We start from the raw sequence: 56,103 nt of genomic DNA on the forward strand, positions 1-56,103 counted from the left end.
GGAGCGACGCTAGTCGAGGACCATATTCGCCTTCTGCCAAATTGTTTCGCGGTATGTGTGAAAAGTGAATGCGGCCCCTCGATAGCGGGGCCGCATTTTTTTTGTCTTGCGATTTTCAAAACGAAATCGCGTGGCAATGCTTAATCGAATCGCCCGGCATGTGCCGGCGTCTTGGAGAACGATATGGTTTCGGTACGTTTGCCTGATGGGTCGGTCCGACAATACGACCACCCGGTGACCGTCGCGGAAGTTGCGGCATCGATCGGCGCGGGCCTCGCCAAGGCGGCGCTCGCCGGCAAGCTCAACGGCGAACTCGTCGACACCTCGTTTCTGATCGACAAGGATTCGTCGCTCGCGATCGTCACCGACAAAGACCCGGAAGGCGTCGATGTCGTGCGTCACTCGACCGCGCACTTGCTGGCCTATGCCGTGAAGGATCTGTTCCCCGAGGCGCAAGTAACCATCGGGCCGGTCATCGACAACGGCTTCTACTACGATTTCTCGTACAGCCGTCCGTTCACGCCCGAAGATCTCGAAAAGATCGAGAAGCGCATGCAGGAGCTCGCGAAGAAGGACGAGCCGGTGTCGCGCCGCGTCGTCTCGCGCAACGAGGCCGTCGAGTACTTCAAGAGCATCGGCGAGGCGTACAAGGCCGAGATCATCGAATCGATTCCGGAAAGCGACGAGATCCGGCTTTACGCGCACGGCAATTTCATCGACCTGTGCCGAGGCCCGCACGTGCCGTCCACCGGCAAGCTCAAGGTTTTCAAGCTGATGAAAGTCGCGGGCGCGTACTGGCGCGGCGATTCGAAGAACGAGCAACTGCAGCGCATCTACGGCACCGCGTGGACCAAGAAGGAAGACCAGGAGCAGTACCTCCACATGCTGGAAGAAGCCGAGAAGCGCGATCACCGAAAGCTCGGCAAGCAGCTCGACCTGTTCCATCTGCAGGACGAAGCGCCGGGCATGGTGTTCTGGCATCCGAAGGGCTGGTCGCTATGGCAGCAGGTCGAGCAGTACATGCGTCGCCGCGTGAACGAAGCCGGCTATCTCGAAATCAAGACTCCCATGGTGATGGACCGTTCGCTGTGGGAAGCATCGGGGCACTGGCAGAACTATCGTGAAAACATGTTCACGACCGAGTCGGAAAAGCGCGACTACGCGATCAAGCCGATGAACTGCCCGGGCCACGTCCAGGTGTTCAATCACGGCTTGCGCTCGTACCGCGACTTGCCGCTGCGTTACGCGGAGTTCGGTTCGTGCCATCGCAACGAGCCGTCGGGCGCGCTGCACGGTCTGATGCGCGTGCGGGGCTTCGTTCAGGACGATGCACATATCTTCTGTACCGAAGATCAGTTCATCGCGGAATCGATCGCGTTCAACACGCTCGCGATGAGCGTGTATAAGGATTTCGGCTTCGATCACATCGACATCAAGCTGTCGCTGCGTCCGGAACAGCGCGCCGGCACCGATGAAACCTGGGATCGCGCGGAGCAGGGCCTGCGCGAAGCGCTGACCGCGTGCGGCCTTCAGTGGGAAGAGCTCGCGGGCGAGGGCGCGTTTTACGGTCCGAAGATCGAGTATCACATCAAGGATGCGCTCGGCCGCTCGTGGCAATGCGGCACGCTGCAGCTCGACATGGTGCTGCCGGAGCGTCTCGGCGCGGAGTACGTGGCGGAAGACAACAGCCGCCGCCGTCCGGTGATGCTTCATCGCGCAATCGTCGGATCAATGGAGCGTTTCCTCGGCATTCTGATCGAGCATCATGCCGGCGCAATGCCGCCGTGGCTCGCGCCGATCCAGGCCGTTGTGCTGAATATTGCTGAAAGTCAGGCCGAATATGCCGGAAATCTGGCTCAATCGTTGCAAAAACAAGGGCTTAGAGTAGAGTCCGATTTGCGCAATGAGAAGATTAGCTATAAAATACGCGAGCACACGCTGCAAAAGGTGCCGTATTTGCTGGTCGTCGGCGACAAGGAGCGTGATGCACAAACCGTAGCCGTGCGTGCTCGTGGCGGTGTCGATCTGGGCGTGATGCCGGTCGACGCATTCCTCGAACGTCTGCAGCAGGAAGTGCGGGCGTTCAAGTAAGTCACTCGCAGCGCGGCTTGTTTTTTCATTTTTAGAGGAAACGTAACATCGCTACTGATAAGTCGTCACATCGCATCAACGGTGAGATTACCGCGCCGGAAGTGCGTTTGGTCGGAGTGGACAACGAGCCGCTCGGAATCGTGAAACTGGCCGAGGCGTTCCGTCAATCGGAGCAACTCGACGTGGATCTCGTCGAAATCGCGCCGCAGGCTTCGCCGCCTGTCTGCCGTTTGATGGATTACGGCAAGTTCAAGTATTCGGAAGCGAAGAAGCAGCACGAAGCGAAGTTGAAGCAGAAGATCGTGCAGGTGAAGGAAGTCAAATTCCGCCCCGGCACGGATGACGGTGACTACAACGTCAAGCTGCGCAACCTCACGCGCTTCCTCGAAGACGGCGACAAGACGAAAATCACGTTGCGTTTCCGCGGTCGCGAAATGGCGCACCAGGAAATCGGCATGCGTATGCTCGAGCGCCTGAAGTCCGATCTGGACGAATATGGCCAGGTCGAGCAGATGCCGAAGATGGAAGGGCGTCAGATGATCATGGTGCTTGCCCCGAAGAAGAAGGGCAAGTAACCGAACAGCAGTAGGGCGATGGATCGCGCGCCGTCGAAAGGCGGTCGGCGCGGCATTGCCGGCGGTTTCAGGCCGGCGTCATTTCGGTGACGCCGGTTATGAAAAGCGGCGGTTCTTCACCGAACCGTTCGCACACAAGTGGAGCGTGGGTTTCGAAGGGCGGGAAGGGGTTCGCGGGCAGTATCGGCGGATCATCCGCACACCCATGACCATCTAATAAACTGGAGTTGTTTCATGCCGAAGATGAAGACCAAGAAGAGTGCTGCAAAGCGCTTCGTGGTGCGTCCGGGCGGTACCGTCAAGCGCGGTCAGGCTTTCAAGCGCCACATTCTTACCAAGAAAACCACCAAGAACAAACGCCATCTGCGTGGCGCCACGGCCGTTCATGATTCCGATCTGAACTCCGTCCGCGCAATGCTGCCGTTCGCCTAACCTCATCTAACTTAAGGAGAGCAACATGCCTCGAGTAAAACGTGGGGTTACCGCACGGGCCCGTCACAAGAAGATCATCCGTCTGGCCAAGGGTTACCGCGGCCGTCGCAATAACGTCTATCGCATCGCCAAGCAGGCGGTCATGCGCGCAGGCCAATACGCCTACCGCGATCGCCGCAACAAGAAGCGTGTGTTCCGCGCACTGTGGATCACGCGTATCAACGCGGCGGTGCGTCAGCACGACATGACCTACAGCGTGTTCATCAACGGCCTGAAGAAGGCTTCGATCGAACTCGACCGCAAGGTTCTGGCTGACATGGCTGTGTTCGACAAGGCTGCTTTTGCTGCGATCGTGAAGCAGGTGAAAGCCGCCGTTGCAGCCTAATTGCGAAATTAGTACTGCGTGGTTCGCCTCCTCGTCGCCGCATCGTAGAAATACGTTGACGGCGGCGCGAAGGCAGAAAACGGGGCTCTCACCGAGCCCCGTTTTTGTTGGTCGGACGGTTTTGCGCATCTCATGCCCATCGTGGAGCGTGGATGAGCAAAACCGAACCTCAGATTGAATTTCGACGCTAAAAGATGGGATCAATGGATCTGGACCAGATTGTCGCCAACGCGAAAAGCGCCTTTGAACACGCCGCCGATACCACCACGCTCGAAAACGAGAAGGCACGGTTCCTCGGCAAGTCCGGCGCGCTGACCGAATTGCTGAAGGGATTGGGCAAGCTCGATCCGGAAGCGAAGAAGACAGAAGGCGCGCGCATCAATCAGGCAAAGCAGCAGGTTGAAGCCGCGCTGAACGCGCGCCGTCAGGCGCTGGCCGACGCGCTGCTGAATCAGCGTCTCGCGTCGGAAGCCATCGACGTCACGCTACCGGGACGCGGCGCGGGTGCGGGCACGCTGCATCCGGTGATGCGTACGTGGGAGCGCGTCGAACAAATCTTCCGCACGATCGGTTTCGATGTCGCCGACGGTCCGGAAATCGAGACCGACTGGTACAACTTCACGGCGCTGAACAGCCCGGAGAACCATCCGGCGCGCTCGATGCAGGACACGTTCTACGTCGACGGCAAGGACGCGGATGGCCGTCCGCTTTTGCTTCGCACGCATACGAGCCCGATGCAGGTGCGCTACGCGCGCATGAACAAGCCGCCGATCAAGGTGATCGTGCCGGGCCGGACGTATCGCGTGGACAGCGACGCCACTCATTCGCCGATGTTCAACCAGGTCGAAGGCCTGTGGATCGAAGAGAACATCAGCTTTGCGGATCTGAAGGGCGTCTACACCGATTTTCTGAAGAAGTTCTTCGAGCGCGACGACATTCTCGTGCGCTTCCGTCCGTCGTATTTTCCGTTCACGGAGCCGTCCGCCGAGATCGACATGATGTTCGAACACGGCAAGAACGCGGGCAAATGGCTGGAAATCTCAGGCTCGGGGCAGGTGCATCCGACCGTCATCCGCAACATGGGCCTCGATCCGGAGCGCTATATCGGCTTCGCGTTCGGCAGCGGCCTCGAGCGCCTGACGATGCTGCGCTACGGCGTGCAGGATCTGCGTCTGTTCTTCGAGAACGATCTGCGTTTCCTGCGTCAGTTCGCGTAAAGCACTTAGCGCCCGCGGCGATCGCTTCTCGATAAGCGGCGATCGTGAGACTCCAAACATTTCGAACGTAGACACACATGCAATTCCCAGAATCCTGGCTCCGCAGTTTCGTCGATCCCAAGCTCTCCACCGACGAACTCGCGCACGCGCTGACGATGGCCGGCCTCGAAGTCGAAGACCTGCGCCCGGTCGCGCCGCCGACCACGAAGATCGTCGTGGGCCAAGTGCTCGAAGTCGCCAAGCATCCGAACGCCGACAAGCTCAACGTCTGTCAGGTCGATGCGGGCACGGGCGAGACGCTCAATATCGTGTGCGGCGCGCCGAACGTGTCGCCGGGCATCAAGGTGCCGGTCGCGCTGATCGGCGCCGTGCTGCCGCCGGCCGAAGCGGGCGGCGAGCCTTTCGCGATCAAGCCGACGAAGCTGCGCGGCGTCGACAGTCAAGGCATGCTGTGCTCCGCACGTGAGCTCAAGCTGTCGGAAGATCACAGCGGTCTCTTGATCCTGCCGACCGATGCGAAGGTCGGCCAGGACATCCGCGAGGCGCTCAATCTCGACGACACCGTCTTCGAAATCAAGCTCACGCCGAACAAGGCAGACTGCCTGTCGGTGTTCGGCGTTGCGCGCGAGACGGCAGCGATCACCGGCGCGCCGCTCAAGCAACCGGACATGCCGGCCGTCGAAACGAAGCTCGACGAAAAGCTGCCGGTCAAGGTGCTCGCGCCCGATCTGTGCGGGCGCTTCTCGGGCCGCGTGATTCGCGGCGTGAACGCCCGCGCGAAGACGCCGCAATGGATGGTCGAGCGTCTGGAACGTGCGGGCCAGCGCAGCATCTCCGCGCTCGTCGACATCTCCAATTACGTGATGCTCGAACTCGGCCGTCCGACGCACGTGTTCGATCTCGATAAGATTCACGGCGCGATCGAAGTGCGCTGGGGCAAGAAGGGCGAGTCGCTGAAGCTCCTGAACGGCAACACCGTCGAGCTCGATGAAACCGTCGGCGTGATCGCCGACGATCGCCACGTCGAAAGTCTCGCGGGCATCATGGGCGGCGACAGCACGGCCGTCTCGCTCGACACCACCAACATCTATCTCGAAGCCGCGTTCTGGTGGCCGGACGCGATCCGCGGCCGCGCGCGCAAGTACAACTTCTCGACCGATGCGGCGCATCGCTTCGAGCGCGGCGTCGATTATTCGACGACCGTCGAGCATATCGAACGCATCTCGCGCCTGATCCTCGACATCTGCGGCGGCGAAGCGGGTCCGGTCGACGATCAGATCGTCAACGTGCCGGATCGCAATCCGGTGTCGATGCGCGTGTCGCGCGCGCATCGGATCATCGGCGTAGAGATCGGCGCGGAAGAGATCGCGCAGATCTTCACGCGTCTGAACCTCGCGTTCGAGCGCGACGGCGACACCTTCAAGGTCACGCCGCCGCCGTATCGCTTCGATATCGAGATCGAGGAAGACCTGATCGAGGAAGTCGCGCGCATCTACGGTTTCGAGAAGATTCCGGCGCGCCCGCCGGTCGCGCGCAGCGAGATGCGCATCACGAACGAAACGAAGCGCTCGATCCATACGCTGCGCCACGAAGTCGCCGCGCGCGACTACTCGGAGACGGTGAACTTCAGCTTCGTCGATGCCGAGTGGGAGAAGGACTTCGCCGGCAACGATAATCCGATCAAGCTGCTGAACCCGATCGCGAGCCAGCTCTCGGTCATGCGTTCGACCATGTTCGGCAGCCTCATCGAAGTGCTGCGTCATAACCTGAATCGCCGCGCAGACCGCGTGCGCGTGTTCGAAGCGGGGCGCGTGTTCCATCGCGACGCAACGGTTAAAGCGGGCGAACTGACGGTCGAAGGCTTCGCGCAACCGAAGATGATCGGCGGGCTCGCGTATGGTCCGGTGGTCGAGGAACAGTGGGGCGTGGCCACGCGCAACGTCGACTTCTTCGACGTGAAGGGCGATGTCGAAGCGCTCTTCGCGCCCGTCGTGCCGCGCTTCGTTAAGGCGGAGCATCCGGCGTTGCATCCGGGACGCAGCGCGCGCATCGAGGTGGCGGGGCGCGCGGTCGGCTGGATCGGCGAACTGCATCCGCGCTGGCTGCAAAAGTACGACTTGCCGAACGCGCCGATCCTCTTCGAAATCGACGCCGACGCGTTGATGGATCGCGCATTGCCGGCGCCGTCCGAAGTGTCGAAATTTCCGCCGGTGCGTCGCGATATCGCGATTGTCGTGGATCAAAACGTGGCGGTTCAGGCGCTGCTCGACGAGCTCGAAAGCGCGCGCGCGGAAGCGGCGTGCAGGTACGTCACGAAGGTTGCCCTTTTCGATGAATTTCGTCCAAAATCAAATACTTCCGGTGGCTTGGGAGCGCATGAGAAAAGTCTTGCCTTCCGTGTAACGTTGCAAGATACTGGCGGCACGCTTCAGGACGAAACGGTCGATACGGCTATCAAAACGCTGGTGGATCGCCTGGCTCGAGTACACGGCGCGCGGTTGCGCGGATAGCCTTCAGTTGGCCCTTTCCGTCTTAATCGCCAAGTCTTAAATATGGCAAGCGCCGTTTTACCGATATGAACCAAATGAACTCGAGTGATTTCGAAGCCCTTCTTTCGGCGCAGCGTAGCGCCATGACCCGAGATATTCCGACCTCGAGCGCGCCCGGCGATACGCCGACGCTCACCAAAGCCGAGTTGGCGGAGATGCTGTTCGACCATGTCGGTCTGAACAAGCGCGAAGCCAAGGACATGGTCGAAGCCTTCTTCGAGGTCATCCGCGATGCGCTGGAGAGCGGCGAGAGCGTCAAGCTTTCCGGCTTCGGCAATTTCCAGTTGCGCGACAAGCCTCAGCGTCCCGGCCGCAATCCGAAGACGGGCGAGGCCATTCCTATCGCCGCGCGGCGGGTCGTCACGTTTCATGCAAGTCAGAAGCTGAAGGCGCTGGTCGAAACGGGAGCGGAGACCGATCTCACTCGCTGATTTCCCGGTGGCGCGCGAATGACTCGCGCGTCGCGTTGCTTGGCCACCGCGCTTCAATCGACATCACTTATAACGATGGTTGATCGACGATGGAAAAAGTCGTCTTGCCTCCGATCCCCGCCAAGCGATACTTCACGATTGGCGAAGTCAGCGAGTTGTGCGGCGTCAAGCCTCACGTGCTGCGCTATTGGGAGCAGGAGTTCACGCAGCTGAGGCCGGTGAAGCGGCGTGGCAATCGCCGCTACTATCAGCATCACGAAGTCTTGTTGATCCGGCGCATCCGCGAGTTGCTGTACGAGCAGGGCTTCACGATCAACGGTGCGCGTAACCGGCTCGATTCGCAGGGACGTGCAATCGACGACGATGCGGACATGGCCGAGACGCAAGTGTCGGCGCAAGCGCAACCGGGCGTCGATGTCGAGCAGTTGCGCAAGGATATTCTTCAGGTGATCGATCTTCTCGGCGGATGAACGCCGTCCGATTCAAAGTCCCGATGCCGCGAATTCTCGCGGCATTTTTTTTGTCCGTCCCACACTGTAATTACCGGATGCGTCGCAAGGCATCGTGGCCGCCGATGTAGCGAAGGTGTACCAGCCGCCGTCGAGGAGTCGATGACCGGACAGGCCCTGCCCGCGGTTAAGGCTTGACGCCTACGCGGAAGCGTTTTTTCGGACCGGCTGCTTGCGTGGCCGGCAACTTGGTCTTGACCGACCAATAGACGATGCTCGGTCCGACGCCCCATGGCGGATAGATGCGCCAGTCATCGACGCCATGGTGGAAGAAGTAAAGCGCGAAGCACCGGCCTGGTCTCGACGCGCGAACGGAGACATAGCGGCTGCCGCCGGGATAGATGCGCCCGAAGCGCGTGACGCGCGCGCCGCTTCCCGGACCGAACCATCTCGCGACTTCCGCGCGCAGGGCGGAGCAGGTTTGGCCGCATCGGCTGCGCCGCGCTCTGGCGGACGCTGGGACAGACAAAGGCATGGGGCGCCGTTCCTTATGTGTCACCTTAAGATTAGGGCTTAAATTACTGACACACAAGTGTTTTTTAGGCTTTTACGTCTGAATATTGGCGGACGGCGCCGCGTTTTTGCGCGCGTGTCGTCCATGACGAATGGCTTCAGACGGTCATGCCCATCGTCGCGGCCGTTCTGGTCAGCGCTTCTTCATCGGCGCCGACTTTAAGCATTGCATCGGCGAGGTGGTAGTCGAGTTGCGCACGCCCGTGGAGAAACGCGGGCGATGCGTCGTCGGGAATTCGATCGACGACCCGCGAGGGGCCAAAGAAAAAAGGCTCTCCGGCAGAAGCCGGAGAGCCTTCAATTTCTGGTCGGGGCGAGAGGATTTGAACCTCCGACCACCTGCACCCCATGCAGGTACGCTACCAGGCTGCGCTACGCCCCGAAAGAGCGAAAGTATATCAGAGAGAAACGAATAGTAGAACTGCTTCCAACAATTTCGCTGTTGCACTCACAAAATTCACTCGCAATGCGTCAGAGCGTCAGTTCCGACTGCGTGTACGGCGACGTCTGGATCTTCACCGAATCCTCGCGCTCGGCCGACGCCCGCTCAGGCGAGACTTCCAGCGGGAAGCGCTGACGCCTGCGGAACCTCAAAGCCAGAAGCAACGAAATCGCGCATGGAATCAGATAGGTGGCGATGCGCTCCGTCCACGCGATGCGCGATCCGAAACTGTCGTACGGCGTGCGCTCATCGAAGCCGGCGGACGGAAAGATCATCGTCAACGTGAAGTCCAGCACCATGGCCGCGCCGCACAGACACAGAAAGATCAAGGCGCCGTTCCACTTCAGAGCGCGTTCGCTCGCATTCAACGTGCGGCAGACGAAGAGCGTCACGCCCAGCAAACTCAGGATAAAAATCAAGGGAAGCCACGGAAAATGCATGTCGCGCGCCTCGCGTATGGGTAGAAGGGACGATCCCGGCGGCGCGCAAGATGGATTTATGTTGCGTCTGGAGCGCCCGCTTCCGGAAGCGAGCGCGATGATTACACGCAAGTCTCGACGCAAAAATAAGAGTAATCCTAATCAGATTGGCCGATCGGCCAGCGACTCCGACAGGAAATCGATGAACGTCCGCACCTTCGTCGTCATGTATTTGCGGCTCGTGTACACCGCATACACGGACGGCGCGAACGCCGAATAGCTCGGCAGCACGCGCACGAGCGAGCCCGACGCCAATTCCGGCTCGACGATCCACGCCGGAAAGTATGCGAGCCCGAGTCCGGCGCGCACGAGCTGTAGCGCCATCGACGTATCGTTGGTCTTGAGCACCGCCTGGTTCTTCACGGTAAACGCGCCGTCCGGGCCCGTCAACGTGACGGAATCGATATTCGTGTAGGTCGGCAACACGAAGCGATGACGCGCGACATCATCCGGATGACGCAGCTTGCCGTGCTGTTCGAGATACGCGCGCGAACCCGCGAGCACGAACGGCATCTTGCACAGCGGCCTGACGATCAGCGAGGGCGAAGGCTCCGACGTGGCGCGAATCGCCATGTCGTAGCCTTCCTCGACGAGATCGACGAAGCGATTCTCCAGCCGCAGATCGACGAGCACGCCCGGATAGCGCGCCTGATACGCGACAAGCAGATCCGCGAAGGTGCGATTGGCGAACCAGCCTGGCGCGGTGACCTTGAGCACGCCTTGCGGCTCCGCCGTCTGCACGCCGACGGCGGCTTGCGCGGCCTGCAGGATGTCGAGCGCCTCGCTGCATTGCTCGTAGTAGACGTTGCCGGCTTCCGTGAGACTCAGGTGACGCGTCGTGCGGTTCAGGAGACGCACGCCGAGCTGGCGCTCCAGATTGGCGACGTGCTTGCTCGTCATCGCGGTCGAAATGTCGAGCCGTTCTGCAGCCTTCACGAAGCTGCCGGCCTCGACGACTTCGCGGAACACGCGCAAGCTGGTGAGAGCATCCATCGATCATTTCCTGCCGGGAAACAAAACGCTAATGTTAGCCGGATTTATCGACCGACGATGTCTGCCTAAACTGCAGGCAACCCACCTTCACTGGAGTTTTGCGATGTCTGCGACACACACTCGACCATCCGCGGCCAACGCGTCGGCGCTCGCCGGCTACGCTCACGCGCTGCTGCGCATCGTCGCTTCGTATCTGCTGCTCACGCATGCGAGCGCGAAGCTGTTCCATGTTCCGCACATCGCGATGTTCGACGGTCTGCCGCTCGTCTCGCTGCTCGGCGTGGCGGGCGTCATCGAATTGATCGGCGGCGTGCTCGTGCTGATCGGCCTGTTCACGCGGGCGGCGGCGTTCGTGTTGTCGGGCGAACTGGCGTTCGCGTACTTCATCGGGCACGCGCCGAAAGGAAACTTCCTGCTGCCGCTATTGAATCAGGGCGAGCCGGCCGTGCTGCTGTCGTTCATCTATTTGTTCATCGCGGCGGCGGGGCCGGGCGCGTGGAGCATCGACCGGCGACGTTGAGCATTACTTCGGCCACTCGTCTAGCTCGTCGTTGAAGAGCGAAGCGACGATGCCGCGCAGCCACATCGTGCGCGCATCGTTGTGAAACTTGCGATGCCAGTGCTGCTTCAGATCGAAGCGGGGCAACGCGAGCGGCGGCTCGGCGAGCGTGATCGACGCATGCTCGGCGACATACGCGAAGCCGATCGCATGCGGCACCGTCGCGATCAGATCGGTGCGCGACAGGATGAACGGCAGGCTCATGAAGTGCGGCGTTTCGAGCACCGCGCGCCGGCGCACGCGTTCCTTGTCGAGATAATTCTCCAGCACTTCCTGGCTGCGGCCTTCCGCGCGCACGACCGCGTGGCCGCATTCCATGAAGCGTTCGAGCGTGAGCGGCTGGTTCGCGAACGGATGATCGCGCCGCATCAGACAGATGAACCGGTGCGAGAAAAGCCGCTGCTGAAAGAAGTTGTTGCCGCGCAAGTCCGGAAAGTAGCCGACCGCCAGATCGATATCGCCGGCTTCGAGCCCGCGCTCCACATCGCCATGCGACGCCGACACCGATCGCAGATTCGCGTTCGGCGCTTCCTTCGCGAAGGCCTGCAAGAGGCGCGGCAGAAAGACGATCTCGCCGACATCGGAAAGCGCGATCGAAAACGTCTCCGCGCTCGTCGAAGGATCGAAGTGCTGCCGGTCGAGCAGGCCGCGTTCGATGCGCGCCAGCGCCTCGCGCGCCGCGGGCACGAGCGCGATGGTGCGCGGCGTCGGCTCCATGCCGCGCGAGGTGCGCACGAAGAGCGGATCGTTGAAGTACTCGCGCAGACGTGCGAGCGCGGTCGACACGCGCGGCTGACTCACCCCGAGCCGCTCGGCGGCGCGGCTCACGTTGCGCGTCTCCTCGATGGCGACGAGGTACGGAATCAGGTTGAGATCGAGATCGTTCATTTCGGAACCGCCGTCTCCTCGCGTCGATACGGCGTCATCCGCGCCGCGCGACCATGTCCGACACGCGCTGCGCCGCTTCCTGCAGCGGTTCGAGAAACGCCTTCACCATCTGCTTTGCGTTCTTGCGCTGCGCGTTGCCGCTGATGTTCAGCGCCGCGATCACGCGGCCTTGCCGGTCGCGGATCGGCGCGGACATCGAAATCAGTCCTTCCTCCAGTTCCTGATCGACGATTGCCCAGCCCTGGCGGCGGACCGCGGCGATGGCTTCCTTGAGCGCGCCCTTGTCGACGATCGTGCGCGGCGTGCGCGCGACGAGCGAACTCGCATCGAGCGCTTCGTCGAGGCGCGCTTCGTCGAGCGCGGCGAGCAGGACGCGGCCCATCGACGTGCAGAACGCAGGCAGACGGCTGCCGATCGACAGATTCTGCGTGATGATCTTGTGCGTCGGCACGCGCAGCACATAGACGATTTCCGCGCCGTTCAGCACGGCCGCCGAGCAGCTTTCGTGCACTTGCTCGACGAGATCTTCCATTACCGGTTCGGCCAGATTCCAGAAGGGCATCGACGTCAGATAGGCGAAGCCGAGGTCGAGAATCTTCGGCGTCAACTGAAAGAGACGCCCGTCGGCCTCGACATACCCGAGCGCCTGCAGCGTCAGAAGGATGCGGCGCGCGCCGGCGCGCGTGAGGCCGGTGGCCGCCGCGACATCCGTCAGCGTCTGCGCGGGGCGGTTCGCATCGAACGAGCGGATGACAGCGAGCCCGCGCGCGAACGACTGCACGTAGGCATCGCCGGGGCGCGCCTGCGCGTCTTGCGGCTCGGCATCCGGATTGAGCGTGGCTGAATTCTTCATAAGGCCTGTGATGAAAGCGCGAACGGGCGGTCGAGGCGAAGTTCGAGCTCGGTGAAAACCCCCACTTCGCGCATGCTTCGTTGACACGACAACGAATGCGGGACTAACATGCCGATGTTCGCTAAACGAATCCATGTTCGCATGACGAACATTTCAGCGCAAGTGTGCTGACGAGCAGGTAAACCCCAGTTCGAGACAGACAGGAACGGCAATGATCAACAAGATTTTCGATTCGCTCGCCTCGGCCGTCGCCGACGTCCACGACGGCGCGACCATCATGATCGGCGGTTTCGGCACGGCGGGCATGCCGTCCGAGCTGATCGACGCGCTCATCGAGCAGGGCGCGCGCGGGCTCACGATCGTCAACAACAACGCCGGCAACGGCGACACGGGACTGGCCGCGCTGCTGAAGGCGAAGCGCGTGCGCAAGATCATCTGCTCGTTCCCGCGTCAGACGGACTCGCATGTGTTCGACGCGCTCTATCGCGCGGGCGAAATCGAGCTGGAACTCGTGCCGCAGGGCAATCTGGCGGAACGCATCCGCGCGGCGGGCGCGGGCATCGGCGGATTTTTCACGCCGACGGGCTACGGCACGAAGCTCGCCGAAGGCAAGGAAACGCGCGTGATCGACGGCCGGCACTACGTGCTCGAAGCGCCGCTGCACGCGGATTTCGCGCTCGTGAAGGCATATAAGGGCGATCGCTGGGGCAATCTGGTCTATCGTAAAACTGCGCGCAACTTCGGTCCGATCATGGCGAGCGCCGCGAAAACGGCCATCGTGCAGGTCTCGAAGGTCGTCGCGCTCGGCGAGCTGGACCCCGAAAACATCGTGACGCCGGGCATTTTCGTGCAGCGCGTCGTCGAAGTACCGCAAGCCGTGCATCAAGCCGAACTCGCCGCTTAAGGAAGGACGAAAAGCCATGAAGAAACTCACTCGTGACGAAATGGCCAAGCGCGTGGCCGCGGACATTCCCGAAGGCGCGTACGTGAACCTGGGCATCGGCGTGCCGACGCTCGTCGCCAATCATCTCGCGGCGGACCGCGAGATCTTCCTGCACAGCGAAAACGGCCTGCTCGGCATGGGCCCGGCGCCCGCCAAAGGCGAGGAAGACGACGAACTCATCAACGCAGGCAAGCAGCACGTCACGTTGCTGACCGGCGGCGCGTTTTTCCATCACGCCGATTCGTTCGCGATGATGCGCGGCGGCCATCTCGACTTCTGCGTGCTCGGCGCCTTCCAGGTTTCCGCGACGGGCGATCTCGCGAACTGGCACACCGGCGCGCCCGACGCGATTCCGGCTGTCGGCGGCGCGATGGATCTCGCAATCGGCGCAAAGCAGGTCTACGTGATGATGGAACTGCTCACCAAGCAGGGCGAGAGCAAGCTGGTCGACGCCTGCACGTATCCGGTGACGGGCGTGGCATGCGTGAATCGCGTGTACACGGATCTCGCCGTGTTCGACGTGACGCCGGAAGGCTTCGTCGTGCGCGAAATCGTCGACGGCCTGTCGTTCGAAGAGTTGCGGAAGCTGGCCCAGGTGCCGCTGCAATACGCGCCGCTGACCGAAGCAGCCTGAGAGAATTCTGGAGACATTGAAGATGAAAGAAGCTTTCGTATGTGATGCCATCCGCACGCCGATCGGTCGTTACGGCGGTTCGCTGTCCTCCGTGCGCGCCGACGATCTCGGCGCCGTGCCGCTGCGCGCGCTGGTCGAGCGCAACAAGGAAGTGGACTGGGAAGCCATCGACGAAGTGATCTACGGCTGCGCGAATCAGGCGGGCGAAGACAACCGCAACGTCGCGCGCATGTCGGCGCTGCTGGCCGGTTTGCCGGTCGGCACGCCGGGATCGACGGTCAATCGCCTGTGCGGCTCGGGCATGGACGCGATCGGCGTCGCGGCCCGCGCGATCAAGGCGGGCGAGACGAGCCTGATGATCGCGGGCGGCGTCGAAAGCATGAGCCGCGCGCCGTTCGTGATGGGCAAGGCGACGAGCGCGTTCTCGCGTTCCGCAGAAATCCACGATACGACCATCGGCTGGCGCTTCATCAATCCGCTGATGAAGAAGCAGTACGGCGTCGATTCGATGCCGGAAACCGCCGAAAACGTCGCGGACGACTACAAGATCAGCCGCGCCGATCAGGACGCGTTCGCGCTGCGCTCGCAGCAGAAGGCGGCGCGCGCGCAAAAGGACGGCACGCTGGCGCAGGAAATCGTCGCGGTGACGATTCCGCAGAAAAAGGGCGATGCGCTCGTCGTCGACAAGGACGAGCATCCGCGCGAAACGAGCCTCGAAGCGCTCGCGAAACTGAAGGGCGTCGTGCGTCCGGACGGCTCGGTGACGGCGGGCAACGCGTCGGGCGTGAACGACGGCGCGGTCGCGATGCTGATAGCCGACGAGGAAAGCGCGAAGCGCAACGGCCTCACGCCGCGCGCGCGCATTCTGGGCTTGGCCACGGCCGGCGTGCCGCCGCGCGTGATGGGCATCGGTCCGGGTCCGGCCTCGCAGAAGCTGCTTGCGCGTCTCGGCATGACCATCGACCAGATGGACGTGATCGAGCTGAACGAAGCGTTCGCGTCCCAAGGTTTGGCGACGCTGCGCATGCTCGGCGTCGCCGATGACGATCCCCGCGTCAATCCGAACGGCGGTGCGATCGCGCTCGGCCATCCGCTGGGCGCGTCCGGCGCGCGGCTCGTCACGACCGCGAGCTACCAGTTGCATCGCACGGGCGGACGTTACGCGCTTTGCACGATGTGCATTGGCGTCGGCCAAGGCATCGCGATGATCATCGAGCGCGTCTGATCACATGTTTTCATCGACCGGACGTTTGACCGATCTCATTTGCGGCAACGCCGCCGCGAACGAGATCTGGTCGCCGCGCGCGACCGTGCAGGCCATGCTCGATGTCGAAGCCGCGCTCGCGCGCGCATCCGCGCTGCATGGCGTGATTCCGTCGGGCGCGGTGGATGCGATCGTCGCCGCCTGCGATGCCGATAACATCGACGCCGATGCGCTGATGACCGGCGCCGCGGCGGGCGGCAATCTCGCGATTCCGCTCGTCAAGCAACTGACGGCCGTCGTGAAGGCGCGCGACGCCGAAGCAGCCAAGTACGTGCATTGGGGCGCGACGAGTCAGGACATCATCGATACGGGCGTCGTGCTGCAATTGCGCGCGTTTCTCGATCTGATCGATGCGGATCTGCGCTCGCTCTCCGATGCGCTCGCCACGCAGGCGCAAGCCCACAAAAACACGCCGATGATCGGCCGCACCTGGCTTCAGCAGGCGCTGCCGATCACGCTCGGCCTGAAGTTCGCGCAATGGCTCGATGCAGTGACGCGTCATCGCGAGCGCCTCGGCGAACTGAGGTCGCGCGCGCTCGTGCTGCAATTCGGCGGCGCGGCGGGCACACTCGCGAGTCTGCGCGACAAGGCCTTGCCGGTCGCGGCATCGCTTGCGCAGGACCTGAAGCTGGCGCTTCCCGCGTTGCCGTGGCACACGCAGCGCGATCGCATCGCGGAAACCGCGTCGTTTCTCGGCATGCTGACGGGCACGCTGGGCAAGATCGCGCGCGATGTCTCGCTGATGATGCAGACCGAGCTCGGAGAAGTCGCCGAACCGGCGGCCACAGGCAAGGGCGGATCGTCGACGATGCCGCACAAGCGCAATCCAGTCGGCTGCGCGGCCGTTCTGACCGCCGCGACGCGCGCGCCGAATCTCGTCGCGACGATCTTCGCGGGCATGGTCCAGGAGCACGAGCGCGCGCTCGGCGGCTGGCAGGCCGAATGGGAAGCGCTGCCCGATCTCGCGCGTCTGACGGCGGGCGCGTTGTCGAACATCGTGGGCATCGTTCCGTCGATGGAAGTCAATGTCGAACGGCTCGCACGCAATCTCGACGTGACCAACGGACTGATTCTCGGCGAAGCGGTGATGCTCGCGCTCGGCGACGCAATCGGCAGGCTCGACGCGCACAAGCTCGTCGAAGGCGCGTCGAAGGCGTCGGTGGCGAACGGCACGTCGCTCTTCGACGAACTCTGCTCGAACGAAACCGTCACGCGTCATGTTTCGCAGGATCAACTGAAATCGCTGCTCGATCCGGCGAATTACGTCGGACAGGCGCAGGCGTTCGTCGATGCCGCCATCGCGAACGCTCACTCGAAATAAGCAGGAACACACAGGAGCGGTAAAAACATGCCTCTTGCCGAAGTCAACGGAACACGGATTCACTATCGCATCGACGCGACGGCGGGCGACAACGCGCCGTGGCTCGTGCTGTCGAATTCGCTCGGCGCCGATGTCTCGATGTGGACGCCGAACATCGAGGCGTTCGCCGCGCGCTATCGCGTCGTGCGCTACGACACGCGCGGCCACGGTCATTCGGACGTGCCGCCGGGCCCGTACACGATCGATCAGCTGATCGGCGACGTGATCGGCCTGATGGATCATCTGAAAATCGAGCGCGCGAACTACTGCGGCCTGTCGATGGGCGGGCTGACCGGCATCGGGCTGGCGGCGCGTCATCCGGAGCGCTTCTCGCGCGTGGTGTTGTCGAACACCGCCGCGCTGATCGGCTCGGACGCCGTGTGGACGCCGCGCGCCGCGAAAGCGCGCGAGCCGGGCGGCATGCCCGCGCTGACCGACGCCGTGATCGCGCGCTGGTTTACCGCGCCCTTCATCGAGCGTGAGCAGCTCGAACTCGCGAATATCCGCGACGTGTTTCGCCACACCAACGGCGACGGCTACGCGTCGAACTGCGAGGCGATCCGCGACGCCGACCTGCGCGACGAAGCGAAGACCATCGCATTGCCCGTGCTTGTGATTGCGGGCACGCACGATCTGTCGACGACGGCCGAGCAGGGCCGCGAGCTCGCGGGTTATATCGGCGGCTCGCGCTACGTCGAACTGGACGCGGCGCATCTGTCGAACATCGAAAAGCGCGACGACTACACGCGCGCCGTCCTCGACTTCCTCGGAGAATAAAGATGACCGACGACGAACGTTACGAAGCCGGGATGAAAGTGCGCCGCGCGGTGCTGTCCGACGCGCACGTCGACCGCTCGCTTGCAAACCGCACCGAGCTGACGACCGAATTCCAGAACTTCATCACGCGCTATGCGTGGGGCGAAATCTGGACGCGCGACGGCCTGCCGCGTCACACGCGCAGCCTCATCACGATCGCGATGATGGTCGCGCTCAATCGCAGCGAAGAACTCGCACTGCACTTGCGCGCCGCGAAGAACAACGGCGTCACGCAAGACGAGATCAAGGAAGTGCTGTTGCAAACGGCGGTCTACTGCGGCGTGCCGGCGGCGAATTCGGCGTTCCACCTCGCGCAGAAAATCTTCGACGAAGAGAGCAAGGCGTAGTCGCGACGCGGAACCGATAAAAACCGTCTCCGGGAAACCGGAGACGGTTTTTTCGTTTGCGGACTCAGAACGCGTAGAACGGTCCCGGTCCTGCGGGCGTCGGGCGTCCTGCGAGCGCCGTGAACACGCGCCGTCCGTAGAAGAAAGGCAAGCCCCAGTCGAAGAAGCCGCTCGCGGAGCCGGCGAGATTGTCGAAGGCGAAGTGGCCGGTGCCGAACAAGGTCGTCGATTGCGCGATGGTGAAGCTCACCGCGCTCTGCGCGCCGCTCGACGAACGGATCGTCGCGGCGATCGTCGTCGGCGTCGACGGGCAATACCACGCGCCGCACTTCGCGAGCGTCGCCGACGGGAAGAAGACGCCGTTCGATCCGCTATCGATGAAGCTCGAACCGTACTGGCTGCCGCCGAAATCCGTCGTGACGTAGCCGGACAGCGAACTCGCCTTGAGCACCGTGGCCGAGCCGAGCAGATTGTTCGACTGCGAGCCGATGCCGAAGGTCATCGTCCCCGTGACCGCCGATGCGCCGCTATCCGGCACGTCGGGCAGCTCGATCAGCACGCCGTTGTTGTCCGACGCGAAGTTCGCGACCGGATTGGTCACCTGCTGCGCGACCGCCAGCTTGCTCGCGGTGCAGTTGCCCGAGATGCAGCTGTAGTACCAGCGCGGCATCGCCGAGGTCGCGCATCCCGCGCCGCAGTCGGCGGTGAACGGTCCGACGCCGAGTATGCCGTTGCCGCGCAGGCTCGACGCGGAGAGCATCGGCAGGCCGGACTGGCTGCAGTCCTGCGCCGCGTTGCCTGCGGCGGAGTCGGCGATCAGTTGCACGGAAGTCGAGCGCGCGACCTGGCTCGCGAGCCGGATATCGGCCGTGCGGACCGCGCCCCACGTATAGCCTGAGCCGAACACGGCGCATTCCGCGATGATCGCGCTCTGGCTGCCGCCCGCGACGAGCGGCAACGCGATCGACGGACTGAGTGCGGACGCCAGCACTCTCAAGCCGTGCGAGCCGGTATCGACCTGAATGTCGTCGATGGTCTGGCATGTGTCCGTGCCCGGCACGCAGATCGTCACGCTGGTTTGCAGCATGTTGCGCGTGTTGGTCGGCGTGCTGGAAACATGGATGATCTGGACGTTGGGCGTCGTCGATTGCGCGACGGTCGTGCCGGTGGATGGGGACGACGCCGCGCTCGCGGGCGTCGCGGCGCTGGCCGTCTGGGGCGCGCTGGCCTGGTGAGGCGACGCGGCGGCGCTGCCGTTCGAGCCGCCGTCCGAACCTCCGCCGCCGCCGCAGGCGTGAAGCAGAACGCAAGTGCCGAGTGCGGCGATCGAGAGAAGGGCGCGTGGGTTCATGGCGGGCCTCTTACTGAATGTCCGTTGCGCTCACGCCCGGCGGCAGGGCGCTCGCAAGCCATGCGCGGCCGATGAATTCGCGCAGCCGCATGCGATTTTCGACGACGAGATCGCCCGCGGCGACGTGCGCCGCATGCAGGCCCGCATCGCCGACCGACGCGCTCGCGCCTTGCCTGAACGTCTCGAAATGGCTGCCGAGCAGCGTGCGGACGTCCGGCATCGCCGGGCCGCGCCAGGACACCGCGTACACCGTGCCGCTCGAATCGACATACTCACGCACGACGATGCCGTCGGCATCGGTCGTTTCGTGGAATTTCACGAGGCCGCTCTGCGCTTGATGCACGACATCGCCCTGCGATGCGCTCGACGCGCGCCCGGCGGCACCGAGCTGCGCGTGGGCATTAGCCGACGCGCCGATCGCCAGAATGGTCAGGCACGCGGTCGCGTAGTGAGGAATTCTGATTTTTCTCATGACGTTCTCTCCGTTAATTAGGACTCTTCTTATTTTCGAGATGCGATTTTAGGAGGAAGTCAGAAAAAACTGATACACGTCGATGTTTCCGCGCGAAACGGGCGGATGCGCGTAGGAGAAAAAGAAGTCTCTATGAATCAAAAGGTTACGCAGATCGAAAAGCCGAATTGCCGCTTTTCGCGATTGTCATAAATTGTCAATTCGATGCGGAGCGGCTTAAATGGAAATTTGAGGCGCGCCTTTTGGCTGCGCGTAGTCTGCTTTCGTCATTGAAAGGCAACGTTTAATGGGCGCGCTGCGCAGCCTTGCCGGAAGCCGTCGTGACCTCTTTTTTGTCACGGCGCACGGCGGACCGGTAAAATAACGGGTTGATCCACGGAAGAACGCCCGTGGCGTAGCGGAAGGACTTCTCCAAATGACAGATTTTCGTGTAACGAAGCGGATGGCTGCGCTTTTCGCGGTGGCCGGAATCGTGGCGGGATGTGGCTCGTCCAATCCCAACGCGTTCAACTACAAGAGCGATCAGCGTTCGAAACAGGTGTCTCTCGCCGTGCCGCCGAACCTGCTCGACGAAGCGGCCGATCAGCGTTCATTGCCGCCGCAGGGCGGGCAGGCATCGCTGTCCGATCTGCAGCAGATTCAGAAAGTCGCACCGAACGCGCCCACGGTGGTTCCGCCGGTGTCGGGCATGCGCGTTCAGCGCGACGGCACCGAGCGCTGGCTCGTCGTCGATGGCAAGACGCCCGATCAGGTGTGGCCGCAGGTCCGCCGTTTCTGGCAGGAGCAGGGCTTTCTGCTCGTCGTCGATCAGCGCGACAAGGGCGTGATGGAAACGGACTGGAACGAAACCCATCCGCAGATTTCCGACGGCCTGATCCGCGACACGCTCGCCAAGGCAACGGGCAACTCGTATGTCACGGCCGAGCGCAACAAGTACCGCACGCGTCTCGAAGCGGCGCCGAACGGCGGCACGTATGTGTTCATCAGCCAGAAGGGCATGCGCGAGGCGCTGACCGGCGTGAACAATGACACGAGCCAGTGGCAGGCCCGCCCGAACGATCCCGCGCTCGAGAACGAATACCTCAAGCGCCTGATGTCCTCGCTGTCGCTGGCCGACCAGCGGGCGGCTTCCGGCGGCGCAACGCCGCTCGACGCCCCGGCCGCCGGTGCTGCGGGCGCGCAAGCCGCGAAGGGCGGCGATGCGAAGGCGGCGTCGGTCGCGGCGCAGAACGCCGCGTACGCGGGCAATTCGCCGATCCGCAACGAAGTCGTGCCCGAGGCCGCATCGTCGCAACTGACCTTGCCGGAAGCGTACGACCGCGCGTGGTTGCGCGTGGGCATCGCGCTCGATCGCGCCAACTTCACGGTGGACGACCGCGACCGCAGCAAGGGCGTCTATTACGTGCGCTACGTCGATCCGACGGACAAGTCGTCGGCGGAACAAGGCTTCTGGAGCCAGGTGTTCCACGGCCGCAAGGAGATGAAGGCGAAGCAGTATCAGGTCAACGTGCGCGCCGTCACCGAGCAGCAAACGCGCGTGGCGATCGTCGACGACAAGGGCGAAGTCGATTCGTCGCCGCAAGCTCGCCAGATCATGGCGCTGCTCGCCGACCAGATCAGCTGATCGTTTTCCGCGCCGATCCGCAGAAACCGCCTCCTTCGCGAGGCGGTTTTTTTGCGCCGTCGATGCCGCCGCCGGGCGCGCAAACGATTTTTTCAGCGCGCACGGAAATGCGAGCGACGCGTAAATATTGCGCAGACAATTCTTTCTATCGGGAAATGTGCGCAAAAGCTTATAGAAATGAACGCCCGGACAGTACATTGCATCAGTGGCGTAAATCACCCGCCGGAAGTTCCACGAAGCGCGCGTATCACGCACGTTGTACCTGACAAACAGACGATTGGTTCGCCCCGCGCGAACCCCGATGGCCCCGTCGCCTATCCTCGTAGGGCGACGGTTTTTGCCCGCGTTTCTCTTGGAACGCGGGCTTTTTCTTTGGCTTGCAGATCGGGCGTTTTCGGCGACATGCGCGATGCGCGGTTATGCTCGTGCTTCCATCGTTCAAGTAAGAAAGGAGAAGCTCATGTCGGAAGTTGCCGTCGTCGCGATCTTTGTTGCCAAACCGGGCAAGGAAGAGGAACTGAGGGAAGTGCTGGAAGCGAACGTCGAGCCGACGCGCAAGGAGGCGGGTGCGCTGCAATACGACTTGCACCGCGACCTGAAGGAGCCGCGGCGCTTTATCTTCGTCGAGCGCTGGGAGAGCGAGGCCGCGCTCGCGAAGCACGGCGAAACGGCGCACATCCAGACGTTCCGCGCCAAATCGCCGGACTTGTGCGAGCACGGCGAAGTCCGTGTCGCGAGCAAGATTCTCTGACGGACCGGACAGCGCTTTTAATGCGTTTCTTGCGGGACGTCGAGGATCAGGATGATGGTCCAGTCGGCGTCGCCGTCGTGATGATACTGGCGCTCCGCGACGATGAACGGCTGCTGCTTGCCGGACGGTCCGAGGAACAGCACGTCGCCTTCCATCGGCAGGCATTCGACGGGCGGCAGCGCCAGATACGAGTCCTTGTTCGCGTTGCGCGGCATCAGTTTTTCGATCTTGCGCGATGCCGCTTCGGTCCATTCGATATCGAGCTGGATATTGCTCATGCTGTCGTTCGCACGATGAGTGCGCTCCACGGTTGAATCGTTGAAAAGACGATGCGCAATGTAGCACACGCCGTGCGCGATCCATGCGGCGTGCCAGACGAAAAAACGGCCCGAAGGCCGTTTTCCGTTCGTGCGCGAGACGGCACGAAACGCTCAAATTTCCTCGTACAGCGGCAGCGTCAGAAACTCGGTGAAGTGCGCCGAAGTCGACATTTCCTCGAAGATTTTCGCCGCGCGTTCGTAGGGCTTCGTGTCCGCGCCCGACGCGCTGACCGCCTGCTTCACCTTCTCCAGTTCGTCGATGGTGATCTCGCGCACCATCGATGCCGTGACCTTGCGGCCGTCGTCGAGCTTGCCCTTCGGCGAGCGGATCCATTGCCACACCTGCGAGCGCGAGATTTCGGCGGTCGCGGCGTCTTCCATCAGATTGTGGATCGGCACGCAGCCATTGCCCGCGAGCCACGAACCGAGATAGTGGACGCCGACGTTCACGTTGTTGCGCAAGCCCGCTTCGGTGATCGGCTCGTCCGGACGGAAGTCGAGCAGATCGTGCGCCGTCACCTGCACGTCGGTGCGCTGCTTATCGATCTGGTTGGGCTTGTCGCCGAGCACCTTCACGAACTCTTCCATCGCGACCGGCACGAGGCCCGGATGCGCGACCCAGCCACCGTCGTAGCCGTCGGAGGCGTCGCGCGCCTTGTCGGAGCGCACTCCGCCCATCGCTTTGTCGTTCGCGGCCGGATCGTTCTTGATCGGAATCAGCGCCGACATGCCGCCGATCGCCGGCGCATTGCGTTTGTGGCATGTCTTCAAAAGTTCGAGCGCATAGGCGCGCATGAAGGGCGACGTCATCGTGATCTTCGCGCGGTCGGCGAGGCAGAAGTCCGTGTCGTTCTTGAACTTCTTGATCGCCGAGAAGATGTAATCCCAGCGGCCCGCGTTGAGACCCGAGCTATGCTCGCGCAGCTCGTACAGGATTTCGTCCATCTCGAACGCGGCGAGAATCGTTTCGACGAGCACCGTCGCGCGAATCGTGCCGCGCGGGATGCCGATGGCCTCCTGCGCCGCGACGAAGATGTCGTTCCACAGACGCGCTTCAAGATGGCTTTCCATCTTCGGCAGATAGAAGTACGGACCGCTGCCGCGCGCGATCAACTCCTTCGCGTTGTGAAACAGGAAGAGCGCGAAATCGAAGATGCCGCCCGACACGCGCTCGCCATCGACGGTGACGTGCTTTTCGTCGAGATGCCAGCCGCGCGGACGCACGATCAGCGTCGCGATCTTGTCGTTGAGCTTGTACGACTTGCCGTTCTGTTCGAGCGAAATCGTGCGGCGCACGGCTTCCTTCAGATTGACCTGGCCGACGATCTGGTTGTCCCAGTTCGGCGCATTCGAATCCTCGAAGTCGGTCATGTAGGAATCCGCGCCGGAGTTGAGCGCGTTGATGATCATCTTGCGCTCGACCGGACCGGTGATCTCGACGCGACGGCATTGAAGATCTGCCGGCAGCGGCGCGACCTTCCAGTCGCCTTCGCGGATCGATTTCGTTTCTTCGAGGAAGCTCGGGCGCTCGCCCGCATCGAGACGCTTCGTGCGCTCGACGCGCGCCGCGAGCAATTGCTGGCGGCGCGGCTCGAACTGGCGATGCAGCGACGCGACGAACGCGAGCGCTTCGGGCGTCAGGATGGTCTCGTAGCCGGGCTTGATATCGGCTGAGATGGCCATGCCTTTCGGAAGCGAAAGCGGATTCGATGGATGCGTCATGGTTTTCTCCTTGGTCGGTCAGACGGTTTTGCTGGTGGTTGTGCGTGAAGCGTTGCGCTGCCTGCTTTTCGGCTGCGTGATCCGGCGAGAGTTGGCGACGGCGCGCACCGCGCCGCCTTCGATGAAAGCGATGAGATCGGCCATGCCGCGGCCGCTGCCGTGCGGCGCGACGCCCAGTTCCTCGGGCGGCAGCGCGGCGCGGTTGATCCAGAAAGTCGTGTAGCCGAACCATGTTGCGCCGGCGACATTCCAGCCGTTGCTCGACGCGAATACGATGTCGCGCGCGCTGGCGTCGAAGGCTCGGGTGCCGAGCGCGTAGGCGGCGGGCGCGGGCTGGTAGGCGCGCGCTGCATCGACCGACAGAACGTAATCGAAGAGGCCGCTCATACCGGCGCTTTTCACGGCGATGTCGAGCATCGGCGGATTGCCGTTCGACAAAATCGCGAGCGGAATGGCGAGGCCGTCGCGCAACGATCTGAGCGCGGGCAGCGTGTCGGGGAACGCGGAAAGGCACGCGTATTCGTCCATCAGGCGCTTTTCGGCGGCGCTCGTGAGCGCATCGGCGAGGTTCAGGCGTGCAGCCGCGTGGCGCAGCGCGTCGATCGTGATTGTCCAGAACGGCTCGTAGTGCGCGCCCGACGGATCGGCGAGCGTGCGCAGTTGCGTGTACTCGATCTGCTTGCGGCGCCAGAGCTTCGAGAGTGCGTCGCCGTGGCCGGGAAAGAGCTGCTCGGCCGCCGCGACGACCGAGTGGACGTCGAAAAGCGTGCCGTAAGCGTCGAAGATGACTGCGCGGGGGAGCTTGGACAACTCGCGGGAAAATTCGCTGGACGATGCGTGTGTCGTTATGGCCGACATAGCCTTGCGCTCCGTTTAGAGGTCGGAATCGATTGTATTCGTGATCTAAGTGATGGAAAAAGCACCGCAGCATCACTTGATCTTTTACTTTTACTTACCTAATCTGTGGTTCAACACCGATATTGACGACGAACGCGCATGGATCGATTCAAGCAGATAGAAACCTTCGCTTCGGTCGCGGCGAAGGGCAGCCTGTCGGCGGCGGCACAGGCGGAGGGCATCGCGCCGGCCGTCATCGGACGCAGGCTGGATGCGCTCGAAGAGCGGCTCGGCGTGAAGCTGCTCGTGCGTACGACGCGCCGAATCACGCTGACCTTCGAAGGCTCCGCGTTTCTCGAGGACTGCCAGCGCATCATCAACGACATGCAGAACGCGGAGGCGAGCGTGTCGGCGGGCGGCGTGAAGGCGAGCGGGCATTTGCGCGTCTCGGCGCCGGCGGGCTTCGGACGGCGTCACGTCGCGCCGCTCGTGCCGAAGTTCACGACCTTGCATCCGGACGTTTCCGTGAGTCTCGATCTGACCGACCGCATGGTCGATCTCGTCAACGAAGGCTTCGATTGCGCCGTGCGTCTCGGCGAGTTGCCGGATTCGTCGCTGGTCTCCTTGAAGCTCGGGGAGAACCGACGCGTGTGTGTCGCGTCGCCGGAGTATCTGGAAAAACGTGGCGAGCCCGCCGATCTCGCCGCGCTCGCGCATCACAATTGCCTGGCACTCGGCGCGTCGGCGAATCAGCAGCGTGGCTGGGTGTTCGAGCAGGACAGCAAGGTTGTCACGATCAAGGTTTCCGGCACGATGGAATGCTCGGACGGCGCCGTGCTGCACGAATGGTGTCTCGAAGGCCGCGGTCTCGCGTGGCGCTCGTGGTGGGAAGTCGGCGATGACATCGACGCTGGCCGCCTCGTCAGCGTGCTCGATGCGTACGCCGCGCCGCCGATCGGCATTCACGCGGTGTTTCCGCAGAGGCGGCATCTGCCGTTGCGCGTGCGATTGTTTCTCGATTTGCTCAAACATACCTATAACGCGACGGGATATTGGGGTTGACTGCGAGCCGGTGAAAGCTTCGGAATCCTATGCGCGGCGTCGCATCGCCGCGCGGGTACATCGAAATTGCTCTGCGCCGGCGCCCGTTACTACAATGGAATCACGCACCATCAACTTACGGGGGAGGACGCCATGTTCAAACACATCCTCGTGCCGACCGACGGCTCGGAGCTATCGCAAAAGGCCATCGACGGCGCGATCGATCTTGCGCAATCCGTCGGTGCGCGCATCACGGCTTACGCGTGCCTGCCTCAGTATCCGTATTCGCCATTCGCCGATGTCGCCGTCGAGCCGCCCGACGATTTTCACGCCCGCGCCGAGAACGAAGCCCGCGAACATCTGCGCGCGGTCGAGCGCGCCGCGGAAAGCGCCGGCGTGCCCTGCACGAGCGTGACGAGCATCGATGCGGCGCCGTATATCGGCATCATCGAGGCGGCGGAGCAAAACGGTTGCGACGTGATCCTGATGGCGTCGCACGGACGGCGCGGTCTCGGCAGTCTGCTGATCGGCAGCGAAACGCAGCGCGTCCTGACGCATACGAAGATTCCGGTGATCGTGTATCGCTAGCGAGCGGCGTTCCCCGGCGCGTGGCTGCGCGCGCCGGGACCGCCGCTTCTTTCACCACTCTCCCTGATTCGCCTGCTGAAGCCGTATTACGCGACCTTCTTGTCGAAGAACTGCTCGTCTTCGGTCGAGCCGTGCAGGGCGGTCGTCGATGCTTCCTTCTCGACCGTCTGCGTGACCGCGTCGAAGTAGCCGGTGCCCACTTCGCGCTGGTGCTTGACGGCCGTGAAGCCCTTGTCGGCGGCGGCGAATTCGGCCTGCTGCAATTCGACGAACGCGCTCATCTGCGAACGGGCGTAGCCGTGCGCGAGGTTGAACATCGAATAGTTCAGCGCGTGGAAGCCGGCCAGCGTGATGAACTGGAACTTGTAGCCCATCGCGCCCAGTTCGCGCTGAAACTTGGCGATGGTCGCGTCGTCCAGATTCTTCTTCCAGTTGAACGACGGCGAGCAGTTGTACGACAGCATCTTGCCGGGGAATGCCTTGTGGATCGCCTCGGCGAACTTCTTCGCGTATTCGAGATCCGGCTTGCCCGTTTCGCACCAGACGAGATCGGCGTAGGGCGCGTAGGCGAGGCCGCGCGAAACTGCCTGCGCGAGACCCGGCTTCGTGCGGAAGAAGCCTTCCACCGTGCGCTCGCCGGTGAGGAACGGCTTGTCGTTGTCGTCGATGTCGGACGTGACGAGATCGGCGGCTTCGGCGTCCGTGCGGGCGATGAGCAACGTCGGCACGCCGCACACGTCCGCGGCCAGCCGCGCGGCCGACAGCTTCGCCACATTCTCGCGCGTCGGCACGAGCACCTTGCCGCCCATGTGACCGCATTTCTTGACCGACGCCAGTTGGTCCTCGAAGTGCACGCCCGCGGCGCCGGCTTCGATCATCGCCTTCATGAGTTCGAACGCGTTCAGCACGCCGCCGAAACCCGCTTCGGCATCGGCGACGATCGGCGCGAAGTAATCGATATAGCCTTCATCGCCTGGATTCTTGCCTTCCGACCATTGAATCTGATCGGCGCGGGTGAGCGTGTTGTTGATGCGCTTCACGACGAGCGGCACCGAATTCGCCGGATACAGCGATTGGTCGGGATACATTTCACCCGCGACGTTGGCATCTCCCGCCACTTGCCAGCCCGACAGATAGATCGCCTTGAGGCCGGCCTTGACCTGCTGCATCGCCTGATTGCCGGTCAGCGCGCCGAGCGCGTTGACGAACGGCTCGTCGTTGATCGATGCCCACAGCCGTTCGGCGCCGCGTCGCGCGAGCGTGTGCTCCGGCTGCACCGAGCCGCGCAGACGGACGACGTCATCCGCCGAGTAGCCGCGCTTGATGCCCTTCCAGCGCGGATCGGTTTCCCATTGCTGCTGGAGTTGCTGGGCTTGTTGTTGACGTGAGGTCATGGCGAATCTCCCTGAGACTGGACTGATGTTCCTGAATCGCATGAGCGGCGCCGAATCGGCGTTCTGCGTTTGCTCAACTCTTATATAAGAGTGTAGGCTAATGCGATTTTCCGAAACACCTCTCTGGCAGAGAATTCTGGTTTATTTTCCTTGTTCAAAATCAACGAGATACGATCCGAATATCGTATTGCGGAACGACGTTTTCTATCTTGCAACCGCAGGTTTTGTGCCGCGCAGCACGGCTTTTGCGACGCAAAAGAGCATTGCGCATGGTGAAATATGCCGACGGGGCGAAAAAAAACCGATGCACGAGGCATCGGTTTTTCTTTTCGCAACGGGAAGCGGTATCAGGAACCGCTTCCCGCAAGCAGCTTAGCTGCCGCGGCGCGGGGCGCGCGGGCCGTCGTTACGGCGTGCGCTGTAGCCGTCGCGCGAGCCGTAGCCGCCTTCGCGATTGCCACCGCGATAGCCGCCGTCGCTGTTGCCGCCACGGTAGCCGCCATCGCTGTTGCCGCCGCGATAACCGCCGCCATCGCGATAACCGCCTTCGCGAGAACCTGCATTCGACTTGTTGCCATAACCGCCGGCGTTGCCCGGACCGTAACCACGGCCACTGCTGCTGCCGCCGCCATTGCCACCGAAGCGACGGCCACCGCCGTTACCGCCCGGACGGCCACGGCCGCCGCCGAAACCACCCTTCGGCGGCGCCTTGCGCGGTTCGAAGCCTGCGACGACGTTCACCGGCAGCGGCGCGCGCACGAAACGCTCGATGCGCTTCAACGCGCCCATTTCGGCGTAGTGCACGAGGCTCACCGCCGTGCCGCTGCGGCCAGCACGGCCGGTACGGCCGATACGGTGCACGTAGTCTTCCGCGAACTTCGGCAGGTCATAGTTGAAGACGTGCGTGATACCCGGAATGTCGATGCCGCGCGCGGCGACGTCGGTCGCGACCAGCACGCGCACGCGGCGCTCGCGCAGCGCGCGGATCGTCCGGTTGCGCGCGCCTTGCGGCAGATCGCCGTGCAGCGCGGCGGACTCGAAGCCCGCGTCGGCGAGACGGTTGGCGATCAGATCGGCGTCGCTCTTCGTCGCCGTGAATACGATCGCCTGATCCAGGCCTTCGCCGCGCAGCAGATGATCGAGCAAGCGGTCCTTGTGATCGCGGTCATCGACGTAATGCACGGTCTGCGCGATGTTGCTCTTCGCTTCGAGCTTCTGGACGATCTCGATGCGCTCCGGATCCTTCAGCAGGCGGCCGGTCAGCGACGTGATCTTGCTATCGATGGTCGCGGAGAAGAGCAGCGTCTGGCGCGAGGCGGGCGTCGCGTCGACGATCGTTTCGATGTCTTCGATGAAGCCCATGTCGAGCATGCGATCGGCTTCGTCGAGCACGAGCATGTTGAGTTCCGACAGGTCGATGCGGCCGCGTTCCAGATGGTCGATCAGGCGGCCCGGCGTCGCGACGAGAATCTCAGGGTTCTTCGCGAGGAGCATGAGCTGCTGGCCATACGCGACACCGCCCAGAATGCTGACGGTGCGCAGGCGGCGCAGATGCTTGCCGTACGTGGTCGCGGCGGTGGAAACCTGCATCGCGAGTTCGCGCGTCGGCGTGAGCACGAGCAGCTTCGGGCGCGCGATCGGCTGCGGACGGCGGCCACGCGCTGCGTTCGGGTCGCGCGGCGCGCGCGGCTGTTGCGCTTCCAGCTTTTGCAGTTGCGCGAATTTTTCGATGGCGGGCAGCATGAACGCGGCCGTCTTGCCCGAACCGGTCGGGCTGGAGACGAGCAGATCGCGGCCGGCGAGCGCGGCGGGAATCGCGCGCTGCTGCACGGGCGTCGGGGATTCGTAGCCCGCAGCGGTCAGCGCGGACACGATATCGGCGGAAAGGCCGAGCGATTCGAAAGTGGGGCCGGCGGGCTTGTCGGCGGGTGCGTCGGTGGCCGGGGTATCGGCCGAGGGGGTGATGCCAATGTTTGCTGCGAGATTGTCCAACGGGCTAGCGGTGAAGCTCGAAGTCATGTCGATCCTTGAAACGAGGAATAAGGCGTCGGCGCCAATCGGCATACCCAGGTCGTTGGATTCAGCGAGCGAAGAAACAGCGAGCAAATCGAAAAACGTAGGCTACTCGCGCGAACGTGCGGCGAGTATCTTTGTTAGAAGCTGTATCGGATACGGCAGGCTCGATCGTTCCGAAGAGAACGACGGGCGCTGACGTCAGCCTGATGCATGACGGGCCGAGAAACGTGCTGCGCGCAAATGCGACGCAAAGGCCTGGCAGGAAGGGGACAGTTTCTAAACTGGATTGGAGCGAAACGCTACGAAGCGCCTTGCTGCGTGGGACTTGCCGGAAGGCTCGCCACCCGCAATCGAGCGCTGACCGCTAGTATATCGGAATTTGCTGCACTGCGCCACATTTTGACGCATCGCCGCGCCATCTTCGGGCATCGGACGGCGCGGCCGGTCCGCTGGAACTGGCCGACGCCGGCCGGAACTTCAGGCCGCCTCGCCCCGCTTGAGCGATTCGACGAGTTCGACGTAGCGTGCCTTGGCGTCGTCGGCGGGCGTGCCTTGCAGCGCGGCCCACGCTTCGTATTTGTATTTGCCGGCGATATCCGTGAAGCCCGGCTTTTCGCCTTGCACGTCGCCGATGCTCGCCTGCTTGAAAAGCGCATAAAGGCGCAACAGCGTGAGATTGCCGGGACGCTCGGGCAGTTGAGTCACGTCGGACTGGGCTTGGGCGAATTGCTGATCGATGTCGGTCATGCGTTCTCCGTTGTTATCGAGATGGACCGGACGATCTTAGCAAGCGAGACGCGCGAGCCCGGTCGAGGCTTTCCTCCAACCGAGGACGCCTTCCAGACGCCTTGCGGACGCGAATTGGATCGACCGCGTATCGCCGATCACGCGAATCCGGCGCATGTCCCGCATTACAATACCGGCTATGACACGCACCGTTTTGCTCGCCCTCGACACCTCGACGGAATTTTGCTCCGTCGCGCTCCTGCTCGCCGACAGCGCTTTCGCCGCCACTCCGAACTCCGCCGCGCCTCAATACGTGAACGGCGACACGCGCGTGTGGTTTCGCCACGAGGCGACCGGCGCCGTGTCGAGCACGCGCCTTTTGCCGGCCGTGCGCGAGCTTTTCGCCGACGCCGGGCTCGCGCTCGCCGACTGCGCGGCGATCGCATTCGGCGCGGGCCCGGGCTCGTTCACCGGCTTGCGCACGGCGACAGGCGTGGCGCAAGGCCTGGCGTTCGGTTTGAACGTGCCGGTCGTGCCGGTGAGCACGCTGCTCGCCTGCGCGGAGCACGCGCGCCTGAACGATCCGTCGATCCCGGCGCGCGTGCTAGCGGCGCTGGACGCCCGCATGGATGAAGCGTACTGGGCCGATTTCGAATTCGATGCCGCCGCCGGCGACTGGCGCACGCTGCATCCGGCCGCGCTCGATGCGCCCGGCGCGCTGCCTCTGCCCGACGTGCCGTTCGCGCTCGCGGGCAACGCCGCGTCCGCATTCGGCGATCGTCTGCCGGCGCTCGCCGCCGCCGCGCGTGTCGATCGCGAGGCGCTGCCGCACGCGCTGCCGGTCGCGCTCATCGGCTTGCGGGACTGGCGGGCTGGGCGCGCGGTCGCACCCGAACACGCCGCGCCCGAATATGTGCGCGACAAGGTCGCCCAGACGACGGCCGAACGCATGCAGGCTCGCGAGGAGGCGCTTCGGTGAGCGGCGTGCTGCTGGCCGATCGGTATCTCACACCGATGACGGAAGCGGACCTCGACGAAGTCGCCGCGGTCGAAAAGCTCGCCTACGAGTTTCCGTGGAGCCGCGGCAATTTTCAGGATTCGCTGCGCAATGGCTATTTCGGCGTGTGTCTGCGCCATGTGACCGGCACGCTGATCGGCTATTGCGTGCTGATGCCCGTCGTCGACGAGATGCATCTGCTCAATCTGTGCGTCGCACCGTCTGCGCAGCGGGCGGGGGCGGGTCTGACGCTTCTGCGCGAAGCGGTCCGCATCACGCGCGCGGAGAAGCTCGAAGGCGTGCTGCTCGAAGTGCGGCCGTCCAATCCGCGCGCGATCCAGCTCTACGAGCGTTTCGGCTTCGCGGCCATCGGACGCCGCAAGAACTATTACCCCGCGCGGCATCGCTCGCGCGAGGACGCAATCGTCATGCGTCTGTCGTTTACGGAGGAGACTGCGCATGGCGCTCGATGAAATGCTGATCGAAGAGTTGGGAATCGGGCCGGTCTGGGTACGGCGTGGGCTTGCGCCCGCGCCGAAGGTCGAGGAAGAGCGCACGCCTGAAGCGATCGCCACGATGGCGGAAGCACCCGCGCCCGTCGTCGTCGACATGCGGCCGGAGCCGAAGCCGCTCCAGTCCGCACAGCCCGAATCCGACGCGCCGCCGCTCGACGCCTACGACGATCTCCCCTGGACCGACGAAACGCCGCTCCATGTCGAGCCCGCCACCGCGGAAGCCCCGAGCGACATCCACACGCTCGGCTGGGATGCGCTCGCCGAACGCGTCGCGAACTGCGAGCGCTGCCGTCTGTGCGAGCGCCGCACGAACACGGTCTTCGGCGTCGGCGATCGCGAAGCCGACTGGATGCTGATCGGCGAAGCGCCGGGCGAGAACGAGGACAAGCAAGGCGAGCCGTTCGTCGGCCAGGCGGGCAAGCTGCTCGACAACATGCTGCGCGCGCTCACGCTGTCGCGGCAGACGAACGTCTATATCGCGAATGTCATCAAGTGCCGGCCGCCCGGCAACCGCAATCCCGAGCTCGACGAAGTCGCGCGCTGCGAGCCGTATCTGCAACGGCAGGTCGAACTCGTGAAGCCGAAGGTCATCGTCGCGATGGGACGCTTCGCCGCGCAGAGTCTGCTGAAGAACGAGGCGAGCATCGCATCGATGCGCGGACGCGTGCACGAGTATCGTGGCGTGCCGGTGGTCGTCACGTATCACCCGGCTTATCTGCTGCGCAGCCTGCAGGACAAGTCGAAGGCGTGGGCCGATCTCTGCCTCGCGCGCAATACGTATCGCGAGGCGCTCGCCGCGCTCGGCGTCGAGCAAGGAGCAGAGAAGGGCGGCGTCTGATGACGGCCCGGGCGAGCGATCTCACGCGTATCGTCGATCGTTTCGGCGACGTCACGGTTCGCGATCTCGCCTGGCTTCTGTTCGCTCCCGATCTGCTGCGCGAAGGCGACGCCGCGCTCGCGCATCCGTTCGCGTCGACAGCGGAGCGCGACGCGACGCTCGTGTGGCTGAAGGCGCTCGATGCCGCGCCGCAGCCGCTGCACGATCACGCGCGCGATCCGAAGTTCACGCGCCTCGGCATCTACGCCGAGAGCCTCATCCGCTTTTTTCTCGCGCACGGTCCGGCGGCGCGCCTCATCGCGGCGAACGTGCCGTTGCGGCAACAGCGGCGCACCATCGGCGAATGCGATTTCCTGCTCGAATCGGCGGATGGCGCGCGGCTGCACTGGGAGCTGGCGGTGAAGTTCTACCTGCATATCGACGATAGCGACGGCGATGCGGCGCGCGCGGCGCGTCTGTCGAACTACGTCGGGCCGAATCTGCAGGATCGCTTCGATATCAAGCACGAGCGGCTTCTCACGCATCAACTGGCGCTGACGCGGCGCGCCGAGTTCGCGTTGCTCGGCTTCGACGGTCCGTGGCAGGCGCAGTTGTTCATCAAAGGCCGGCTTTTCTATCACGGGCTCGGCGGCGACGAGGTCGTGCCCGCGCGCGAAATAGGGGAGCACCATCTGCGCGGATGGTGGCTGACGGCGTCGGAATGGCGCGACGCGCGCTCGAATGCGTCGGACGATGAGCGCGCGTGGGTCGTGCAGCCGCGCATGGCGTGGCTCGCGTCGCGGCGGCTCAATGGGGATGCCGCCGAAACGCTGATCGCGGAATCGGATGCGATTCGCGCGCGTCTCGAAGGCACGATCGCGCCGACGATGGTTGCCGCCTACGCGCGCGACGAAGCGGGGAATTTCGTGGAGGAATCGCGAGGCTTCATCGTGCCGGACGACTGGCCGGAGCGCGCGCGGGCGTTCGCCGCGTCGGCGGAGTGATCACCGGCTGATCACCACCAGCGGAAAAAATGATGCACCGGACCCACGCCATGACCGACGTCGAGCCGCACGCTCGCTTCGATCGCGCCGGTCAGATAGCGCTTAGCCTCGGCGGTCGCGCTCGCAAGATCGTCGGTTTGCGGAATCAGCGCCGCGATCGCCGACGACAGCGTGCAGCCCGTGCCGTGCGTGTTCTTGAGCGGCACGCGCGCGCCGCCGAGCCTCAGTGCGCCCGCCGCCTCGATCAGCCAGTCGGGACTGTCGTTCGATGCAAGATGGCCGCCTTTCATCAGCACGGCCCGCGCGCCGAGCGCGCGCAAGGCTTCGCCCTGACGGACCATCGCGTCTTCGTCGGCGGCGCTTTCGTCGCCTAACAGCGCCGCCGCTTCCGGCAGATTCGGCGTGACGAGCGTCGCGAGCGGCAGCAATTCGTCGCGCAACGCGGCAACGGCTTCCGGCGCGAGCAGCGCGTGATTGCTCTTCGAGATCATCACGGTGTCGAGCACAACATGTTTCGGCCGATGGCGCTTGAGCGCCTCGGCGACCGCGCGCACGATGCCCGCGTTCGCCAGCATGCCGATCTTCACGGCATCGATGCGGATGTCGTCGAACACGGCGTCGAGCTGCGCCGCGATGAACGCGGGCTCCGGCGCGTGAACGGCTGTCACGCCGCGCGTGTTTTGCGCGGTGAGCGCCGTGATGACGCTCGCGCCGTACGCGCCGAGCGCGGAGAACGCCTTCAGATCGGCCTGAATGCCCGCGCCGCCGCCCGAGTCGGAGCCGGCGATCGTGAGGACGTTCGGAATGGTTTTCGTGATTGCCATGAGCTTAGATGCGTGACTGTGCGATGGTCGCGGCAAGCGCCGAGGCCGCCGTGCGCGGATCGGCCGCCTTGCAGATCGCCGACACCACCGCGAGACCGGCCGGCTTCGCGCGCATGACGTCTGCGGCGTTATGCGCCTGAATGCCGCCGATCGCGACGGTCGGCACATGCGCGGCCGCGCAGATTTCAGCGAGACCGTCGATGCCGCAGGGCGTGGAGGCGTCGGTCTTGGTCGGCGTCGCGTACACCGGACCCGCGCCGAGATAATCGACGACGCCCGCGCGTTTCGCCGCGTCGGCGGTTTCATCGAGATTCGATACCGACAGGCCGATCAGCGCGTCCGGCCCGAGCAGTCGGCGCGCGACATCGGCGGGCAGATCGCGCTGGCCGATATGCACGCCATCCGCGCCGACAGCCAGCGCGACATCGACATGATCGTTGACGACAAACGGCACGCCGTGCGCGCGCGTGATCGGCAGCAAATCGCGCGCGAGTTCGAACCACGCGCGCTTGTGCCACTCGGGCGCGCGCAGTTGCACGATGGTCGCGCCGCCTTCGAGCGCGGCGCGCGCGACACGAACCGCCGCGTCATGACCGCCGCACTGCACGGGATCGAGCACGAGATAGAGCGAGAGATCGAACGAAGCGCGCATGTCAGCCGGCAACGATGTCGCGCTGCACGAGCGTCTTGCCGAACGCGGCTTCATCGAGCGATGCGAGCCGGTCCAGATACGCGACGGCGAAGCTGCCGGGCAGCGCGGCGTCGCGCGCGGCGAGTTCCCCCGCGATGGTCGAATAGGCGATGGCGGCGACGGTCGCGGACCAGAACGCGTCGCGATCCGGCGCCGCGCCGACGAACGCGGCCACCGTCGCGGACAACGCGCAGCCGACGCCCGTCACGCGCGTCATCAAGGGCGAGCCGTTCGACATCGCGATGACGCGGCGGCCATCGGTCACGTAATCGGTCTCGCCCGTGACCGCGACGACGGCCTGCGTCTTCAGCGCGAGCACCTGCGCGGCGTCGAGCGCGGCATCGGTGGCGGCGGTGCTGTCGACGCCGCGTCCGCTCGCTGCGCCCCCCGACAAGCTGATGATCTCCGACGCGTTGCCGCGGATCACCGCGGGCTTCGCATCGAGCAGATCGAACGCAAATTCCGTGCGAAACGCGAGCGGCCCGACCGCGACCGGATCGAGCACCCACGGCGTGCCCGCGCTGTTGGCGGCCTCGACGGCGGCGCGGATCGCGCGGCTCTGCGGCACGTCGAGCGTGCCGAGATTGACCGACAGCGCATTGGCGACGGCCGCGAATTCGCCGACTTCCTCGCGCGCGACGACCATCGCGGGCGCGGCGCCGATCGCGAGCAGCACGTTCGCGGTGAAGTTGGTGACGACGAGATTCGTGAGGCAATGCACGAGCGGCGCGCGTTCGCGCACGCGGGTGACGAAGGAAAAGAGATCGGCGGCAAGCATGATGCGAAGAGGGTCAGTGCCGCGCTTCGCCGATCAGCGCGACCGAATCGAACGCGCGCTGATTGGCCTGATGCCGTCGCATCACGAAGTACATCATGAGACACACGAACGAGCCGAACAGCACGATGACGAACTGGATCGGCACGTCGAGCCACACGAGCACGGCGTAGAGGCACAGCATGACGAGCACCGACAGGTTTTCGTTGAAATTCTGCACGGCGATGGAATGCCCGGCGGAAAGCAGAACGTGCCCGCGATGCTGGAGCAGCGCGTTCATCGGCACGACGAAGAAGCCCGACAGTCCGCCGACGATCATCAGGAACACATATGCGATCAGCAGGTAGCCGGGGAAGTGCATCTTGCCGAAGTAGATGCCCCAGTGCGCGGGAAAGAGATGGCGCGTGTAGAAGGCCATCAGCATGACGGCGAGTCCCATGACGATGCCTACCGGCAGCACGCTGAGCGAGCGCTTGAGCGGCACGCGCGCGGCCGCGAGCACCGCGCCCGCCGCGACGCCGACCGCGATCACCGCCTGCAGGATCGCTGCCTGCGAGAGCGTCATGCCGAGCGACACTTCGGCCCATTTCAGCACGATGAACTGCAGCGTCGCGCCTGCGCCCCAGAAGAGCGTCGTGACGGCGAGCGAGATCTGGCCGAGCTTGTCGCGCCAGAGCACGAGAAAGCAGTCGGCGAAATCGGTGATGAGCTTGAGCGGCCGCGTCTCCTGCTTCGGATAGCGCGCGCCGGTGTCGGGAATGCGCAGATTGAAGATCGCGGCGATCACGTACATCAGCATGATGACGAGCATTGCGGCTTCGGCGGGCGTGTTGATGCGCGGAATGTGCAGCGACAGCAGATGACTGGCGATATGCGGACTGATGAGCGCGCCGCCCATGACCGTGCCGAGGATGATCGAGCCGACCGTCGTGCCTTCGATCCAGCCGTTCGCGGCGACGAGCCGATCGGCTGGCAGGAGCTCGGTCAGAATGCCGTATTTCGCGGGCGAATAGGCCGCCGCGCCGAACCCGACGATGCCATACGCGAGCAACGGATGCGCGCCGAAGAGCATCGTCACGCAGCCCACGACCTTGATCGAATTGGTCACGAACATGACGTGGCCCTTGGGCCGGGAATCCGCGAAAGCGCCGACGAAAGCCGCGAGAATCACATACGACAGGACGAAGAACAGCTTGAGCAGCGGCGTCATCCAGTTCGGGGCGTGAAGGTCTTTCAGCAGTGCAATGGCAGCGATCAGTAGAGCGTTATCGGCCAGCGATGAGAAAAACTGCGCGGCCATGATGGTGTAAAAACCTTTTTTCATCTGATCCGAAGCTTTCCTCACTGCGGGTGATCCGCCCCGGGCACCGGTCGTGCACTCGGGCTTATGCCTTTCGAAATGGGTTGTGTGCACGGCTTTATAACACGAAAATAGGCGCATTCTGACTAGCAGTAATCTCGATCGCGCCAGAAATGACGCGCCTGTGTTCGTGATTCCTCATAACATACTGATTCGCAAGGCGTCCCGGTCGGCGCAGCAGGACGCGTCCCGCTCGCGTATGCTGGCCTTTTAGACCGCACTCGTTGCAATTCCACCAAACGCTCATGCCGCGCCCCCTTTCAGCAACAATTCACACCGCCGCGCTCGCCAACAACCTGGCCGTTGCACGCAAGTACGCCCCGAAATCCAAGATCTGGGCCGTCGTCAAGGCCAATGCATATGGCCACGGTCTCGCCCGGGCGTTCCCCGGTTTGCGCGCAACGGACGGCTTTGGCCTTCTCGACCTCGAAGAAGCCGCGAAGTTGCGTGAATTGGGGTGGGCCGGGCCAATTCTTTTGCTCGAGGGCTTTTTCCGGCCGACCGACATCGACGTGATCGACCGCTATAGCCTCACCACGGCCGTGCACTGCGACGAGCAGTTGCGGATGCTGGAAATGGCGCGGCTGTCGAAACCGGTCAACATTCAGTTGAAGATGAACAGCGGCATGAACCGGCTCGGCTATACGCCCGAGAAGTTCCGCGCCGCGTGGGAGCGCGCGCGCGCCGTGCAGGGCGTCGGCCAGATCACGCTCATGACCCATTTTTCCGATGCCGATGGCCCGCGCGGCGTCGCGCATCAACTGGAAGCGTTCGAACGCGGCGCGGAAGGCATCGCGGGCGCGCGCAGTCTCGCGAACTCGGCGGCGCTCTTGTGGCACCCGGGCGCGCACTTCGACTGGGTGCGGCCCGGCATCATGCTGTACGGCGCATCGCCGTCGGGCGTGACCGCGGATATCGCCGATACCGGCCTCAAGCCCGCGATGACGCTCCAGTCCGAGCTGATCGCCGTGCAGACGGTCGACGCGGGGAGCAGCATCGGTTATGGCTCGACGTATACAGCGGGAACGCCGATGCGCATCGGCGTGGTCGCGTGCGGCTACGCGGACGGCTATCCGCGCGTGGCGCCCGAAGGCACGCCCGTGATCGTCGACGGCGCGAGAACGCGGCTCGTCGGCCGCGTGTCGATGGATATGCTGACCGTCGATCTGACGCCGTGCCCGAACGCCGGCATCGGTTCGCGCGTGGAACTGTGGGGCGCGAATCTGCCGATCGACGATGTCGCGAGCTCGGCCGGCACGATCGGCTACGAACTCATGTGCGCGATCGCGCAACGCGTGCCGGTGCGCGCGGAATAACAACACGAAATCAACAACAAGAAATCAGGCAAGGCTTCGAGTGGCAAAAGTAGCGAAGGCAAAAACGCTGTATGTGTGCAGCGAATGCGGCGGGGAATCGCCGAAGTGGACCGGCCAGTGCGCCGCATGCAACGCGTGGAACACGCTGACCGAATCGGTGGCGCAGACGGCGTCGAACCATCGCTTCCAGGCGCTCGCGAAGAGTTCGCCGGTGCGCAAGCTCGCGGAAATCGAGGCGTCGGACGTGCCGCGCTTCACGACGGGCGTCGGCGAATTCGATCGCGTGCTGGGCGGCGGGCTCGTGCCGGGCGGCGTCGTGCTGATCGGCGGCGATCCGGGCATCGGCAAATCGACATTGCTACTGCAATCGCTCGCCGAAATCGCGCGCGAGCGGCCGGCGCTCTACGTGAGCGGTGAGGAATCCGGCGCGCAGATCGCGCTGCGCGCGCAGCGGCTCGGACTGATCGGCGGCGCGAGCGCCGCGGGCGATCTCGCGCTGCTCGCGGAAATTCAGCTCGAAAAGATCCAGGCGACCATCGATGAGCAACGGCCTGAAGTCGCCGTCATCGACTCGATTCAGACGATCTACTCGGAAGCGCTGACGTCCGCGCCCGGCTCCGTCGCGCAAGTGCGCGAGTGCGCGGCGCAACTCACGCGCATCGCCAAGCAGACGGGCACGTCGATCATCATGGTCGGCCACGTGACAAAAGAGGGCAGCCTCGCGGGACCGCGCGTGCTGGAGCACATCGTCGATACCGTGCTGTATTTCGAGGGCGACACGCACTCGTCGTTCAGGCTCGTGCGCGCGTTCAAGAATCGCTTCGGCGCCGTCAACGAGCTCGGCGTCTTCGCCATGACGGAAAAGGGCTTGCGCGGCGTCGCCAATCCGTCGGCGCTATTTTTGTCGCAGCACGAGCAGAGCGTCGCGGGTTCGTGCGTGCTCGTGACGCAGGAAGGTTCGCGGCCGCTGCTCGTCGAAGTGCAGGCGCTCGTCGATACGGCGCACGTGCCCAATCCGCGCCGGCTCGCGGTCGGGCTGGAACAAAACCGGCTGGCGCTGTTGCTGGCGGTGCTGCATCGGCACGCGGGAATTGCGTGTTTCGATCAGGACGTGTTCCTGAACGCGGTCGGCGGCGTGAAGATCACCGAGCCCGCCGCCGATCTCGCCGTGCTGCTCGCGATCCACTCGTCGATGCGCAACAAGCCGCTGCCGAAGGGTCTCATTACGTTCGGCGAGGTGGGCTTGGCGGGTGAAATCCGGCCGTCTCCGCGCGGGCAGGATCGCCTGAAGGAAGCGGCGAAGCTAGGCTTTTCCGTCGCGCTGATTCCGAAGGCGAACGCGCCCAAGCAGGCCATCGACGGTCTGAAGGTGATCGCCGTGGACCGCATCGAGGAAGCGATCGACCGCGTTCGCGACCTCGAATGATTTCGCGATCGGACCCTTCGTAACGGCGTGTAAAAATCTCGTTGCGCAATGTAACCCAACGGACGCGCGGTTTTCCTATCCTTACAGGGCTACGGACCCGGCCAACTTCGCCAAGGGCATTTCAACACGCGAAGTGACCGGAAGGATCGAGAGGACCACGCATTGAAACACGCTAATTCAGCCCGGCCGAAGCCCGCTTTCCACCTGCGCGGATGCCGCGTCTCCGCGCCGCTTCAGCAGCCTTGGGGCAGCGGCTGCCGGATCGTCGAATGGATCGACGAGCAAGGCCAGATCTCGCGTCGCGTCGTCGCGGCCGATGTCACCGAGGATCAAGTCGTCGCGACCATTCGCGAGCATGTGACGGGCCGCAAGCATGTGCTCGTCGACGACGAACGTCAGCCGCGTCAGGTCTTGCCGCGGCGTTAGGCGCTTCTGAAAAGCGGGTGTGCCGCCGCTTCGGCAGGCGTCAGCACGGGCGCGACGCAGCAATCGAGCGGCTCCAGCAACGTCATCCATTCGTCGCGCGTGCGTTCGCGGAAAATCGCGGCAAGCTGCGCGGACAAGTCTGCCGCGTCCGCACCGCCGATCGCCTGTCCGCGGCTCCAGTGCCGCGTCGCCCAATCGGGACGGCCGAGCGCTTCGCACAAGGTCTGCCAGAACTTCAGCTCCAGCGCGCCGACCGCGACGAAACGGTCATCGCGCGTGCGATACACGTCATAGCAGGGCGCGCCGCCGTTCAGCAGGCCAGCGCCCGCGCGCGTCGTGGCTTCGTCGGCATTGGCGAGCGCGATATGCGCCATCACGTTGTGCGCGTGCGCCGCGTGCGTCATCGACACATTCAGGCAACGTCCTTCGCCGCCGCGCGCGACGTGCCACGCCGCCGCCAGTATTTCCATGACCGCCGAAAGCGCGCCGCCGAGCAGATCCGCCAACTGGAAATTCGGCGCGATGGGGGTGCCGTCGCGCGCCGCGAGCTGATCCAGCACGCCCGCATACGCGATGTAGTTCAGATCGTGTCCGGCCTTCTGCGCGAACGGTCCCTCGCTGCCGAAACCGGTGATCGCGCAATAGACGAGCTTCGGATTTGCCTCGCGCAGCACGTCGTAGCCGACGCCCAGCCGCGCCATCACCGAAGGTCGAAAGCTCTCGACGAGCACGTCTGCGTCGCGCGCGAGCTCGATCAATTTCGCGCGGCCTTCGTCCGTTTTGAGATCGAGCGTGAGCTGCCGCTTTCCGCGATTGACGATGCGATAAAACGCGCTCGGCGTGCCGCTTTGCCGATCGGCTTCGCTTTGCAGCATCGTGCGGGTGTAGTCGCCTTCGCCCGGCGGCTCGATCTTGAGCACATCGGCGCCGAGTTCCGCGAGCCGTAGCGTGGCGATGGGGCCGGGTAGAAGCCGCGTCAGATCCAGCACGCGCAGGCCGGTGAGGGAAGGCGTCGTCAAGTTGTCGATCTCCTGTTATGAGCCGATCTGCTCCAGTTCCTCGTGCGCTTCGAGCCACTCCATTTCGAGCGTTTCGAGGCGCGCATTCACTTCGCCCTGGCGTCGGATCGTCTCAGTGAGTTTCGCTTTCATCGGCGCTTCGTAGCTCGCCGGATCGGCGACGAACGCATCGAGTGCCGATTTTTCCGCGTTGAGCTTTTCCATCTCTTTCTCGATCTTGGCGATGCGCGACTTGAGCGGCTTCGTCAGATGCGCAAGCTTTTGCCGTTCCTGAGCTTCCTGCCGGCGCTGTTCCTTGCGATTGAGCGCGCTGTCGGACGCCTCGCCCGAGGCCGCGGCGCTCGCTTCCTTCGCCGCCGCGCGCGTTTCGGCGGCGTGCTGCAGAAGCCAGTCGCGGTAGTCGTCGAGATCGCCGTCGAACGGACTCAGGCGATGCTTCGCGACGAGCATGAACGTGTCGGTCGTCGCGCGCAGCAAGTGCCGGTCGTGCGACACGAGTATGAGCGTGCCTTCGAACTGCGCGAGCGCCATGGTGAGCGCGTGGCGCGTTTCGAGGTCGAGGTGGTTGGTCGGCTCGTCGAGCAGCAGCAGATTCGGCTTTTGCCAGATGATGAGCGCCAGCGCGAGCCGCGCCTTCTCGCCGCCGGAAAAGGGCGCGATCTTCGCGGTCGCCATGTCGCCGGAGAAGTTGAAGCTGCCGAGAAAGTCGCGCAGTTCCTGCTCGCGCGTGTCGGGTGCGAGGCGCGCGAGATGCTGGAGCGGGGAATCGTCCGGGCGCAGCGTTTCCAGTTGATGCTGCGCGAAATAGCCGATCTGCAAGCCTTTGCCCTGCCGGACGTCGCCGGAAAGCGGTTCGAGCGTCTGCGCGAGCGTCTTGATGAGCGTCGATTTCCCCTGACCGTTCGCGCCGAGCAAGCCGATGCGCTGGCCGTTCTGGATCGACAGCGTCACGCCTTCGACGATTGGAATCTCGCCGCCCGCGTCGTTGTGATAGCCGCAACGCACGCTCTCCATGACCATCATCGGATTCGGCGCGGCGTCGGGCTCGCGGAATTCGAACGTGAAGGGCGAGGTTGCGTGCGCGGGCGCGATCAGCTCCATCTTCTCCAGCGCCTTCACGCGGCTTTGCGCCTGCTTGGCTTTGGTCGCCTTGGCCTTGAATCGGTCGATGAAACTCTGCAGATGCGCGACTGTCCTTTGCTGCTTCTCGTACGCGCTTTGTTGCAGCGCGATCTGCTGCGCGCGCAGCACTTCGAACTGGCTGTAGTTGCCGCCGTAGCGCTTCACCTGACGATTTTCCAGATGCAGCGTGACGTTGCAGACCGAATCGAGGAACTCACGGTCGTGCGAGATCACGACGAGCGTGCCCGCATAGCGCCCGAGCCAGTCTTCCAGCCAGACGATGGCGTCGAGGTCCAGGTGGTTGGTCGGTTCGTCGAGCAGCAGCAGATCGGACGGACACATCAGCGCCTGCGCGAGATTCAGGCGCATGCGCCAGCCGCCCGAGAAGCTCGACACCGGCTCGCTCGTCTGCTCGAGCGTGAAGCCGAGACCGAGCAGCAGCGTTTCGGCGCGCGCGGGCGCCGTGTAGCCATCGGCATCGGCGAAGGCGGCGTGGGCTTCCGCTTCGGCCGCGCCGTCATGCGCGGCGGACGCGGCCACGATGCGCGCCTCGATCGCACGCAGATGCGTGTCGCCGTCGAGCGTGTAGTCGAGTGCGCTGCGATCCACGGCGGGCGTTTCCTGCGCGACGTGCGCGATGCGCCACGACGGCGGCATCGAGAAATCGCCGCCGTCCGCGTGCAATTCGCCGCGCAGCACGGAAAAGAGCGTCGACTTGCCCGCGCCGTTTGCGCCGACGAGACCGGCCTTCTCGCCCGGATTGAGCGTGAAGCTCGTGTCTTCGAAAAGCGGCTTGGTGCCGCGGGACAGGCTGAACTGGTTGAAGCGGATCACGTCGGAATGGCGGCGAAAAGGGCGCGGCTTTGAGGGAAAGCGCTATTTTAGACCGGACCGATTGCGCGGCAGGGGTCGGCCGTTCGGCTAATGGCGGGCGAACGCGCGACGGGTTAGCATCGCGTGACTTTCATCGAATTTTTCCGGAGCACGCCATGAGCACAGCCAGCGAAGGCATCTACGGCTTCTCGGCCGAAACACTCGACGGCGCGACCGTCAGCCTCGACAAGTACCGCGGCAAGGTTCTGCTCATCGTGAATACGGCGAGCGAATGCGGATTCACACCGCAGTACCAGGGTTTGCAGGAGGTTTATCGACAGTACGCGGCGCGCGGTTTCGAGGTGCTCGGCTTTCCGTGCAACCAGTTCGGCAAGCAGGAACCGGGCGATGCCGGGCAAATCGGCGCTTTCTGCGAGCAAAACTACGGCGTCACGTTTCCGATGTTCGCGAAGATCGAGGTGAACGGCTCCAACGCGCATCCGCTCTACAAGTATTTGAAGGACAAGGAACCGGGCCTGCTCGGCATCGAAGCGATCAAGTGGAATTTCACGAAGTTTCTCGTCGATCGCAGTGGCAAGGTCATCAAGCGCTATGCGCCGCAGACCAAGCCGGAATCGATCACCGACGACATCGAAAAGCTGCTCTGACGCCGCTCAGAGAATCGGCGAGAAAAGCCGCGCGACGTGCATCGCCATGCGCCGCCAGAAGGCCTTGCCGCGATAGTCATTGGCGTCGATCTCGAACGAATGCGCGAAGTCGGCGAGCAGCATGGTTTCCACTTCGCTAGCGAACGCGCGATCGACGGTCAGCACCGTGATCTCGAAGTTCAGGCGAAACGAGCGATTGTCGAGATTCGCGCTGCCGATCGACGCGGCGATGCCGTCGACGAGCACGACCTTCTGATGCAGAAATCCCGGCTTGTAGCGGAAGATGCGAACGCCCGCCTGCACGAGGTCGTACGCGTAAAGCCGCGACGCCGCGAACACCACGCGATGATCGCGCCGGCTCGGAATCAGGATGCGTACGTCGACGCCACGCATCACGGCGAGCCGCAGCGCCGAGAACACGGCTTCGTCGGGAATCAGATAGGGCGATGTGATCCAGATGCGCTCGCGCGCCGCGTTGATCGCCTCGACAAAGAAAAGCGAACAGGTTTCCTGTTTGTCCGCCGGGCCGCTCGACAGCACCATGCAGTGCATGTTCTCGCCGGAATGCGGCGCGGGGCCGAGTTCCGGCAGGCGTTGCGTCGCCCAGTACCAGTCTTCGGTGAACACGAACTGAATGCTCGCGACCGCCGGGCCGCGCACTTCGATATGCGTGTCGCGCCACGGCGAAAGCCGCGGATTGCCGCCGAGATATTCGACGCCCACGTTGTGCCCGCCGACGAACGCGCATTTGCCGTCCACCACGACGATCTTCCGATGATTGCGGAAGTTGATCTGGAAACGGTGCACGAACTTGCGGGTGGCCGCGAACGGATGCGCCTCGACGCCGCCCGCCCGCAGCGCATTGACGTAGCGATGCGGCAGGTCGAAGCTGCCGATGCTGTCATAGAGGAAGTACACGCGCACGCCGGCCTGAGCTTTCTTGATGAGCGCGTCCTTGAGCATTTCGCCGAGCGCATCGGCGCGCACGATGAAGAACTGCACGACCACATAGCGTTCGGCGCCGGCGATCGCTTCGAGAATCGCGGCGAACGTCGCGTCGCCGTTGATGAGCACGCGGGCCGAGTTGCCGCGCAAGAACGGCATGCCGGACAGGCGCTGCAGCGTGCGGATCGTCGGATTGCCGAGATAAGCGGCAGGCCCCGGCGCGATTTCGCCGCGCGCGCCGGTGGAATCGACGAGCGGAGCGGCTTCGGGCGCATCGCTGCGGGCGCCGGAATCCCATTCGGCAGGCTTCGAACGGCTGCGCAGGATCTCGATTTCCAGCCGCCGTTCGTCGATATAGCCGGCGAACTTGCTGCGGCCGAGGAAGAGATACGGGATCAGCGTGAAGTAGGGCATCGCGACGAGCGACACGGCCCACGCGACCGCGCCTTGCGACGTGCGTGTGTTGATGACGGCATGGATCGCGGCGATCACGCCGAGCACATGCGCGGCCATCACGAGCGTGCCGAGGTGAAGCCAGTCGGATGCTTGCATAGACGCGGGAAGGAGCTAAGGGCTTGGCTAATGGCGATTTGCCATATTACCCAACCCTTCCACGCGAAGTGTCAGCGATCGTTGCAGCGCTTGCGCCGCCGCAACGACCGCTCACGGAGAAGCGGACGCTCAGGCCGGAAGGTCGGCGGCCTGGATGAGGAACACGTTGTCGTCGCCGGCGCTCGTCGAGAGCCAGACGAGATCGAGGCCGCCGAGCGCGGCTTCGACATTCGGGCGCTCATTGCCGATCTCGACGACGAGCACGCCGTCCTCGGTCAGCCACTTGCCCGCGTCGCGCACGATGCGCCGTACCACGTCCATGCCGTCCGCGCCGCCCGCGAGCGCGAGCTCGGGTTCGTGGCGGTACTCTGCCGGCAGCGCCTGCATCGCGTCCGCGTTGACGTACGGCGGATTCGTGATGATGACCTCGTAGCGCGCCTCGGGAAGCGGCGCGTACAGGTCGCCTTCGTAGAGGCTCACGCGCTCTTCCAGACCGTAATCGTCCACATTGCGGCGCGCGACCGCGAGCGCATCGGCGGAAATGTCGACGGCATCGACATCGGCGTTTTCGAAGGCCTGCGCCGCGAGAATCGCGAGGCAGCCCGAGCCGGTGCACAGTTCGAGCACGCGCGTGACCTGATCCGGATCGGCCACATACGGCTGCAAGCCGTCCTGCAGCAACTCGCCGATGAACGAGCGCGGCACGATCACGCGTTCATCGACGTAAAAGCGGCGGCCGTGCATCCACGCTTCCTGCGTGATGTACGCGGCGGGAATGCGTTCCTTCGCGCGGCGCTCGATGACTTTCATGACCGCGTCGATCTCGTGGTCGAGCAGGCGCGCGTCGAGGAACGGATCGAGCGTGTCGAGCGGCAGATGCAGCGTATGCAGGATCAGATACGCGGCTTCGTCGTAGGCATTGGACGAGCCGTGGCCGAAGGACAAGCCCGCTTCGGTGAAACGCGAGACGCCGAAGCGCAGCAGGTCGCGCACGGTCGTGAAGGGCAGCGCCATCGAAGGCTCCTTTTTATTGTCGGATTTGAATTAGGCGATCAGTGCTTCGAGCACGCGGCGGTACACGTTCTTCAACGGTTCGATGAAGCGCACTTCGACATGCTCGTCGATCTTGTGGATCGTGCCGTTCGGCGGGCCGAATTCGACGACCTGATCGCAGATTTGCGCGATGAAGCGTCCGTCGGACGTGCCGCCCGTGGTAGACAGCTCGGTGCGCACGCCGGTTTCATCGGCGATGGCTTTTTCGAGCGCGTCGGACAGCGCACCGCGCGGGGTGAGAAACGGCAGGCCGCTCACGATCCACTGCAGGTCGTATTCGAGGCCGTGCTTGTCAAGGATCGCGTGGACGCGGCTTTGCAGGCTCTCGACCGTGCTCGCGGTCGAGAAGCGGAAGTTGAACATCAGGTCGGCATGACCGGGAATGATGTTGGTCGCGCCGGTGCCCGAATGCAGGTTCGACACTTGCCAGGTTGTCGGCGGGAAATATTCGTTGCCGTCGTCCCATTTTTCGGCGACGAGCTCGGCGAGCGCGGGCGCGAGCAGATGCACCGGATTCTTCGCGAGATGCGGATACGCGATATGCCCCTGCACGCCCTTGACGACGAGCTTGCCCGTCATCGAGCCGCGCCGGCCGTTCTTGACCATGTCGCCGAGCGTGGCGTTCGAAGTCGGCTCGCCGACGATGCAGTAATCGAGCCGCGTGCCGCGCGCCTTCAGCGCTTCAACGACCTTGATCGTGCCGTCGGTCGCGGGGCCTTCTTCATCGCTCGTGATGAGAAACGCGAGCGTGCCGCGATGTTCCGGATGCTGCGCGACGAATTCCTCGCTCGACACGACGAACGCCGCGAGCGACGCCTTCATGTCCGCCGCGCCGCGACCGTAGAGTTTGCCGTCGCGATGCGTCGGGGTGAAGGGCGGCGAGCTCCACTGTTCGAGCGGGCCGGTCGGCACGACGTCGGTATGGCCGGCGAAGGCGAGCAGCTTGCCGCTTGCGTCCGTGCCGCGCCTGACGGCCCACAGGTTCGTGACGCCGCCCGATTCGATCGTTTCGCATTCGAAGCCGATCGCCGCGAGCCGCTCGATCATGAGCGCCTGGCAAGCCTTGTCGTCGGGCGTGACGGATGCGCGTTCGATCAGCGCTTCGGTAAGGGAAAGGGTGCCGGACATGGTTCTTTTTCCACAGCGATAAAAAATGCCGGCGCGCGGGCCGGCACTCGTAGCAAGCTCGCGATGACCGTCGGATTCACAGTCATCGCATCGGCTCAGGCAAAGAGCGTTTCGTACTGCTCGGCGGAAAATCCGAGCGTCTTCACGCGTCCGTTCACCACCACGACCGGCCGCTTGATGATCGACGGCTTGTGGATCATCAGCGCGATCGCGCCGTTGGTCGTGTCGGCTTCGGCCTTGTGCACGTCCGACAGGCCGCGCCACGTCGTGCCGCGCTTGTTGATGAGCTGATCGAGCGATACGTCCTTCAGCCAGTCCTGAACCAGCTTCTCGTTCACGCCGGCTTTCTTGAAGTCGTGAAACTCGAACGGCACGCCGTGCTCTTCCAGCCACACGCGCGCCTTCTTCACCGTGTCGCAGTTCGGAATGCCGTAGACGACAGTCGTCGGGGTGGATCCGCGTGCCAAAATCAGTCGCCTCGCAGCAGTTCGTTCAGGCCGACTTTCGCGCGCGTCTTGGCGTCGACCTTCTTCACGATGACCGCGCAGTACAGGCTGTGCGAGCCGTCCTTCGACGGCAGGTTGCCCGCGACGACGACCGAGCCCGCCGGAATGCGGCCGTACGTGACTTCGCCGGTTTCGCGATCGTAGATCTTCGTCGACTGGCCGAGATACACGCCCATCGAGATGACGGAATTCTCTTCGACGATCACGCCTTCCACGACTTCCGAACGCGCGCCGATGAAGCAGTTGTCCTCGATGATGACCGGGTTCGCCTGCAGCGGCTCCAGCACGCCGCCGATGCCCACGCCGCCCGACAGGTGCACGTTCTTGCCGATCTGCGCGCACGAGCCGACGGTCGCCCACGTATCGACCATCGTGCCTTCGTCGACATATGCGCCGATGTTGGTGTAAGACGGCATCAGCACGACGTTCTTCGCGATGAACGAGCCGCGGCGCGCGATGGCCGGCGGCACGACGCGGAAACCGCCCGCCGCGAAGTCTTCGGCCGTGTAGTTCGCGAACTTCGAGGGCACCTTGTCGTAGAACTGCGTGTAGTTGTAAGACCCGCCACCGGCAGGCATCGGCGCGTTGTCTTCCAGTCGGAACGACAGCAGCACGGCCTTCTTGAGCCACTGATTCACGACCCAGTCGCCATCGCGCTTTTCGGCGACGCGCATCTGGCCTTTGTCGAGCTGCTCGATCGCATGCGCGACGGCTTCGCGGACTTCGGCGGGCGCGGCCTTGGGCGACAGCTCGGCGCGGTTTTCCCAGGCGGTATCGATGATGCTCTGAAGTTGTTGCGACATAGTTGGTATCAAGGATGGGTAGTTGGGCCGGCTACGTTTCAGAACCGTTTGTCAGGAACTGAGCGTGCGGCAGAATTCGACGATGCGGCGAGCGCCTTCGACACATTCCCCGGTTTCAGCGACGAGCGCGATGCGCACGAAACCTTCGCCGGGATTCGTGCCGTGCGCCGTGCGAGCGAGAAAGGAGCCCGGCAGAACCGTCACATTATAGTCGGCGTAAAGGCGTGCAGCGAACTGGGTATCGGTGAGCCCGGTGCCCGAAACGTTCGCCCAGAGGTAGAACGCGGCGTCGGGCAAACGCACGTCGAGGACGTCCGCGAGCATCGGCGTGACCGTCTGGAATTTTTTCAGATACTGCGCGCGGTTGTCGCGCACGTGCGTTTCATCCTGCCACGCGACGATGCTCGCGCGCTGAAACACCGTCGACAGCGCCGCGCCGTGATACGTGCGATAGAGCAGGAAGTCCTTCAGGATCGACGCATCGCCCGCGACGAAGCCCGAACGCATGCCCGGCACGTTCGAGCGCTTGGACAGGCTCGACAGCATCACGAGACGGTCGAAGTTGCGATTGAGCAGCCGCGCGGCTTCGAGGCCGCCGAGCGGCGGATTGCTTTCGTCGAAATAGATCTCCGAATAACACTCGTCCGATGCGATCACGAAGCCGTGCCTGTCCGACAGCGCGAAGAGTTCGCGCCAGTTTTCGAGCGTGAGCACGGCGCCCGTCGGGTTGCCCGGCGAGCAGACGTAGAGCAGTTGCGTGCGCGCCCAGATCTCTTCGGGCACCGCCGAGTAATCGCACGCGAAGTTGCGCGCCGGATCGCTGTTGACGAAGTACGGCTCGGCGCCCGCGAGCAGGGCCGCGCCTTCGTAGATTTGATAGAACGGGTTCGGACAGAGTACGATGGGCGGTTCTGCGGCCTTGTTCGTGCGGCTGTCGATCACGGTCTGCGCGAGCGCGAAAAGCGCCTCGCGCGAGCCGGAGACAGGCAGCACTTCGGTTGCCGGATCGATCGATTCGAGGCCGTAACGCTGCATCACCCATGCCGCGATCGCGCGGCGCAACGGCTCGCTGCCGAGCGTCGCCGGGTAGCTCGCGAGGCCGTCGAGCGAATCGATCACCGCATCGCGGATCAGCGCGGGCGTCGGATGCTTCGGCTCGCCGATGCCGAAGCTGATCGGCGTGAATCCCGCGCGCGGCTCGATGCCCTTGAAGAGCAGACGAAGCTTTTCGAATGGATAAGACTGAAGTTTCTCGAGAAGTGGATTCACGGCGTGACCGGTAAGCAGTGAGCGATGCGCGCGAGGCGAGAAGCGCCTGCGAGCGCGGCAATCGGAAGAATCGAACGGACGTGAAACGAACTCACGATTATAGCGCGTGGCGTCGCGCCGGAAACGGCGGGCGGCGCGCGCCACGAAGGACGAAAACACGAGTGATGCCGGACGCAATGCAAGGACCATCTCGATGACGAGCAGCGTGCGCAATGCATGGCCGACGCTCGCAATCATGCTCGGCGCGTCGGTGTGGGGCCTCGTCTGGTATCCGATGCGGATGCTTGCCGCCATGGGCCTCTCCGGCACGGCCGCGAGCGCGACGACGAGCGCCGCCGCGTGCGTCTTCGTGCTCGTCGCGAAACGCCGCTCGATCAGTACGCTGTCGTGGCACTGGCTGCTCGTCGGGCTCGGCGTGGCCGCGGGCGTGACCAATATCGGTTTCGTGTGGGGCGCGATCCACGGTCAGGTGATGCGCGTGCTGCTGCTCTTCTATCTGACGCCCGCGTGGACCGCGATCTTCGCGCACTTCATCCTGAAAGAGCGTCTCACGCGCGCCGACGCCGCGCTCTCGCTCCTCTCGCTCGCGGGCGCGGTCACCATGCTCTGGTCGCCCGAACTCGGCATGCCGCTGCCGGCCGATCTCGCCGAATGGTCGGGTCTGATGGGCGGCATGGGCTTCGCGATGAGCAACGTGCTCGTCGTGAAAGTCACCCGTACGCTGCCCGCGATGAAGCCCGAGATGCGCACGGCGGTGATCTTCGGCGGCGCGGCGCTCATCGCGTCCATCGTCACGCTGTTCGAGCCGATGCCCGCGCCGCCCGCAGCCGCTCTCTTGCCGACCGTGAGCCTGATCGTGATCGGGCTGGGCGTCGTGCTCGCCGGCAACAACATGATCGTGCAACTCGGCCTCGCGCGCGTGCCGGCCAATCGTGCGTCGATCATCATGCTGTTCGAACTCGTCGTCACGGCGCTGTCGGCGTGGCTCTTCGCAGGCGAAGTCCCCGGCGCGCGAGAATGGGCGGGCGGCGCGTGCATCGTCGTTGCATGCGTGCTGTCGGCGTGGGTGCATCGGCCGCGGGCAGCGCGCTCGCCTTCGTCCGCAGCGTCCGACATCGCGATAGAAGTGCCGGAAAGCAAAAAGAAATCGACTCGCGCGATGGTATGATGGAGTCCGCTTTCGCCGGGCCAGTTGATGGTGCTTCACTGCCGCGCGGCCGGGAAACGACGGGCCGCGCTGCGGCCTGTCCGCCATATATCCTCCGTCACTCATTCAAAACAGCGATATCGCCGTGCGTCTGACCTCGATAAAACTCGCTGGCTTCAAGTCCTTCGTCGATCCCACGCATTTCCAGGTCCCCGGCCAACTGGTCGGCGTCGTCGGGCCGAACGGCTGTGGCAAGTCCAATATCATCGATGCGGTGCGCTGGGTGCTCGGCGAATCGCGCGCCTCCGAGTTGCGCGGCGAATCGATGCAGGACGTGATCTTCAACGGATCGACGGCGCGCAAACCCGGCAGCCGGGCTAGCGTCGAACTCATTTTCGATAACGGCGACGGCCGCGCCGCCGGTCAATGGAGCGCCTACGGCGAAATCGCCGTGAAGCGCGTGCTCACGCGCGACGGCACTTCCAGCTACTACATCAACAATCTGCCCGCGCGCCGTCGCGACATCCAGGACATCTTCCTCGGCACGGGTCTCGGCCCGCGCGCCTACGCGATCATCGGGCAGGGCATGATCGCGCGCATCATCGAGGCGAAGCCCGAAGAGCTGCGCGTGTTCCTCGAAGAAGCCGCGGGCGTGTCGAAGTACAAGGAGCGCCGCCGCGAGACGGAGAACCGTCTGCATGACACGCGCGAGAACCTGACGCGCGTCGAAGACATCATCCGCGAGCTGTCGACGAACCTCGAAAAGCTCGAAGCGCAGGCGGTCGTCGCGACGAAGTACAAGGAACTGCAGGCCGAAGGCGAAGAGAAGCAACGCCTTCTGTGGCTCTTGCGCAAGAAGGAAGCGGGCAACGAAGCCGAGCGTCAGCAGCGCGCGATTCGCGAGGCCCAGGTCGAGCTCGAAGCGCAGACGGCGCGTCTGCGTGAAGTCGAAGCGCAACTGGAAACGCTGCGCGTCGCGCACTACAGCGCGAGCGACGCGATGCAAGGCGCGCAAGGCTCGCTCTACGAAGCCAATGCCGAAGTGAGCAGGCTCGAAGCGGAGATCCGCTTCATCGTCGAGTCGCGCAATCGCGTGCAGGCGCAGATCGCCGCGCTCACCGCGCAGCGCGAGCAATGGCAGGTGCAGGCGCAAAAGGCGCGCGACGAAATCGATACCGCGACCGAAGCGCTCGCCGAAGGCGAAGAAAAGGCCGCGATCGCGCAGGAAAATGCCGCCGCGAAACACGACGCGCTCCCCGCGCTCGAAGCGCGCTGGCGCGACGCACAAGCGCAATTGAACGAAGAGCGCGCGGGCATCGCGCGCGCCGAACAGGCGCTCAAGCTCGAAGCGGCGCATCAGCGCAACGCGGATCAGCAGCTTCAGCAATTGCAGCAGCGTCAGGAGCGTCTGAAGAGCGAGGCGAGCGGTCTGGACGCGCCCGACGAAGCGCATCTCGAAGAGTTGCGCATGCAGCTCGCGGAAAACGAAGAGATTCTCGCCGAAGCACAAGCGCGTCTCGCCGATGCGCAGGAAACCGTGCCGCGTCTGGACGCCGACCGCCGCGCCGCGCAGGAACGCGTGCAGAAGGAAAGCGCGCAGATCCATCAGCTCGAAGCGCGCCTCGCCGCGTTGAAGCAGCTTCAGGAAAGCGTGCAGACGGAAGGCAAGGTCCAGCCGTGGCTCGACAAGCACGAGCTCGGCGCGCTGCCGCGTCTGTGGAAGAAGCTGCACGTCGAGACCGGCTGGGAAGCGGCGCTCGAATCCGTGCTGCGGGAGCGTCTCGCCGCGCTGGAAGTATCGAATCTGGATTGGGTCAAGGCGTTCGCCACGGATGCGCCGCCCGCCAAGCTCGCGTTCTACTCGCCGCCCGTCGCGGGAAAGCCGGTCGACGCGCCGCAAGGCTTGCGCTCGCTGCTGTCGCTCGTGCGCATCGACGATCCGGGCCTGCGCGCCGTGCTCAACGAATGGCTCGCCACGACTTTCGTCGCCGACGATCTCGCGCAGGCGCTCGCTTCGCGCAATCAGTTGCCGGATGGCGCCGCGTTCGTCGTGAAGGCGGGGCATATCGTGACGCGCGTGGGCGTGCAGCTTTACGCGTCGGATTCCGAGCAGTCGGGCATGCTCGCGCGTGCGCAGGAAATCGAGAATCTGACGAAGCAGGTGCGCGCGCAGGCTTTGCTGTCCGATGAAGCCAAGGCCAACGCCTTGCGTGCCGATGCCGCCCACACGCAAGGCTCGCAGACGCTCGCGGAAGCGCGCGCCGCCGCTGAACGCGCGACGCAGCGCGTGCACGCGTTGCAGATGGACGTGCTCAAGCTCGCGCAGGCGCACGAACGCTATACGCAGCGCAACACGCAGATCGGCGAGGAGCTCGAAGAGATCGCCGCGCAGATCGACGAGCAGCGTGCCTTGCGCGCCGAATCGGAAGCCGCGTTCGAACGTCACGATGGCGAAATCGCGCAATTGCAGGCGCGTTTCGAAGACAACCAGCTTGCGTTCGAGTCGCTCGACGAGGAACTCACGAACGCGCGCCATGAACTGCGCGAACTGGAACGCGCCGCGAGCGATGCCAGCTTCGCCGTGCGCGGCCTCGCCGCGAAGATCGACGAATACAAGCGCAATATCGAGACGGCGCACGATCAGAGCGAGCGCATCGCGGGCACGCTGGAAGACGCGCGCGCCGAACTCGAAACCATCAACGAACAGACCGCGCAGACCGGCCTGCAGGACGCGCTCGAAGTGCGCGCGGCGCGCGAGGAAGCGCTGCATGCGGCGCGCGTCGAACTTGACGATCTGACCGCGCGTCTGCGTCAGGCCGACGAGCAGCGCCTCATGGCCGAACGTTCGCTGCAGCCGCTGCGCGACAAGATCAACGAGTTGCAACTGAAGGAGCAGGCGGCGCGCATCAGCGGCGAGCAGTTCGTCGAGCAGTTGCAAGCAGCCGGCGTCGATGAAGCCGAGCTCGCCGAAAAGCTCACGCCGGACATGAAGCCGTCGTATCTGCAGGGCGAAGTCACGCGGCTGAACAACGCGATCAACGCGCTCGGCCCGGTCAACATGGCCGCGCTCGAGGAACTCGCAGCAGCGACCGAGCGCAAGCATTTCCTCGACGCGCAGTCCGCGGATCTGAACGACGCCATCGGCACGCTGGAAGACGCGATCCAGAAGATCGATCAGGAAACGCGCGCGCTGCTGCAAGGCACCTTCGACGAAGTGAACCGTCACTTCGGCGAACTGTTCCCGCGCCTTTTCGGCGGCGGTCAGGCGAAGCTCATCATGACCGGCGATGAAATCCTCGACGCCGGCGTGCAGGTCATGGCGCAGCCGCCCGGCAAGAAGAATTCGACGATTCACCTGCTTTCGGGCGGCGAAAAGGCGCTGACCGCGACCGCGCTCGTGTTCGCGATGTTCCAGTTGAACCCTGCGCCGTTCTGTCTGCTCGACGAAGTCGACGCGCCGCTCGACGACGCCAACACCGAGCGCTTCGCGAACCTCGTGCGCGCGATGTCGGCCAAGACGCAGTTCCTGTTCATCTCGCACAACAAGATCGCGATGGAAATGGCGCAGCAACTGATCGGCGTGACGATGCAGGAGCAGGGCGTGTCGCGCATCGTCGCGGTGGACATGGAAGCGGCGGCGGGCTTCGCGCAGAACGGCTGAAGCATCGCGCTCGCGAGAGTTTGATTGAGTGAAAGGGCCGGACGAGGTTTCCGGCAGCGTGCGTCAAGGCGCGGAGTGGCGCGCATCGGCCAGGCGGCGGCGAGAAGCCGGAACGCGGCGATGCGCGCGACAGATCGCGCGGCG

At 64.0% G+C, this 56,103-nt stretch carries 54 protein-coding genes and 1 tRNA gene; 29 read left to right on the forward strand and 26 right to left on the reverse strand.

What is annotated here, in order from left to right:
- Window positions 1-183 precede the first annotated feature (183 nt).
- The 8 genes from thrS to NCS00_RS05895 all read left to right on the forward strand — a co-directional run bounded on the left by thrS (window position 184) and on the right by NCS00_RS05895 (window position 8,150).
- Complete coding sequence (thrS, locus tag NCS00_RS05860; RefSeq protein ID WP_008350308.1) at window positions 184-2,091, forward strand: threonine--tRNA ligase; 1,908 nt, start codon at window positions 184-186, stop codon at window positions 2,089-2,091.
- A 47-nt stretch (window positions 2,092-2,138) separates the two neighbouring features.
- The gene (gene infC, locus NCS00_RS05865) at window positions 2,139-2,666 is read left to right on the forward strand and encodes a translation initiation factor IF-3 (RefSeq protein WP_075583511.1); all 528 of its coding nucleotides are present in this window, start codon (window positions 2,139-2,141) and stop codon (window positions 2,664-2,666) included.
- Between the two features lie 234 nt (window positions 2,667-2,900).
- Complete coding sequence (rpmI, locus tag NCS00_RS05870; protein WP_004191477.1) at window positions 2,901-3,098, forward strand: 50S ribosomal protein L35; 198 nt, start codon at window positions 2,901-2,903, stop codon at window positions 3,096-3,098.
- A gap of 25 nt (window positions 3,099-3,123) precedes the next feature.
- Window positions 3,124-3,483 carry a 50S ribosomal protein L20 gene (gene rplT / locus NCS00_RS05875; protein WP_008350196.1) on the forward strand — a complete coding sequence of 120 codons (360 nt, stop codon included), beginning with the start codon at window positions 3,124-3,126 and terminating at the stop codon, window positions 3,481-3,483.
- Between the two features lie 203 nt (window positions 3,484-3,686).
- Window positions 3,687-4,700 carry a phenylalanine--tRNA ligase subunit alpha gene (gene pheS, locus NCS00_RS05880; protein WP_250439586.1) on the forward strand — a complete coding sequence of 338 codons (1,014 nt, stop codon included), beginning with the start codon at window positions 3,687-3,689 and terminating at the stop codon, window positions 4,698-4,700.
- A gap of 77 nt (window positions 4,701-4,777) precedes the next feature.
- Window positions 4,778-7,210, forward strand: a complete 2,433-nt coding sequence (pheT, locus tag NCS00_RS05885) for a phenylalanine--tRNA ligase subunit beta (protein ID WP_034472046.1) — start codon at window positions 4,778-4,780, stop codon at window positions 7,208-7,210.
- 65 nt (window positions 7,211-7,275) lie between these two features.
- Window positions 7,276-7,680 carry an integration host factor subunit alpha gene (locus tag NCS00_RS05890; RefSeq protein WP_008350190.1) on the forward strand — a complete coding sequence of 135 codons (405 nt, stop codon included), beginning with the start codon at window positions 7,276-7,278 and terminating at the stop codon, window positions 7,678-7,680.
- Between the two features lie 89 nt (window positions 7,681-7,769).
- Window positions 7,770-8,150 (forward strand): MerR family transcriptional regulator, encoded by a 381-nt coding sequence (locus NCS00_RS05895; RefSeq protein WP_008350188.1) that lies wholly within the window; start codon window positions 7,770-7,772, stop codon window positions 8,148-8,150.
- A 166-nt stretch (window positions 8,151-8,316) separates the two neighbouring features.
- On the opposite strand, the gene NCS00_RS05900 is transcribed toward NCS00_RS05895, so the two are convergent.
- From NCS00_RS05900 to NCS00_RS05915, 4 genes are all read right to left on the reverse strand, one after another.
- Entirely contained in the window at window positions 8,317-8,664 is a 348-nt protein-coding gene (locus NCS00_RS05900) for a hypothetical protein (protein ID WP_244807941.1), read from the reverse strand.
- A 343-nt stretch (window positions 8,665-9,007) separates the two neighbouring features.
- Window positions 9,008-9,084, reverse strand: a tRNA-Pro gene (locus NCS00_RS05905).
- An 89-nt stretch (window positions 9,085-9,173) separates the two neighbouring features.
- The gene (locus NCS00_RS05910; RefSeq protein WP_250439588.1) at window positions 9,174-9,584 is read right to left on the reverse strand and encodes a hypothetical protein; all 411 of its coding nucleotides are present in this window, start codon (window positions 9,582-9,584) and stop codon (window positions 9,174-9,176) included.
- A gap of 141 nt (window positions 9,585-9,725) precedes the next feature.
- Window positions 9,726-10,616, reverse strand: coding sequence for a LysR family transcriptional regulator (locus tag NCS00_RS05915; protein ID WP_250434526.1), 891 nt, complete (start codon window positions 10,614-10,616; stop codon window positions 9,726-9,728).
- Window positions 10,617-10,719: 103 nt separating this feature from the next.
- On the opposite strand from NCS00_RS05915, the gene NCS00_RS05920 reads away from it, so the two are divergent.
- Window positions 10,720-11,136 (forward strand): DoxX family protein, encoded by a 417-nt coding sequence (locus NCS00_RS05920; protein ID WP_008350180.1) that lies wholly within the window; start codon window positions 10,720-10,722, stop codon window positions 11,134-11,136.
- Between the two features lie 3 nt (window positions 11,137-11,139).
- Here NCS00_RS05920 and NCS00_RS05925 read toward each other — a convergent pair whose 3' ends face one another.
- Complete coding sequence (locus NCS00_RS05925; protein ID WP_008350178.1) at window positions 11,140-12,063, reverse strand: LysR family transcriptional regulator; 924 nt, start codon at window positions 12,061-12,063, stop codon at window positions 11,140-11,142.
- Window positions 12,064-12,097: 34 nt separating this feature from the next.
- Window positions 12,098-12,916, reverse strand: coding sequence for an IclR family transcriptional regulator (locus NCS00_RS05930; RefSeq protein WP_008350176.1), 819 nt, complete (start codon window positions 12,914-12,916; stop codon window positions 12,098-12,100).
- A 211-nt stretch (window positions 12,917-13,127) separates the two neighbouring features.
- Here NCS00_RS05930 and NCS00_RS05935 point away from each other — a divergent pair, with 211 nt between their 5' ends.
- From NCS00_RS05935 to pcaC, 6 genes are read left to right on the forward strand one after another with little or no spacing between them, the layout of a single operon-like run.
- Window positions 13,128-13,820 (forward strand): 3-oxoacid CoA-transferase subunit A, encoded by a 693-nt coding sequence (locus NCS00_RS05935; RefSeq protein WP_008350174.1) that lies wholly within the window; start codon window positions 13,128-13,130, stop codon window positions 13,818-13,820.
- A 16-nt stretch (window positions 13,821-13,836) separates the two neighbouring features.
- Window positions 13,837-14,493 (forward strand): 3-oxoacid CoA-transferase subunit B, encoded by a 657-nt coding sequence (locus NCS00_RS05940; protein WP_250439590.1) that lies wholly within the window; start codon window positions 13,837-13,839, stop codon window positions 14,491-14,493.
- Window positions 14,494-14,515: 22 nt separating this feature from the next.
- Window positions 14,516-15,718 (forward strand): 3-oxoadipyl-CoA thiolase, encoded by a 1,203-nt coding sequence (pcaF, locus tag NCS00_RS05945; RefSeq protein WP_175979962.1) that lies wholly within the window; start codon window positions 14,516-14,518, stop codon window positions 15,716-15,718.
- A gap of 4 nt (window positions 15,719-15,722) precedes the next feature.
- Window positions 15,723-17,078 carry a 3-carboxy-cis,cis-muconate cycloisomerase gene (locus NCS00_RS05950; RefSeq protein ID WP_250439592.1) on the forward strand — a complete coding sequence of 452 codons (1,356 nt, stop codon included), beginning with the start codon at window positions 15,723-15,725 and terminating at the stop codon, window positions 17,076-17,078.
- Window positions 17,079-17,105: 27 nt separating this feature from the next.
- Window positions 17,106-17,894 (forward strand): 3-oxoadipate enol-lactonase, encoded by a 789-nt coding sequence (gene pcaD, locus NCS00_RS05955; protein WP_175979964.1) that lies wholly within the window; start codon window positions 17,106-17,108, stop codon window positions 17,892-17,894.
- Window positions 17,895-17,896: 2 nt separating this feature from the next.
- Window positions 17,897-18,280, forward strand: coding sequence for a 4-carboxymuconolactone decarboxylase (pcaC, locus tag NCS00_RS05960; protein ID WP_008350165.1), 384 nt, complete (start codon window positions 17,897-17,899; stop codon window positions 18,278-18,280).
- A gap of 64 nt (window positions 18,281-18,344) precedes the next feature.
- Here pcaC and NCS00_RS05965 read toward each other — a convergent pair whose 3' ends face one another.
- Together NCS00_RS05965 and NCS00_RS05970 are read right to left on the reverse strand one after the other, a co-directional pair.
- The gene (locus NCS00_RS05965; RefSeq protein ID WP_034472026.1) at window positions 18,345-19,631 is read right to left on the reverse strand and encodes a DUF3443 domain-containing protein; all 1,287 of its coding nucleotides are present in this window, start codon (window positions 19,629-19,631) and stop codon (window positions 18,345-18,347) included.
- A 10-nt stretch (window positions 19,632-19,641) separates the two neighbouring features.
- Entirely contained in the window at window positions 19,642-20,103 is a 462-nt protein-coding gene (locus NCS00_RS05970; protein WP_008350161.1) for a DUF2844 domain-containing protein, read from the reverse strand.
- 415 nt (window positions 20,104-20,518) lie between these two features.
- On the opposite strand from NCS00_RS05970, the gene bamC reads away from it, so the two are divergent.
- Both bamC and NCS00_RS05980 read left to right on the forward strand, forming a co-directional pair.
- Window positions 20,519-21,727 carry an NlpB/DapX family lipoprotein gene (gene bamC / locus NCS00_RS05975; protein WP_034472024.1) on the forward strand — a complete coding sequence of 403 codons (1,209 nt, stop codon included), beginning with the start codon at window positions 20,519-20,521 and terminating at the stop codon, window positions 21,725-21,727.
- A 460-nt stretch (window positions 21,728-22,187) separates the two neighbouring features.
- Complete coding sequence (locus tag NCS00_RS05980; protein ID WP_008350158.1) at window positions 22,188-22,478, forward strand: putative quinol monooxygenase; 291 nt, start codon at window positions 22,188-22,190, stop codon at window positions 22,476-22,478.
- Between the two features lie 17 nt (window positions 22,479-22,495).
- On the opposite strand, the gene NCS00_RS05985 is transcribed toward NCS00_RS05980, so the two are convergent.
- From NCS00_RS05985 to NCS00_RS05995, 3 genes are all read right to left on the reverse strand, one after another.
- Complete coding sequence (locus NCS00_RS05985) at window positions 22,496-22,756, reverse strand: hypothetical protein (protein ID WP_008350156.1); 261 nt, start codon at window positions 22,754-22,756, stop codon at window positions 22,496-22,498.
- A 153-nt stretch (window positions 22,757-22,909) separates the two neighbouring features.
- Window positions 22,910-24,520, reverse strand: a complete 1,611-nt coding sequence (gene aceB / locus NCS00_RS05990) for a malate synthase A (protein ID WP_250439594.1) — start codon at window positions 24,518-24,520, stop codon at window positions 22,910-22,912.
- 18 nt (window positions 24,521-24,538) lie between these two features.
- Window positions 24,539-25,378 carry a haloacid dehalogenase type II gene (locus NCS00_RS05995; RefSeq protein WP_250434549.1) on the reverse strand — a complete coding sequence of 280 codons (840 nt, stop codon included), beginning with the start codon at window positions 25,376-25,378 and terminating at the stop codon, window positions 24,539-24,541.
- A gap of 138 nt (window positions 25,379-25,516) precedes the next feature.
- Here NCS00_RS05995 and NCS00_RS06000 point away from each other — a divergent pair, with 138 nt between their 5' ends.
- Together NCS00_RS06000 and NCS00_RS06005 are read left to right on the forward strand one after the other, a co-directional pair.
- The gene (locus tag NCS00_RS06000) at window positions 25,517-26,419 is read left to right on the forward strand and encodes a LysR family transcriptional regulator (protein WP_008350150.1); all 903 of its coding nucleotides are present in this window, start codon (window positions 25,517-25,519) and stop codon (window positions 26,417-26,419) included.
- 132 nt (window positions 26,420-26,551) lie between these two features.
- Complete coding sequence (locus tag NCS00_RS06005) at window positions 26,552-26,986, forward strand: universal stress protein (RefSeq protein ID WP_008350148.1); 435 nt, start codon at window positions 26,552-26,554, stop codon at window positions 26,984-26,986.
- Between the two features lie 86 nt (window positions 26,987-27,072).
- Here NCS00_RS06005 and aceA read toward each other — a convergent pair whose 3' ends face one another.
- The 3 genes from aceA to NCS00_RS06020 form a co-directional block, all read right to left on the reverse strand.
- Window positions 27,073-28,380 (reverse strand): isocitrate lyase, encoded by a 1,308-nt coding sequence (aceA, locus tag NCS00_RS06010; RefSeq protein ID WP_008350146.1) that lies wholly within the window; start codon window positions 28,378-28,380, stop codon window positions 27,073-27,075.
- A 372-nt stretch (window positions 28,381-28,752) separates the two neighbouring features.
- Window positions 28,753-30,399 carry a DEAD/DEAH box helicase gene (locus tag NCS00_RS06015; RefSeq protein ID WP_034472015.1) on the reverse strand — a complete coding sequence of 549 codons (1,647 nt, stop codon included), beginning with the start codon at window positions 30,397-30,399 and terminating at the stop codon, window positions 28,753-28,755.
- A gap of 474 nt (window positions 30,400-30,873) precedes the next feature.
- The gene (locus NCS00_RS06020) at window positions 30,874-31,143 is read right to left on the reverse strand and encodes an acyl-CoA-binding protein (RefSeq protein WP_008350142.1); all 270 of its coding nucleotides are present in this window, start codon (window positions 31,141-31,143) and stop codon (window positions 30,874-30,876) included.
- A 178-nt stretch (window positions 31,144-31,321) separates the two neighbouring features.
- Here NCS00_RS06020 and tsaB point away from each other — a divergent pair, with 178 nt between their 5' ends.
- From tsaB to NCS00_RS06040, 4 genes are read left to right on the forward strand one after another with little or no spacing between them, the layout of a single operon-like run.
- Entirely contained in the window at window positions 31,322-32,101 is a 780-nt protein-coding gene (gene tsaB, locus NCS00_RS06025; RefSeq protein WP_174447729.1) for a tRNA (adenosine(37)-N6)-threonylcarbamoyltransferase complex dimerization subunit type 1 TsaB, read from the forward strand.
- A complete protein-coding gene (gene rimI, locus NCS00_RS06030) occupies window positions 32,098-32,592 on the forward strand; it encodes a ribosomal protein S18-alanine N-acetyltransferase (protein ID WP_008350138.1) in 495 nt (164 codons plus the stop codon). Before tsaB ends, rimI begins: the two co-directional genes overlap by 4 nt.
- A complete protein-coding gene (locus NCS00_RS06035) occupies window positions 32,579-33,472 on the forward strand; it encodes a uracil-DNA glycosylase (protein ID WP_250439596.1) in 894 nt (297 codons plus the stop codon). Before rimI ends, NCS00_RS06035 begins: the two co-directional genes overlap by 14 nt.
- A complete protein-coding gene (locus NCS00_RS06040; protein WP_250439598.1) occupies window positions 33,472-34,455 on the forward strand; it encodes a DUF1853 family protein in 984 nt (327 codons plus the stop codon). The genes NCS00_RS06035 and NCS00_RS06040 overlap by 1 nt, the downstream gene beginning before the upstream one ends.
- An 11-nt stretch (window positions 34,456-34,466) precedes the next feature.
- Here NCS00_RS06040 and thiD read toward each other — a convergent pair whose 3' ends face one another.
- The 4 genes from thiD to lplT are packed head-to-tail and all read right to left on the reverse strand — an operon-like array spanning window position 34,467 to window position 38,069.
- Window positions 34,467-35,273, reverse strand: a complete 807-nt coding sequence (gene thiD, locus NCS00_RS06045) for a bifunctional hydroxymethylpyrimidine kinase/phosphomethylpyrimidine kinase (protein ID WP_309792133.1) — start codon at window positions 35,271-35,273, stop codon at window positions 34,467-34,469.
- A gap of 10 nt (window positions 35,274-35,283) precedes the next feature.
- Entirely contained in the window at window positions 35,284-35,931 is a 648-nt protein-coding gene (gene thiE, locus NCS00_RS06050; RefSeq protein WP_250439603.1) for a thiamine phosphate synthase, read from the reverse strand.
- A gap of 1 nt (window position 35,932) precedes the next feature.
- Window positions 35,933-36,748 (reverse strand): hydroxyethylthiazole kinase, encoded by an 816-nt coding sequence (gene thiM, locus NCS00_RS06055; RefSeq protein ID WP_034472006.1) that lies wholly within the window; start codon window positions 36,746-36,748, stop codon window positions 35,933-35,935.
- Between the two features lie 13 nt (window positions 36,749-36,761).
- Complete coding sequence (gene lplT, locus NCS00_RS06060) at window positions 36,762-38,069, reverse strand: lysophospholipid transporter LplT (RefSeq protein WP_008350127.1); 1,308 nt, start codon at window positions 38,067-38,069, stop codon at window positions 36,762-36,764.
- A gap of 281 nt (window positions 38,070-38,350) precedes the next feature.
- Between lplT and alr the strand changes: the two genes are divergently transcribed.
- The 3 genes from alr to NCS00_RS06075 all read left to right on the forward strand — a co-directional run bounded on the left by alr (window position 38,351) and on the right by NCS00_RS06075 (window position 41,273).
- Window positions 38,351-39,421 (forward strand): alanine racemase, encoded by a 1,071-nt coding sequence (gene alr / locus NCS00_RS06065; RefSeq protein ID WP_034472003.1) that lies wholly within the window; start codon window positions 38,351-38,353, stop codon window positions 39,419-39,421.
- Window positions 39,422-39,461: 40 nt separating this feature from the next.
- A complete protein-coding gene (gene radA / locus NCS00_RS06070) occupies window positions 39,462-40,847 on the forward strand; it encodes a DNA repair protein RadA (RefSeq protein ID WP_175979974.1) in 1,386 nt (461 codons plus the stop codon).
- Between the two features lie 162 nt (window positions 40,848-41,009).
- On the forward strand, window positions 41,010-41,273 hold the full coding sequence (locus tag NCS00_RS06075; RefSeq protein WP_008350121.1) for a DUF2866 domain-containing protein: 264 nt from the start codon (window positions 41,010-41,012) through the stop codon (window positions 41,271-41,273).
- Here NCS00_RS06075 and NCS00_RS06080 read toward each other — a convergent pair.
- Together NCS00_RS06080 and NCS00_RS06085 are read right to left on the reverse strand one after the other, a co-directional pair.
- Complete coding sequence (locus NCS00_RS06080) at window positions 41,270-42,292, reverse strand: CaiB/BaiF CoA transferase family protein (protein WP_250439605.1); 1,023 nt, start codon at window positions 42,290-42,292, stop codon at window positions 41,270-41,272. The two genes, NCS00_RS06075 and NCS00_RS06080, sit on opposite strands and share 4 nt — an antisense overlap.
- A 15-nt stretch (window positions 42,293-42,307) precedes the next feature.
- Window positions 42,308-44,248, reverse strand: a complete 1,941-nt coding sequence (locus tag NCS00_RS06085) for an ATP-binding cassette domain-containing protein (RefSeq protein WP_175979975.1) — start codon at window positions 44,246-44,248, stop codon at window positions 42,308-42,310.
- Between the two features lie 155 nt (window positions 44,249-44,403).
- Between NCS00_RS06085 and NCS00_RS06090 the strand changes: the two genes are divergently transcribed.
- On the forward strand, window positions 44,404-44,895 hold the full coding sequence (locus tag NCS00_RS06090) for a glutathione peroxidase (RefSeq protein ID WP_250439607.1): 492 nt from the start codon (window positions 44,404-44,406) through the stop codon (window positions 44,893-44,895).
- A gap of 6 nt (window positions 44,896-44,901) precedes the next feature.
- Here NCS00_RS06090 and cls read toward each other — a convergent pair whose 3' ends face one another.
- The 6 genes from cls to dapC form a co-directional block, all read right to left on the reverse strand.
- Window positions 44,902-46,392, reverse strand: coding sequence for a cardiolipin synthase (cls, locus tag NCS00_RS06095; RefSeq protein WP_033537247.1), 1,491 nt, complete (start codon window positions 46,390-46,392; stop codon window positions 44,902-44,904).
- A 129-nt stretch (window positions 46,393-46,521) separates the two neighbouring features.
- The gene (gene prmB / locus NCS00_RS06100; protein ID WP_008350110.1) at window positions 46,522-47,406 is read right to left on the reverse strand and encodes a 50S ribosomal protein L3 N(5)-glutamine methyltransferase; all 885 of its coding nucleotides are present in this window, start codon (window positions 47,404-47,406) and stop codon (window positions 46,522-46,524) included.
- A gap of 30 nt (window positions 47,407-47,436) precedes the next feature.
- Window positions 47,437-48,573, reverse strand: a complete 1,137-nt coding sequence (gene dapE, locus NCS00_RS06105) for a succinyl-diaminopimelate desuccinylase (protein WP_008350108.1) — start codon at window positions 48,571-48,573, stop codon at window positions 47,437-47,439.
- Between the two features lie 95 nt (window positions 48,574-48,668).
- Window positions 48,669-49,040, reverse strand: a complete 372-nt coding sequence (locus NCS00_RS06110; protein WP_008350107.1) for an ArsC family reductase — start codon at window positions 49,038-49,040, stop codon at window positions 48,669-48,671.
- Between the two features lie 2 nt (window positions 49,041-49,042).
- On the reverse strand, window positions 49,043-49,882 hold the full coding sequence (dapD, locus tag NCS00_RS06115) for a 2,3,4,5-tetrahydropyridine-2,6-dicarboxylate N-succinyltransferase (protein WP_175979978.1): 840 nt from the start codon (window positions 49,880-49,882) through the stop codon (window positions 49,043-49,045).
- Window positions 49,883-49,933: 51 nt separating this feature from the next.
- Entirely contained in the window at window positions 49,934-51,151 is a 1,218-nt protein-coding gene (dapC, locus tag NCS00_RS06120; RefSeq protein ID WP_175979979.1) for a succinyldiaminopimelate transaminase, read from the reverse strand.
- 193 nt (window positions 51,152-51,344) lie between these two features.
- Here dapC and NCS00_RS06125 point away from each other — a divergent pair, with 193 nt between their 5' ends.
- Window positions 51,345-52,319: a DMT family transporter gene (locus tag NCS00_RS06125; RefSeq protein ID WP_034472151.1), complete on the forward strand. Its 975-nt coding sequence runs from the start codon at window positions 51,345-51,347 to the stop codon at window positions 52,317-52,319.
- 124 nt (window positions 52,320-52,443) lie between these two features.
- The gene (gene smc, locus NCS00_RS06130; protein WP_250439609.1) at window positions 52,444-55,959 is read left to right on the forward strand and encodes a chromosome segregation protein SMC; all 3,516 of its coding nucleotides are present in this window, start codon (window positions 52,444-52,446) and stop codon (window positions 55,957-55,959) included.
- The last annotated feature ends 144 nt before the right edge of the window (window positions 55,960-56,103 follow it).

The organism is Caballeronia sp. AZ1_KS37, from assembly GCF_023631165.1.
Taxonomy (GTDB): Bacteria; Pseudomonadota; Gammaproteobacteria; order Burkholderiales; family Burkholderiaceae; genus Caballeronia; species Caballeronia zhejiangensis.

Excerpts from the sequence above, each read along its gene's own strand:
- tsaB (WP_174447729.1), top strand. The coding sequence starts at position 31,322 with ATGACACGCACCGTTTTGCTCGCCCTCGACACCTCGACGGAATTTTGC.
- thrS (WP_008350308.1), top strand. The coding sequence starts at position 184 with ATGGTTTCGGTACGTTTGCCTGATGGGTCGGTCCGACAATACGACCAC.
- thiE (WP_250439603.1), bottom strand. The coding sequence starts at position 35,931 with ATGCGCGCTTCGTTCGATCTCTCGCTCTATCTCGTGCTCGATCCCGTG.
- dapD (WP_175979978.1), bottom strand. The coding sequence starts at position 49,882 with ATGTCGCAACAACTTCAGAGCATCATCGATACCGCCTGGGAAAACCGC.
- NCS00_RS05910 (WP_250439588.1), bottom strand. The coding sequence starts at position 9,584 with ATGCATTTTCCGTGGCTTCCCTTGATTTTTATCCTGAGTTTGCTGGGC.
- cls (WP_033537247.1), bottom strand. The coding sequence starts at position 46,392 with ATGCAAGCATCCGACTGGCTTCACCTCGGCACGCTCGTGATGGCCGCG.
- NCS00_RS06015 (WP_034472015.1), bottom strand. The coding sequence starts at position 30,399 with ATGACTTCGAGCTTCACCGCTAGCCCGTTGGACAATCTCGCAGCAAAC.
- lplT (WP_008350127.1), bottom strand. The coding sequence starts at position 38,069 with ATGAAAAAAGGTTTTTACACCATCATGGCCGCGCAGTTTTTCTCATCG.
- pheS (WP_250439586.1), top strand. The coding sequence starts at position 3,687 with ATGGATCTGGACCAGATTGTCGCCAACGCGAAAAGCGCCTTTGAACAC.
- NCS00_RS05930 (WP_008350176.1), bottom strand. The coding sequence starts at position 12,916 with ATGAAGAATTCAGCCACGCTCAATCCGGATGCCGAGCCGCAAGACGCG.
- NCS00_RS05925 (WP_008350178.1), bottom strand. The coding sequence starts at position 12,063 with ATGAACGATCTCGATCTCAACCTGATTCCGTACCTCGTCGCCATCGAG.
- NCS00_RS05965 (WP_034472026.1), bottom strand. The coding sequence starts at position 19,631 with ATGAACCCACGCGCCCTTCTCTCGATCGCCGCACTCGGCACTTGCGTT.
- pcaC (WP_008350165.1), top strand. The coding sequence starts at position 17,897 with ATGACCGACGACGAACGTTACGAAGCCGGGATGAAAGTGCGCCGCGCG.
- NCS00_RS05970 (WP_008350161.1), bottom strand. The coding sequence starts at position 20,103 with ATGAGAAAAATCAGAATTCCTCACTACGCGACCGCGTGCCTGACCATT.
- rplT (WP_008350196.1), top strand. The coding sequence starts at position 3,124 with ATGCCTCGAGTAAAACGTGGGGTTACCGCACGGGCCCGTCACAAGAAG.
- NCS00_RS05900 (WP_244807941.1), bottom strand. The coding sequence starts at position 8,664 with ATGCCTTTGTCTGTCCCAGCGTCCGCCAGAGCGCGGCGCAGCCGATGC.
- aceA (WP_008350146.1), bottom strand. The coding sequence starts at position 28,380 with ATGACCTCACGTCAACAACAAGCCCAGCAACTCCAGCAGCAATGGGAA.
- NCS00_RS06005 (WP_008350148.1), top strand. The coding sequence starts at position 26,552 with ATGTTCAAACACATCCTCGTGCCGACCGACGGCTCGGAGCTATCGCAA.
- thiM (WP_034472006.1), bottom strand. The coding sequence starts at position 36,748 with ATGCTTGCCGCCGATCTCTTTTCCTTCGTCACCCGCGTGCGCGAACGC.
- rpmI (WP_004191477.1), top strand. The coding sequence starts at position 2,901 with ATGCCGAAGATGAAGACCAAGAAGAGTGCTGCAAAGCGCTTCGTGGTG.
- dapE (WP_008350108.1), bottom strand. The coding sequence starts at position 48,573 with ATGTCCGGCACCCTTTCCCTTACCGAAGCGCTGATCGAACGCGCATCC.
- pcaF (WP_175979962.1), top strand. The coding sequence starts at position 14,516 with ATGAAAGAAGCTTTCGTATGTGATGCCATCCGCACGCCGATCGGTCGT.
- NCS00_RS05980 (WP_008350158.1), top strand. The coding sequence starts at position 22,188 with ATGTCGGAAGTTGCCGTCGTCGCGATCTTTGTTGCCAAACCGGGCAAG.
- alr (WP_034472003.1), top strand. The coding sequence starts at position 38,351 with ATGCCGCGCCCCCTTTCAGCAACAATTCACACCGCCGCGCTCGCCAAC.
- NCS00_RS06020 (WP_008350142.1), bottom strand. The coding sequence starts at position 31,143 with ATGACCGACATCGATCAGCAATTCGCCCAAGCCCAGTCCGACGTGACT.
- NCS00_RS05890 (WP_008350190.1), top strand. The coding sequence starts at position 7,276 with ATGAACCAAATGAACTCGAGTGATTTCGAAGCCCTTCTTTCGGCGCAG.
- aceB (WP_250439594.1), bottom strand. The coding sequence starts at position 24,520 with ATGACGCATCCATCGAATCCGCTTTCGCTTCCGAAAGGCATGGCCATC.
- pheT (WP_034472046.1), top strand. The coding sequence starts at position 4,778 with ATGCAATTCCCAGAATCCTGGCTCCGCAGTTTCGTCGATCCCAAGCTC.
- NCS00_RS06090 (WP_250439607.1), top strand. The coding sequence starts at position 44,404 with ATGAGCACAGCCAGCGAAGGCATCTACGGCTTCTCGGCCGAAACACTC.
- NCS00_RS06035 (WP_250439596.1), top strand. The coding sequence starts at position 32,579 with ATGGCGCTCGATGAAATGCTGATCGAAGAGTTGGGAATCGGGCCGGTC.
- bamC (WP_034472024.1), top strand. The coding sequence starts at position 20,519 with ATGACAGATTTTCGTGTAACGAAGCGGATGGCTGCGCTTTTCGCGGTG.
- NCS00_RS05985 (WP_008350156.1), bottom strand. The coding sequence starts at position 22,756 with ATGAGCAATATCCAGCTCGATATCGAATGGACCGAAGCGGCATCGCGC.
- NCS00_RS05995 (WP_250434549.1), bottom strand. The coding sequence starts at position 25,378 with ATGTCGGCCATAACGACACACGCATCGTCCAGCGAATTTTCCCGCGAG.
- prmB (WP_008350110.1), bottom strand. The coding sequence starts at position 47,406 with ATGGCGCTGCCCTTCACGACCGTGCGCGACCTGCTGCGCTTCGGCGTC.
- NCS00_RS06125 (WP_034472151.1), top strand. The coding sequence starts at position 51,345 with ATGACGAGCAGCGTGCGCAATGCATGGCCGACGCTCGCAATCATGCTC.
- NCS00_RS05940 (WP_250439590.1), top strand. The coding sequence starts at position 13,837 with ATGAAGAAACTCACTCGTGACGAAATGGCCAAGCGCGTGGCCGCGGAC.
- NCS00_RS05915 (WP_250434526.1), bottom strand. The coding sequence starts at position 10,616 with ATGGATGCTCTCACCAGCTTGCGCGTGTTCCGCGAAGTCGTCGAGGCC.
- NCS00_RS06000 (WP_008350150.1), top strand. The coding sequence starts at position 25,517 with ATGGATCGATTCAAGCAGATAGAAACCTTCGCTTCGGTCGCGGCGAAG.
- NCS00_RS06040 (WP_250439598.1), top strand. The coding sequence starts at position 33,472 with ATGACGGCCCGGGCGAGCGATCTCACGCGTATCGTCGATCGTTTCGGC.
- NCS00_RS05935 (WP_008350174.1), top strand. The coding sequence starts at position 13,128 with ATGATCAACAAGATTTTCGATTCGCTCGCCTCGGCCGTCGCCGACGTC.
- NCS00_RS05920 (WP_008350180.1), top strand. The coding sequence starts at position 10,720 with ATGTCTGCGACACACACTCGACCATCCGCGGCCAACGCGTCGGCGCTC.
- NCS00_RS05950 (WP_250439592.1), top strand. The coding sequence starts at position 15,723 with ATGTTTTCATCGACCGGACGTTTGACCGATCTCATTTGCGGCAACGCC.
- pcaD (WP_175979964.1), top strand. The coding sequence starts at position 17,106 with ATGCCTCTTGCCGAAGTCAACGGAACACGGATTCACTATCGCATCGAC.
- NCS00_RS05895 (WP_008350188.1), top strand. The coding sequence starts at position 7,770 with ATGGAAAAAGTCGTCTTGCCTCCGATCCCCGCCAAGCGATACTTCACG.